The organism is Pseudomonas sp. Z1-29 (assembly GCF_051131995.1).
Classification (GTDB): domain Bacteria; phylum Pseudomonadota; class Gammaproteobacteria; order Pseudomonadales; family Pseudomonadaceae; genus Aquipseudomonas.
The window spans coordinates 4,652,562-4,709,581 of sequence record NZ_CP071645.1; the positions used below are offsets into that span (position 1 = coordinate 4,652,562).

Sequence of the window (57,020 nt, forward strand, 5' to 3'; positions counted from 1 at the left end):
GCCGACAACTGGTGGGCAGCCAGGCGATTTCCAAGGGCGAGTTCGACCGGCTTTCGGCCCAGTTGAAGAAGAACCAGGCCACGGTCAACCAGCTCAAGGCTTCGCTGGCGAAAAAACACATCGTCGCGCCGTTCAGCGGCACCATCGGCATCCGCCAGGTGGATGTCGGCGACTACCTTGCCAGCGGCACGGTGATCGCGACACTGCAGGACCTCAGCAGCCTGTACGTCGACTTCTACGTTCCTGAACAGACGGTGCCTCGGCTGGCGGTTGCCCAGCCAGTCAACGTCAGCGTCTCGGCCTATCCCGGCCAGACCTTCGTTGGCACCATCAGCGCAATCAACCCCAAGGTCGAGGACAGCACCCGTAACGTGCTCGTGCGCGCCACGCTCGCCAACCCCGACGGCAAGCTGTTGCCCGGCATGTTCGCCAACCTGAACGTCATCCTGCCGGACCTCGCCGTCGGGATCGTCGTGCCGGAGAGCGCCGTGACCTACACCCTCTATGGCAACTCCATGTACGTGGTCACTCCGAAGAAAACCGCCGATGGCAGTGTCGAGAAGGATGACAAGGGCCAGCCGATCCTGATTGCCGAACGGCGCTTTGTCGAAACCGGTGAGCGCCGTGACGGGCAGGTCCTGGTGACCAAGGGCGTGCAGCGCGGCGAAGAAGTAGTGATTGCCGGCCAGATCAAGCTCGACAACGGTACGCCCATCGCCATCAGCGACGACAAGACCCTGACCGAACAGAACAGCCCACCGCGCGCGGACTGATCAAGGAACCCCCATGGCCTTTACCGATCCGTTCATCCGCCGCCCGGTGCTCGCCACCGTGGTCAGCCTGTTGATCGTGCTGCTGGGCTTCCAGGCCTGGAGCAAGCTGCCCCTGCGCCAGTATCCACAGATGGAAAATGCCCTGATCACGGTGACCACCGCCTACCCCGGGGCCAACGCCGAGACCATCCAGGGTTACATCACCCAACCTATGCAGCAAAGCCTGGCCAGTGCCGAGGGCATCGACTACATGACTTCGGTCAGCCGCCAGAATTTCTCGGTCATATCGGTATACGCGCGCATCGGTTCCAACAGCGACCGGCTCTTTACCGAACTGCTGGCCAAGGCCAACGAGGTGAAGAACCAACTGCCCCAGGACGCCGAGGACCCGGTTCTGAGCCGCGAAGCAGCCGATGCCTCGGCGCTGATGTACATCAGTTTCTTCAGCAAGGAGCTGAACAACCCACAGATCACCGATTATCTGTCGCGCGTCATCCAGCCCAAACTGGCAACGCTGCCGGGCATGGCCGAGGCCGAGATCCTCGGCAACCAGGTGTTTGCCATGCGCCTGTGGCTGGACCCGGTCAAGCTCGCAGGCTTCGGCCTGACCGCCGCCGACGTGACCAACGCCGTGCGCCAGCACAACTTTCTCTCCGCTGCTGGTGAAGTGAAAGGCGAGTACGTGGTCACCAGCATCAACGCCAACACCGAACTCAAATCCGCCGAGGCATTCGCCGGCATCCCGCTCAAGACTGACGGTGACAGCCGCGTGTTGCTGCGGGACGTGGCGCGGGTGGAGATGGGCGCCGAAAACTACGACACCATCAGCTCTTTCGGTGGTACCCCTTCGGTGTACATCGGGATCAAGGCAACCCCTGGGGCCAACCCCCTCGATGTCATCAAGGAAGTGCGCAAGATCATGCCGGAAATGGAGGCCCAGCTGCCGTCCAACCTCAAGGCCGAGATCGCCTACGATGCCACGCTGTTCATCCAGGCCTCCATCGACGAAGTGGTGAAGACCCTGTTCGAGGCGGTGCTGATCGTCATCGTCGTGGTGTTCCTGTTCCTCGGCGCCCTGCGCTCGGTGCTCATTCCGGTAGTGACCATTCCGCTGTCGATGATCGGCGTGATGTTCTTCATGCAGTTGATGGGCTACTCCATGAACCTGCTGACACTGCTGGCCATGGTGTTAGCCATCGGCCTGGTGGTGGACGACGCCATCGTGGTGGTGGAAAACATCCACCGGCACATCGAGGAGGGCAAGACACCGTTCGACGCCGCGATTGAAGGCGCGCGGGAAATCGCCATGCCGGTGGTCTCGATGACCATCACGCTGGCGGCGGTGTATGCACCGATCGGCCTGCTCGAAGGCCTGACGGGGGCGCTGTTCAAGGAGTTCGCCCTGACCCTCGCCGGCGCGGTGGTGATCTCTGGAGTCGTCGCCCTGACCCTCTCGCCAATGATGTGCGCGATGCTGCTGCGTCATGACCAGAACCCCTCGGGGCTGGCCCATCGGCTGGACGTGATCTTCGAGCGCCTGAAGGCCCGTTACCAGCGCATGCTTCACGGCACGCTCAATACCCGGCCGGTGGTGCTGGTGTTTGCCCTGCTCGTGCTGTTGCTGATCCCGGTGCTGATCATGTTCACCAAGTCCGAACTGGCGCCTGACGAGGACCAGGGCATCATCTTCATGATGGCCAACGCCCCGAAGACCACCAACCTGGACTACCTGAACGCCTATACCGATCACTTCATCACGATCTTCAAGGAATTCCCCGAGTACTATTCTTCGTTCCAGATCAACGGCTACAACGGCGTACAGTCGGGCATCGGCGGCTTCCTGCTCAAGCCCTGGAACGAACGCAGCCGCACCCAGATGGAAATCCTCCCGGAAGTCCAGGCCAGGCTCGAAAGCGTGCCCGGCCTGCAGATCTTCGGCTTCAACCTGCCCTCGCTGCCCGGCACGGGCGAAGGCTTGCCCTTCGAATTCGTCATCAACTCGCCGAAGGACTACACGACGCTCCTGCAGATTGCCGAACGGGTCAAGAAGCGTGCGCTGGAGTCCGGCAAGTTCGCCTTCATGGACATCGACCTTGCGTTCGACAAGCCTGAAGTCGTGGTGGACATCGATCGCGCCAAAGCCGCCCAGATGGGCGTCTCGATGCAAGACCTCGGCGGCACGCTGGCGACCCTGCTGGGCGAGGCGGAGATCAACCGCTTCACGCTGGAGGGGCGTAGCTACAAGGTCATCGCCCAGGTCGAGCGGCCATTCCGGGACAATCCGCACTGGCTGAACAATTATTACGTAAAGAACGCCCAGGGCGAGTCGCTTCCGTTGTCGACGCTGATCAAGGTCAGCGACCAGGCACGACCGCGGCAACTGAACCAGTTCCAGCAGCTCAATGCCGTCACGATCTCGGGCTTTCCCACGGTAAGCATGGGCGAGGCCATCGAGACCGTTCGCCAGATAGCCCTTGAGGAAGCGCCGACAGGGTTCGCCTTCGATTACGCCGGTGCTTCGCGTCAGTTCGTCCAGGAAGGCAGCGCGTTATGGGTCACCTTTGGCCTGGCCCTGGCAATCATTTTCCTGGTGCTGGCGGCGCAGTTCGAGAGCTTCCGCGACCCGCTGGTGATCCTGGTGACGGTGCCGTTGTCCATTTGCGGCGCACTGATTCCGCTGTTCCTCGGCTGGTCGAGCATGAACATCTATACCCAGGTGGGGCTGGTGACCCTGATCGGCCTGATCAGCAAGCACGGCATCCTGATCGTCGAATTCGCCAACCAGCTGCGCAAGGAGCAAGGCTTGAGTCCGCGTGACGCAGTGGAACAGGCCGCATCGATTCGCCTGCGTCCGGTGCTGATGACCACTGCCGCCATGGTGTTTGGCATGGTGCCGTTGATCCTGGCCACCGGTGCCGGCGCAGTGAGCCGCTTCGACATCGGCACGGTCATCGCCACGGGCATGTCGATCGGCACCTTGTTCACGTTGTTCGTGCTGCCGTGTGTCTACACCTTGCTGGCCAAGCCGGACAAAGCCTGAGGCATGCAGATATCGGGGCCGTGTTTGGGCTTCCTGACGCTCAACTCTGCGGTCGCATGCCCTGGGACAGACTGAACATGAACAGCAACAGGTCGTCGTCCGGCTGGATCGCCTCGCTGGCCTTGGCCACCCGAGGCACCGGGCAATGTGCGCCGACAGTGGAGGCACTGAGGATCTGCGAGCGCGGCTGCTCCCACACCACCAGCGCCAGGGATGCAACTGCCAGGGCTCCGACTAAAAACAAACCTCTAGCAATTTCTAGTTTCATCGGGATAAACCTTTGATAGCGCTGCCAAACGCCGCCTCGTAAAAATAGACGAGTTTTCCCCAGTCGCAATCCTGGAACGACGAGTGGCGCCGCAGCTGGCTCATGTCATGGAACGCCGCGCCGCGTGCGGTCAGCCGTTGGCGACATTTCTCAAGATCGAGCAACGCCACTTCGGCCTTGGTCGACTCGCCCTCTCCGGTTACTCGCACGAATACATGCTTGATGTAGAGGCAACTGTGCTGCCAGCGCCCCTTGTGCATGCGGGCGAGATTCTCGGCCAGGGCCTGAAGGAGACGATCATGGACCGCCTCGCCATGACGCTCGCGGCCGCCTGCGGCATACCAACGCCCGATTTCCTCGAAGCCGTCCAGAGCGCGGGTGACCAGCAGCGCCCGCCACTTGTGCACCGGGTCTCTCTGCGCGCCGCAAAAGACCACTTGGGGTACCGTGACGCCGAGTTCCGCCAGGGCCAGCAGCGCTCGCTCTTCACGCAACACGGTCGGACGGCCGAACGGGTGCAGTAGGCTACGGTAAATGTGTCCGGTCTGGCGCTTGGAATAAAACAGCTCGCCATCATGGCTGATCCGCTGCACACCGCTTTCGCCGCCACGCCGGGTATTGGGGGCTTCCACCCACTCGCCACGCTGATTCCAGATCTGGTCAAAGCAACTACGAGAAGCCGCCTGGGCTCCTGCTACCTGTACAACCATGCCTGCTACCCCTTGCGTAATACATAAACTCGCCACATGGCATAGAGCGGCAGGAAATCCAACTGTTCCTCAATGCGAAACCCGGCCTGCCGAAACTCTTCTTCAACTGTAGCGACCGGTAACACAAATCGGTTCTGGTAGTCTTTCTGCCCACGGGTGCGCTCCAGGCGCTTGCGTTTCCAGGCCTTGAAATTGCCGTCGACCCACAATGAAACGATCACGCTGTCACGGGTGACACGCTCGAATTCCCGCAATATCGCCAGTCGGTGCGCGGGTTCGCCGATGTGGTGCAAGAGGCGCATGCAAAAAATGCTGTCGACGGCGTTATCAGGCAAGGCGATGTCGAACGCAGATGTGTGCAAAGGTTGTACCCGTTTTACGACATCGGCCGGTTGTGCCTTCAATGCCGTCTGGAGCATGGCGGTGGAATTGTCCGCGCCGATGATCACCCGGCCGGGTTTCTCCGCCAGCAGCGGCCAGAAACGCCCGGCTCCGCACGGCAGGTCCAGGACCAGGCCCGGGTCGCCCGCGAGCATCAAGGCGCGCCGGGCCAGTTGTTCGTCCCGACGGTGGGAAAGACGGCGGCTCAGCCCCGTCTTGTGTTTGCGCAGGTACTGCTGGGCATGTCGCTCGTCGTACTTGGCGGAAAAAGCTAGCTTGATGGGATTGGACATCGATGGCGCCTCTAGAGTTGATGGCGCCACCTTAGGGATCGGCTTGTAGCGGACAGGTCATCCCTTTGTGAAAACTTCGTCATGTAAACGGCTGAATGTTTTCAAGATTTTTCGCCGCCGATCTCAGGACTTCGGGTTCAACTCCACCTCGAAACGGCATCCGTTGGGTTCCATCGTGCTGAGGCTCACGGTCCAGCCCTGGTCCTCGCAGATCCGCTGCACCAGTGACAGCCCCAGCCCCAGTCCCTCGCCACGCTTTTCGTTACCGCGCACGAAGGGCTCGAACATCGCCTCGCGCTTCTCCTCGGGAATGCCTACGCCGCTGTCCTCGACGACAAATCCCGTGGCGGTCAGCGAGACGCGGATAAAACCCTGGTCGGTGTAATGCAAGGCGTTACGCAGCAGATTTCCCATGACGGCAGTCAGGAACGTGGCGTTGTACTGCGTATCGGTGGTTTGCCCTGGTTCGAAGATCAAGGTCAGGCCCTTGGATTCGATCGGCGCACGCCAGACCCCAAGGAGGTTTTCCGCGACCTGCCCCAGCGTCGAGCGAGGCGACATGCCGTTATCCTCGCGTTGGGCCCGGGCAAGCATCAGGAAGGTCTGCACCAGTTCGCGCATTTCTTCGCTGGCGCGGTTGATGCGCTCGACCTGGGTGCGACCACGCTGGTCCAGCGCCGGATTCTCCAGCAGCAATTCGCAGGAGGTGGCGAGGATCATCAACGGCGTGCGCAGTTCGTGACTCACGTCGCTGGTGAACAACCGTTCCCGGGTCAGGGCCTGGCGCAACCGGCCCAGCGTGGCATCGAACGCCACGGCCAGCTCGCCCACCTCATCAGCGGCATAATCCGGCGCCAATGGCGGGGCAAGCCCGAGCAACTGGTCGCGATGCCGTACCTGCCGGGCCAGACGTACCACCGGCGCCATCACCCGGCGTGCCAGGACCCAGCCCAGGAACACCGCGAGCGCCAGACTGAGCACGAAGCCCACCAGCACCACGGCAAACAGCACCCGCTCGCGCTCCTCGAAATCGCTCTGGTCCTGCAACAGCACGTAATGCCGACCGTCAACGATCTCTACCATCGCGTGATAGGACAGCTGTTCGCGAAAGACTTCGTGAAAGCCACGTTGCAGGTGACGCAGGTCCCTGGGCAACTCGAAGTCTCCCGGGCCGCCGCTGAAATAGAACAGCTGGTCGGGTTCCGGGCGATGACTCCAGTCGGAAACGCTGTCCATCAACAGCAGGCGTTGCAGGTCGCCTCCGAGCCCGGCGGAAATCAGCTTTTCCTCCACCAGATGGACCGTTGCCACGATGCCCAGTGCAAACGCTCCCGCCACCAATGCGCTCATCAGCGCAAAAGCGATGATGATCCGTTGCGCAAGGCTTTGCTTAAACTCCATCTCGGCCCTCGGCCAACCGATAGCCGACGCCGTGCACAGTGTGCAGCAACGGTTTTTCAAACGGTTTGTCGATCACCTGGCGCAATTGGTGGACATGGCTGCGCAGGCTGTCGCTATCCGGGCAATCATCGCCCCACAGGGCTTCCTCGAGGATCTCGCGCCGCAGCACGTGGGGGCTTTTCTGCATCAGTACCGCCAGCAACTTGAGGCCCACGGGGTTGAGCTTGAGCAGTTTGCCTTCCCGGGTCACTTCCAACGTATCGAGGTCGTAGCTCAGGTCGCCGACTTGCAACGCGCGTCGGCCACCGCCCTGGGCACGCCGCATGACCGCTTCGATCCGCGCCGCCAGCTCCGACAAGGCAAAAGGCTTGACCAGGTAATCATCCGCCCCGGATTTGAAACCCTGCAAACGATCATCCAACTGGTCCCGCGCGGTGAGCATGATCACCGGCGTATCGCGCCGGGCGTCTTCGCGCAGGCGCTTGCACAGCGTATAGCCGTCGATGCCCGGCAGCATGATATCCAGCACAATCAAGTCGTAGTGTTCGGTCGCGGCCAGGTGCAGCCCTGACAAACCGTCCTGTGCGCAATCGACCGTGTAGCCCTTGAGGCCCAGGTAGTCGGCCAGGTTGGCCAGGATGTCACGGTTGTCTTCAACCAACAGAATTCGCATGGGCATCTCCTCTGCGCACGGGGCAATCGTCGTGGCCCGCGCAGCTTAAGGCCAAGCGTGGCTTACGGCTAGGGTTGTATACGCAGTGCGAGCCACTGTGGGAGCGAGCCTGCTCGCGAAGGCGGTGGAACAGCCGCCACCCAGGTTGAATGTGCCGCCCCTTCGCGAGCAGGCTCGCTCCACAAAGGTCAAGAGCCCTCAGCAGCGGGGCTGCGCGGGTGTTGACGAGTTTTTCACCCAACCTTCACACCACCCGAACGCAACGCAGACCAGACTGTGCAACGCGCTGATCACGAAAACTCCCATCAAAGGTACTGCCATGGTTTCCACTGCCATCCGCCCCGCTTCCAGGCCCCTGAATCTATGGGTCGCCCTGGGCCTGCCCGCCGTGGTCGCAGCCATTCTGGTGTTGCTGGAACTGACCAGCCTGGACATGAACGTGGCCAAGCTGTTTTACGATCCGACGGCGGGTGGGTTTATCGGTCGACACAGTTTTTTCCTGGAAGACATCCTGCATGACCGGGCCAAACAGCTGGTCATCGGGTTTTCCGTGCTGGCGGTCGTGGGGTTTGTCGCCTCGTTTTTTATCGCTCGGCTCAAGCCGTACAAACGTGAGCTGGGTTGCCTGGTCCTGTCGCTGGCATTGGCGACTGCGTTTGTCACGCCTTTGAAGGCAGTGACGGCAGTGCAATGCCCATGGAGTCTCAAGGAGTTCGGTGGCAAGGAAACCTACAGTGAGCTACTGAGCCCACGCCCGGCTACCGACAAGCCCGGCCGATGCTGGCCCGGCGGGCATGCCGCCACCGGCTTCACGCTGTTCGCGTTGTTTTTCGTACTGCGTGACCGTCGCCCACGCCTCGCACGCCAGGCGCTGGTGTTCGCCTTTGCCCTGGGCACGGTGTTTTCCGTGGGACGCATGATGCAAGGGGCGCACTTTTTCTCCCACAACGTCTGGACAGCGGTGTTCTGCTGGCTGATTTGCCTCGGGTGTTATTACTGCGTTCTGTACCGACCAGTTTCCACACCTGAACGTATGATCGTCACCCGCTCCGTCAATGCCTGAACATAAATTTCAATGTGGGAGCGAGCCTGCTCGCGATAGCGTCGGATCAGCAACATCAATGTTGATTGTTATACCGCTTTCGCGAGCAGGCTCGCTCCCACAGAGTTTGGTGCCGTTATTCAGGGCAATAAAAAACCCCGCCTGCTTTCACAGACGGGGTTTTTCGCTACAGGGGTAAGGCTGGCTTACATCATGCCGCCCATGCCACCCATGCCGCCCATGTCTGGCATGCCGCCGCCAGCTGGAGCGTCGTCCTTGATTTCAGCGATCATCGCCTCGGTGGTGATCATCAGGCTGGCAATCGACGAAGCCGCTTGCAGAGCCGAACGAGTCACTTTGGCCGGGTCCAGGATACCCATTTCGATCATGTCGCCGTATTCGCCGGTGGCAGCGTTGTAACCGTAGTTACCCGAACCCTGCTTGACCTTGTCGACCACTACGCTTGGCTCGTCGCCGGAGTTGGCAACGATCTGGCGCAGAGGTGCTTCAACAGCGCGACGCAGCAACTGGATGCCAACGTTCTGGTCATCGTTGTCGCCTTTCAGCTCGCTGATGGCTTGCAGGGCACGAACCAGTGCCACGCCGCCGCCAGGTACCACGCCTTCTTCGACGGCTGCGCGGGTTGCGTGCAGGGCGTCTTCAACGCGGGCTTTCTTCTCTTTCATTTCAACTTCGGAACCGGCGCCAACCTTGATCACCGCAACACCGCCGGACAGCTTGGCCAGGCGCTCTTGCAGTTTTTCGCGGTCGTAGTCGGACGAAGTCTCGGCCACTTGTGCGCGGATCTGGGTGACACGAGCCTGGATATCGGCATCGTTGCCAGCACCGTCGATCACGGTGGTGTTTTCCTTGGACAGGATCACGCGCTTGGCGTTACCCAGGTGCTCCAGGGTGGTGCTTTCCAGGCTCAGGCCGATCTCTTCGGAGATAACGGTACCGCCGGTCAGTACGGCGATGTCCTGCAGCATGGCCTTGCGACGGTCGCCGAAGCCTGGAGCCTTGACGGCTGCAACCTTGACGATGCCACGCATGTTGTTCACGACCAGGGTCGCCAGGGCTTCGCCTTCGACGTCTTCAGCCACGATCAGCAGAGGGCGGCCGGCTTTGGCAACGGCTTCCAGCACTGGCAGCATTTCGCGGATGTTGGAGATCTTCTTGTCGACCAGCAGGATCAGCGGGCTGTCCAGCTCGGCAACCATGGTGTCCGGCTTGTTGACGAAGTATGGCGACAGGTAGCCACGGTCGAACTGCATGCCTTCTACAACCGACAGTTCGTTTTCCAGGCCCGAGCCTTCTTCAACGGTGATCACGCCTTCCTTGCCGACTTTTTCCATGGCTTCGGCAATGATGTCGCCGATGGAGTTGTCGGAGTTGGCGGAGATGGTACCTACCTGGGCGATTGCCTTGGAGTCAGCGCAAGGCTTGGCCAGCCCCTTCAGTTCCTTGACGATGGCGATGGTCGCCTTGTCGATGCCGCGCTTGAGGTCCATCGGGTTCATGCCGGCAGCGACGGCTTTCAGGCCTTCGTTGACGATCGATTGAGCCAGTACGGTCGCGGTGGTGGTACCGTCGCCGGCGTCATCGTTGGCACGGGACGCAACGTCCTTGACCAGCTGCGCACCCATGTTTTCGAAGCGATCTTTCAGCTCGATTTCCTTGGCTACGGAAACGCCGTCCTTGGTGATGGTCGGAGCGCCGAAGCTCTTCTCGATGATCACGTTACGGCCTTTCGGGCCGAGGGTCGCTTTTACTGCGTCAGCCAGGACGTTGACACCGGCGAGCATTTTCTTGCGGGCGGAATCGCCGAATTTAACTTCTTTAGCAGCCATGATCGATATTCCTTAAATACTTTGTAGTAGTAGCGGGAAAATGAGCGGGGAAATCAGCCTTCGAGAACGGCGAGGATTTCGTTCTCGCTCATCACCAACAGGTCTTCGCCGTCGACTTTCACAGTGTTGCTGCCGGAGTAAGGGCCGAACACAACCTTGTCACCCACTTTCACGGCCAGCGCACGTACTTCACCGTTTTCCAGAGCCTTGCCCGGACCTACAGCGAGAACTTCACCGTGGTTGGCTTTTTCAGCAGCCGAACCTGGCAGGACGATACCGCCAGCGGTTTTCTTCTCTTCTTCGCTGCGACGGATGACGACGCGGTCATGCAGAGGACGAAGCTTCATTGTCGATCTCTCCTAATTTTGGTTTTCATCGGCCGGTGTAGTCCCGGCGGGTTTAACAAAAGCCGGCGGAGCCGGGGTGCGGTTCGTCAAGCGAACCGCGGAAGTCTGTCCGGTGTCGCCACCGGAAACCTTGCGGTGACCCATACATAAGGGCGTGCAAGTCGATTACAAGGGTCGGGGGTGAAATTTTTTACTGAGCGAGCGCTAAAACGAACACGGCACCCGAAGGTGCCGTGTCGCTGGCTGCCGTGTCACTGAAAGCTACTTGGGGTCACGGTGTTCGAATTCGCCTTCGATCACGTTGGGCTCACGGCCCACCGGTTCGCGCGGGGTCGGACCGCCACGGGGCTGGAGGTCATCGGCGAAAGCCCGCTGGCGCATCGCCTGTTCTTCGGCGCGCTGGCGCATCTTGTTGGCCAGCAACCGGCGCGTGAAGGGCAGCAGCAAGACCAGGCCCAGCACGTCGCTGATGAAGCCAGGCAGGATCAACAGACCACCACCCAGCGCGAGCATCAGGCCTTCGAGCATGGTCTGGGCGGGCAGTTCGCCACGGGTCAGGCTTTCACGGGCACGCAGTGCCGTGGCCAGGCCGGCGATGCGCAGCACGAACACGCCGAGCATCGAGCCAAGAATGACCAGCAGCAACGCCGGGAAGAACCCGATCGCACCGCTGATCTTGACGAATACGAACAGCTCCAACACCGGGAACAGCAGAAAGAGCAATAAAAAAGGGCGCATCAAATGGTTCCTCAACGCAAGAATGCCTTGCTATGAAAACCTAAATGACGTCGCCCTTTCGTGAATTCAAGCATCAACCTCGGCATTTTTTGGCCATTGCTCGGCGTGAGCCAGGTAAACCAAGGCTTCGCGCACTTGTGTCGGCGTGTTGCAAAGCGCCGCAAACGGCAACCAGTGCAGGCCTTGCCCAATGCGCAAGTGCATGCCTTCGCTGTCGATACTGACCAATTGCGCGGGTTGGTTTTTTGGCAGGCCACTCAATTCGACGTAGTGGGCGATGGCTTTGGCATGATCGGCATTCATGTGTTCGATCATGCCCGCCTCGGCTTTGCCGGCGAAGGGATTGGCCAGGGTGACCTGGTCGATCCAGTGAATCGCGCCGAAGCCGCCGATGTAACGATGGCGCACCGGGTGGAGAACCCAGAAATCGAAATCGTGGGCCTTATGGTAGTTCTGCGACTCGGGGAAATAGCGGTAGTAACGCTCGGCGGCGGCCTCGATGGCGGCGCTGTCCTCCAGCTTCTGCGCCTCGGCCAGATAGGTCAGGCGCCCGACGGCCTGAACATCCTCGGCGCCCCGCTCTCCCACCAGCATTGAGCATTTAGGGTCTTTTTGCAGATTGTGGGTGTGCTGGGCGATGCGGCTGATGAGTATCAGAGGCAGGCCTTGCGCGTCCAGGCAATACGGCACAACGGAGCCGAACGGAAAGCCGGGCATCGATTTGGAATGGGTGGAGAGCATGCCCCGATATTCCTTGAGCAGCAATTCACGGGCATGCTTGGCAGCTTCAACGCTCAATTTATGACTCCTTTAATAAAATTCGTCTAGAAAACGGTCGACTGACTGGAGTAATGTTCTGACGCACCTTAGGGACGGTTTTCTTGCGCAGCCGCGCTACGCCGCTGCAAATCGAGACGCGCCCCAACACCTCCACCGCTGCGCCACCTGGACATGAGAATGCAACTCACTGACAAAGTAATCATTATCACCGGCGGTTGCCAGGGCCTGGGTCGCTCCATGGCCGAGTATTTCGCCGGCAAGGGTGCAAAGCTCGCGCTGGTGGACCTCAATCAGGAAAAACTCGACCAGGCGGTCGCCGCCTGCGCCGCCAAGGGCGTCGAGGCACGTGCGTACCTGTGCAACGTGGCCAACGAAGATCAGGTGATCGACATGGTTGCCCGGGTGGCCGAGGACTTCGGCGCGATCCACGGGCTGATCAACAATGCCGGTATCCTGCGCGACGGCCTGCTGCTCAAGGTCAAGGACGGTGAAATGACCAGGATGAGCCTGGCCCAGTGGCAGGCGGTGATCGACGTCAACCTCACCGGCGTATTCCTCTGCACCCGCGAAGTGGCGGCGAAAATGGTCGAGCTGAAGAACAACGGCGCGATCATCAATATTTCCTCGATCTCCCGGGCCGGCAACGTCGGCCAGACCAACTATTCGGCGGCCAAGGCCGGCGTCGCGGCCGCTACCGTGACCTGGGCCAAGGAACTGGCGCGCTACGGCATCCGCGTGGCGGGGATTGCTCCGGGTTTCATCGAAACCGAAATGACCCTCGGCATGAAACCCGAAGCCCTTGAGAAAATGACCTCCGGGATTCCGCTCAAGCGCATGGGCAAGCCCGAGGAGATTGCGCACTCGGCGGCGTATATCTTCGAGAACGACTACTACACCGGGCGGATCCTGGAAATGGATGGCGGGCTGCGGATCTGAACCCCATCCCATAACAAAATGGACTGACCCAAAAATGTGGGAGCGAGCTTGCTCGCGATGGCGTCGGGTCAGTTTGCATCAATGTTGAATGTAAGACCGCTATCGTCGGATCGCCGCCCGGAGCAAGCTCGCTCCCACAATGGGATGTGTTACCGCTTATTCAATCATCGCTGATAGTAATGTTCGGCATCGCCGGCGACGCAGCCTCCTGCAACACGATCCGCGCGCCCACGTGGCGGGCCAGCTCCTGGTAGACCATGGCGATCTGGCTGTCCGGCTCGGCGATAACGGTCGGCTTGCCGCCGTCGGCCTGCTCGCGGATCACCATCGACAGCGGCAACGAAGCCAGCAGCTCGACACCGTACTGGGTCGCCAGTTTTTCACCGCCGCCTTCACCGAACAGATGCTCGGCATGCCCACAGTTCGAGCAGATGTGCACGGCCATGTTTTCCACCACGCCCAGTACCGGGATGTTCACCTTGCGGAACATCTCCACACCCTTGCGCGCATCCAGCAGGGCCAGGTCCTGGGGCGTGGTAACGATCACCGCGCCGGCCACCGGGACTTTCTGCGCGAGGGTCAGCTGGATGTCGCCAGTTCCCGGCGGCATGTCGATCACCAGATAATCCAGGTCGCCCCACGCGGTTTGCGTGACCAGTTGCAGCAAGGCGCCGGAGACCATCGGCCCGCGCCAGACCATCGGTGTGTTGTCATCGGTGAGGAAGGCCATGGACATGACCTCCACGCCATGGGATTGCAGCGGTACGAACCACTTCTGGTCCTTGACCTGCGGCCGGGTGCCTTCGGCGATGCCGAACATGATGCCTTGGCTCGGACCGTAGATATCCGCGTCGAGGATGCCGACCTTCGCCCCTTCGCGAGCCAGGGCCAGCGCCAGGTTGGCGGCGGTGGTGGACTTGCCTACGCCGCCCTTGCCCGAGGCCACGGCGATGACGTTCTTGACGTTCGCCAACCCCGGCACCTGGGCTTGGGCCTTGTGGGCGGAAATCACACTGGTAACCTGGACTTTGGCGCTCGCCACGCCGTCCAGGCCTTCGATCGCCATCTGCAGCATCTGCGCCCAACCGTTCTTGAACAGATCGGCGGCATAACCGATCTCCAGTTCGACGCTGACGCGATCGCCCTGGATATCGATGGCTCGCACGCATCCGGCGCTGACCGGGTCCTGGCTCAGGTAGGGGTCGGTGTACTGGCGAAGGACGGCTTCCACCGCTGCGCGATTGACGGCGCTCATGGGCAACTCCGATAACAAGACTTGAAAACAGGCCGCTATCCTACGCCGCACGCTCTCGCGTGGCGACCCGATTAAGGGTGACGAACGCTCTTGTGGCGAGGGAGCTTGCTCCCGCTCGGCTGCGCAGCAGTCGCAATGAAGCCGACGCTGTCGACCAGCCAGGGCGTAGAACCATTTTTGGGGCGGCTTCGCCCCCCAGCGGGAGCAAGCTCCCTCGCCACGGATTCGGCGGGAAACAGGCCCGCGGGGTGAAATATATTTCCCGGCGCTTTATAGTGGCCGACCTCCGTTTCATCAAGTAGCCGAGCCCCATGTCCGAGCCACGCAAGATTCTCGTCACCAGCGCCCTGCCCTATGCCAATGGTTCGATTCACCTTGGCCATATGCTGGAATACATCCAGACCGATATGTGGACGCGCTTTCAGAAACATCGCGGCAACCAGTGCATCTACGTCTGCGCCGACGACGCCCACGGTTCGGCCATCATGTTGCGCGCGGAAAAGGAAGGCATCACCCCGGAACAACTGATCGCCAATGTCCAGGCTGAACACAGCGCCGACTTTGCCGAGTTCCTGGTGGACTTCGACAACTTCCACTCCACTCACGCCGAAGAAAACCGTGAGCTGTCGAGCCAGATCTACCTGAAGCTGCGTGACGCCGGGCATATCGCCACCCGTTTGGTCACCCAATATTTCGACCCGGAAAAGAAAATGTTCCTGGCCGACCGCTTCATCAAGGGCACCTGCCCGAAATGCGGCACCGAAGACCAGTACGGCGACAACTGCGAAAAATGCGGCGCCACCTACGCACCGACCGACCTGAAAGACCCGAAATCGGCGATTTCCGGCGCGACGCCGGTACTCAGGGATTCCCAGCACTTCTTCTTCAAGCTGCCGGACTTCCAGGAAATGCTGCAGACCTGGACCCGCAGCGGCACGCTGCACGACGCGGTGGCCAACAAGCTCGCCGAATGGCTCGACTCCGGTTTGCAGGAATGGGACATCTCCCGCGATGCGCCGTATTTCGGCTTCGAAATTCCTGGCGAGCCCGGCAAATACTTCTATGTATGGCTGGACGCGCCCATCGGCTATATGGCGAGCTTCAAGAACCTTTGCGATCGTACCCCGGAGCTGGACTTCGACGCGTTCTGGGCCAAGGACTCCACGGCCGAGGTGTATCACTTCATCGGCAAGGACATCGTCAACTTCCACGCGCTGTTCTGGCCCGCCATGCTCGAAGGCGCCGGTTTCCGCAAGCCGACCGGCATCAACGTCCACGGCTACCTGACCGTCAACGGCCAGAAGATGTCCAAGTCCCGCGGCACCTTCATCAAGGCGCGGACGTACCTGGATCACCTGTCGCCTGAATACTTGCGCTACTACTACGCGGCCAAGCTCGGCCGTGGCGTCGACGACCTCGACCTGAACCTCGAGGACTTCGTGCAGAAGGTCAACTCCGACCTGGTGGGCAAGGTCGTCAACATCGCCAGCCGTTGCGCCGGGTTCATCCACAAGGGCAACGCCGGCGTGCTGGTGGCGGGTAACGCCGCGCCGGAACTCACCGACGCGTTCCTGGCTGCCGCGCCAAGCATCGCCGAGGCCTACGAGAGCCGCGACTTTGCCCGCGCCATGCGTGAAATCATGGCCCTGGCCGACCGCGCCAACGCCTGGATCGCCGACAAGGCCCCATGGTCGCTGGCCAAGCAGGAAGGCAAGCAGGAAGAAGTCCAGGCGATCTGCGCCTTGGGCATCAACCTGTTCCGCCAACTGGTGATCTTCCTCAAGCCGGTGCTGCCATTGCTGGCCGCCGATGCCGAAGCGTTCCTGAACGTTGCGCCGCTGACCTGGAACGATCACCAGACGCTGCTGAGCAACCATCAACTGAACGCGTTCAAACCGTTGATGACCCGCATCGACCCGGCCAAGGTCCAGGCCATGATCGACGCGTCCAAGGAAGACCTCGCCGCCAGCCAGACCGACACCGGTGCCCCTGCTGGCAACGGCGAGCTGACCAAGGACCCGCTGTCGCCGGAAATCGATTTCGATGCCTTCGCCGCCATCGACCTGCGCGTGGCGCTGATCGTCAAGGCTGAAGCCGTGGAAGGCGCCGACAAACTGTTGCGCCTGACCCTGGACATCGGCGATGAACAGCGCAACGTGTTCTCCGGGATCAAGAGCGCCTACCCGGATCCGGCCAAGCTCGAGGGCCGGCTGACGATGATGATCGCCAACCTCAAGCCACGCAAAATGCGCTTCGGCATATCCGAAGGCATGGTCATGGCGGCCGGTCCTGGCGGCGAAGAAATCTACCTGCTGAGCCCCGACAGCGGCGCCAAGCCGGGTCAGCGGATCAAATAACGCAACTGCGTGCTGCACCGATCCCACAGTCGCTGTCGAGCGGCTGTGGGATTTTCATATCTGGCCCGCCCTCGCGGCGTGCCGGATAATGCCTGATCTTTCAACCGGCTCCCTGTTGCCCCATGCCCATGACTGACATTCTTCTCTCGCTGTTCAGCGCTGCCCTGATCAACAACCTCGTGTTGCATTGGCCGCTGGGCGTCGATCCGCTGCTGGCAGTCAGGGAGCGGAGCCGGGTACATGCACTGGGCCTGGCGACAGCCTGCCTGATGCTGGTTGTCGGGACCCTCGGTTATCTGCTCGACCGCTGGCTCCTGGTTCCGGCGCAGCTGACATCGCTACGGTTGTTCGTATGGCTGCCCCTGAGCGTGCTGCTGATCAGCCCGTTGCTGCGCCTGCTGACGCATTGGCTGCCGTCGCAGCCGTTCGATGGCTTGTGGCCGCTGCTGCTCGGCAATGCCGGCGTACTGGGCGTCACGCTGCTCAACAGCCGGAACGACCAGGGCCTGGGCCAGGCCATGGCCTTCAGCCTGGGCGCCGGGCTGGGTTTCTGGCTGGTCTTAAGCCTGTTCGACGACTTGCGCCAGCGAGTCCAGAATAACGATATCCCCTTGCCTTTTCGGGGCCTGCCAATCCAGTTGATCAGCGTCGGATTGATGGCGGTGGCATTTCTCGGATTGCGCGGGTTGGTCAAGACATGAACCTGATTCAACGTATCGACGCCCTGCTGCCGCAAACCCAATGCGGCAAGTGCGGCCATCCCGGCTGCAAGCCTTACGCCGAAGGCATCGCCCAGGGTGAACCGATCAACAAATGCCCCCCCGGCGGACGCGAAACCATCGCGGCCCTGGCCGAGCTGATGACCGTGCCGGTACTCGAACTGGACGCCAGCCGTGGCTCGGCCCCGGCGCAGATCGCATACATTCGCGAAGCCGAATGCATCGGTTGCACCAAGTGCATCCAGGCGTGCCCGGTGGACGCGATTGTTGGCGCGGCCAAGCTGATGCACACCGTCATCATCGATGAGTGCACCGGCTGCGACCTCTGCGTGGCGCCTTGTCCGGTGGATTGCATCGAGATGCGCCCACTGCCGATGGCAACCGTAACGCCGGTTGTCGGTGGCCTGGCCTCCAGCATCGAAGAACAGCAGGCGCGGACCGCCAAGCGCAATCACGCCCGCCGCCGCTTCGAGCTGCGCAATGCGCGCCTGCGCCGCGAAGAAGAGCAGCGCCAGGCCGAGCGCCTGGCCCGAACCCAGCGCAACGCTCAACCAGCCCAGGCCCAGCCACTTGATCCGGTGCAGGCTGCGCTGGAACGAGTGCGCGCGCAAAAAGCCGCCAGCGCCGACGCCGCCCTGAAAAAAGCCAAGGTCGACCTGGCCATGAGCCGGGCACAGCTGAATAAATCCTTGAAAGCGTTTGGCCATCCACCGACCTTCGAACAACAATCACAATTGATCGTGCTGCAACGCCAATTCGAAGCGGCAGAGCAGGCCCTGGCCAGACTGGAAGGCAGCGCGGCGCCCGCCGCCCCGGCACCGTCGCAGAGTGCTGAATTGAAGCTGGCCAAGATCCAGCTGGCGATGCGTCGCGCCGAACTCGGCAAGGCCCGCGCTGCCGCGGCTTCCGCAGAACAGCTACAAGCACTGGAACAAGCGGTGGAAGACGCCCAACGGCAGGTGGACGCCCATGCTACGCCCTGATCCGGTGGACGAGCGGCTGCGGCAAGCGATGCGACGGGTGCTGCTGGCGATGCTGCCCGGCGTGCTGGCGATGGTCTGGTTTTATGGCTGGGGCGTGGCGCTGAACCTGCTGTTGTCGGCCCTCGCCGCGCTGGCTGTCGAGGCGCTGGCGTTGCGTCTGCGACGACGCCCTCTCAAGCCCGGCCTGAGCGACGGCAGCGCACTGGTCAGCGCCGCGCTGCTGGCCATGGCCTTGCCGGCGTATTGCCCATGGTGGCTGACCGTCACGGCCGCTGCCTGCGCCTTGCTGTTCGGCAAGCACTTATGGGGCGGGCTCGGCAGCAATCCCTTCAATCCGGCGATGCTCGGGTATGCCCTGGTGCTGGTGGCGTTTCCCCAGCACCTGAGCCAATGGCCCGTGCCCCATGACATGGACTTTCTCGAAGGTCTGCGACAAGTCGCCGGCATTGCCCAGGCGCCCGACGGCTGGGCCGGCGCCACGGCCCTGGACAGTCTGCGAATCAATACAAGCCTGACCGTCGACGAACTGTTCGCCAGCAATCCTGCGTTCGGTCGTTGGGGTGGGCGCGGTGTCGAGTGGGTCAACCTGGCCTTCCTCGCCGGTGGCCTGTTCCTGCTGCAACAGCGCGTGTTCAGTTGGCACGCGCCGGTGAGCATGCTTGCCAGCCTGTTCACCTTGAGCCTGCTGTGCTGGAACGGCTCGGGCTCGGACTCCCATGGCTCGCCGCTGTTTCATCTGTTGACCGGGGCAACCATGCTGGGCGCATTTTTCATCGTCACCGAACCGGTGTCAGGCGCCAAGGCCCCGCTCGCCCGACTGTTGTTCGGGACCGGCGTGGGCGCGCTGGTCTACCTGATTCGTACCTGGGGCGGCTACCCGGACGGCATCGCGTTTGCCGTGCTGCTGATGAACCTCGGTGTGCCTGCGCTGGATCGTCTCGCCGAGGCACGACAAAGGCGAGCGCTGACATGAAAAGACCCGGCGGCGTGCTGATCCTGATCGTCCTGGCCGGCCTCGGCATCGGCGCCACGTACCTCATGCAGGTCAATCTGGCCGGACGCATCGAAGCCCAACGGCAAGCCTTGGCCGGCAGGACCTTGCTCGAGGTATTGCCCTCCGAGCGTTATGACAACCAGCCGTTGGCGCAACCGGTCATGACGAACCCGGTTGAGTTGAGCCACAGCCGGTTGCTGGGCGGTTACCTGGCGACCCGCAACGGCCAGCCCAGCGCGGTGCTGTTGCGCAGCCAGGCGTTGGGCTATGAGGGCAGCATCGAATTGATGATCGCCATTGATCCCAGCGGCCGCCTGCTTGGCGTTAAAACCCTGCGCCAGTCGGAAACACCCGGCCTGGGCGCGGTAATCGCCGACTGGCCGAATACCTGGCTGCAGACATTCACCGGAAAGTCGCGCCAGGCGCCGACCGATGACGGCTGGGCCTTGAAAAAGGACCAGGGCCAGTTCGATCAATTGGCCGGCGCGACGGTGACCTCGCGCGCGGTGCTCCAGGCGATCCACGATGCGCTGCGTTATTTCGATGAGCACCAGGCCCACCTGACCGGAGCGAGTGTCAATGAATAAGCCGGTATTGAGCCGTGGCCTGCTGCTCGTGCCCTTGGTGGGTGCAAGCAGCTCGCTGACGAATGCACTGGGGGTGTGGCTGGCCTGGGTTTTGATCAGCTTCGGCCATGGCTGGGCCATGACGCTGGCCGGGCCACGCTGCACGACTTATCAGCGGCTGGTTGCAGGTATCCTGCTGGCCGCAGCCTTGAGTGCTTGCGCAAGCCTGGTCGCGCAGGCCTGGCTGCCGGAGTGGTATGTATCGTCAGGCCTTTACCTCGGCTGGATCGCCTTGAGCTGCGTAGCGCTGGATCAAGCGCCAGTGGACGAATCCCGGGTAGCTGACCGCCTCAGGCTGGCGGGCCAGTCTGGCCTCCTGATGGCCATTCTGAGCGCCCTGCGCGAATTGGTCGGCAATGGCGTCCCACTGGCCCTGCTCGCTCCCGGCGGGTTCATCCTGCTCGGCCTGCTGCTGGCGGCCCACCAGGCCTGGACGGCCAGCAAACCCCATCCACCCCTAGAGGAAACGCCGCGCCCATGAACGCCGCAAAACGCCTGGAAATATTCCGTCGCTTTCATGAAGACAACCCGGAGCCAAAAACCGAACTGGCCTATTCCTCACCCTTCGAGCTGCTGATCGCGGTAATTCTGTCGGCCCAATCCACCGACGTCGGCGTCAACAAGGCCACCGCCAAGCTGTTTCCCGTGGCCAATACGCCGCAAGCGATCCACGCCTTGGGGGTCGAAGGGCTGTCGGAATACATCAAGACCATCGGGCTGTTCAACAGCAAGGCCAAGAACGTCATCGAGACCTGCCGCCTGCTGATGGAGCGTCATGGCGGCGAGATCCCGCAGACCCGCGAAGAGCTGGAAGCCCTTCCAGGCGTCGGCCGCAAGACCGCCAACGTGGTGCTCAACACCGCGTTTCGTCAGCTGACGATGGCAGTCGACACGCACATTTTCCGCGTCAGCAACCGTACCGGCATTGCTCCGGGCAAAAATGTCGTGGAAGTGGAAAAGAAACTGATGAAATTTGTCCCCAAGGAATATCTCCTGGATTCCCACCACTGGCTCATCCTCCATGGGCGTTACGTCTGCCTGGCGAGAAAGCCCCGTTGCGGCAGCTGCCGAATCGAAGACCTGTGCGAATACAAGCACAAGACATCTGACGATTGACGCGCTATTGCTTTCGTTGATCGAGCGATTGAAAAAATCTTTTTTACCCGCCGCAGGTTTATCGCTATAAGGAGCGCCAATGGCAGTCTTAGCCTGGAGTCGAACCCATGAGCGCTGGCAAAGAACAACTGGATGTAGAAGACGATTTCATCGCCGTCGAGGCTGACGATGCGGAACCTGTGGTCGTGGAAGTGGCGAAAACCAACCTGAGCAAACGTCGCACCATCGATAACCTGCTGGAAGAGCGTCGCTTGCAGAAACAATTGGCCGACTATGATTTTGACCTCTGACTCGTAAAAGCCTCCCTGTCGGAGGCCTTTTACCGAGCACCTGGGGCTGTGGACTCACACCAATCCGTTACGCTGTGCCAGCTCGATCAGGTCGACCAGTGAGCGGGCATTGAGCTTCAACAACAGTCGGGTCTTGTAGGTACTCACTGTCTTGTTGCTCAGGAACATCCCGTCGGCAATCTCCTTGTTGGTCCTCCCACGGGCCAGCTGCTGCAGGACCATCATCTCTCGTCCGGACAAACGATCGACCATATCCGACTCGCTGGCGTTGCCCAGGCTCGAACGCACGGTATGCAACGCCTGGTTGGGAAAATAACTGTAGCCCGAGAGCACCGCTTTTATTGCACTCAACAACTCGGTCAGGTCCTGTTGCTTGCACACATAACCGGCCGCTCCCATCTGCATGCATCGCATCGAGAAATGCCCTGGCGACTGAGAGGTGAGCACCAGCACTTTGAGCGGCGAAGGATTGGTGGTCAGGCGCGCGATAACCTCCAGTCCGTCCAACTTCGGGATCCCGATATCGAGAACAACGATGTCGGGCATTTTATCGCGCGCCAGCTGTAACGCATCGACGCCATTGTCTGTTTCCGCGATGACTTCATATCCATGGCGCTCCATTAACAAACGTACAGCAAGACGAATGACGGGGTGATCATCCACGATCAGCACTTTATTCATGGGCAAATCCAACTTAGCTGTTCGAATTTTTAGAGCACGCACAATAGCGTAGTCATTTCACCCGTGGGATGCCGCTGTAGCAAGCCGTTCGCACCGAAAGACATAACTTACAAGCAATGCAGAAAAATCCTACAAATAATCCGTGAAATAACGCGCCATGATTTTTTCCGTCGCAGCGATGGAGTGATTCTGACGCGCCACAGCTCCCCGAGAACAGCTCGGTTTCGGCAAAAAACACACCTGACCGGTTATTAGACGTGGGACTTTTCTCACACAAAGTAATTGATTTATTCATGCACAAACGCTTGCCTCCTCCAGAAAAAACTTCCATCGAAGAGAACGCAGTTCAATAACGTTATTTCCGAATTCTATTTGGGCTTACTCAATTCAACTTTTGTTATAAACCAGCAAAAGCGATCAATGATATTCCCCGGCAATACATTATTCAGGACGAGACAATGCGCAAAAAAAAGGCCTGCGCAGGGCAGGCCTTTTTTTGAGCAGCCGGGTCAGAACAGCTTGCGACCCTTGTTCGCCGCGATGCGCATGCGCAGGGCGTTGAGCTTGATGAAGCCGGCCGCGTCGGCCTGGTTGTAGGCGCCACCGTCTTCTTCGAAGGTCGCGATGTTTGCATCGAATAGCGACTCGTCGGACTTGCGCCCGGTCACGATCACGTTGCCCTTGTACAGCTTCAGGCGCACGACGCCGTTCACGTGGGCCTGGGAAGCATCGATCATCTGTTGCAGCATCAGACGCTCCGGGCTCCACCAGTAGCCGGTGTAGATCAGGCTGGCGTACTTGGGCATCAACTCGTCTTTCAGGTGAGCCACTTCGCGGTCCAGGGTGATCGACTCGATCGCCCGGTGAGCACGCAGCATGATGGTGCCGCCGGGGGTTTCGTAGCAGCCACGGGATTTCATGCCGACATAGCGGTTTTCAACGATGTCCAGGCGACCGATGCCGTGTTCGCCGCCGATACGGTTCAGCGTCGCGAGGACGGTGGCCGGGCTCATTTCAACGCCGTCGAGGGCAACGATATCGCCGTTGCGATAGGTCAGCTCAAGGTATTGCGGGGTATCGGGAGCCTTCTCCGGGGAGACGGTCCAACGCCACATGTCTTCTTCGTGCTCGGTCCAGGTGTCTTCCAGCACGCCGCCTTCGTAGGAGATGTGCAGCAGGTTGGCATCCATCGAATACGGGGATTTTTTCTTGCCGTGACGCTCGATCGGGATCGCATGCTTCTCGGCGTAGTCCATCAGTTTTTCACGGGACAGCAGGTCCCACTCGCGCCACGGGGCGATGACTTTGACGCCCGGCTTGAGGGCATAGGCGCCCAGCTCGAAACGTACCTGGTCGTTGCCCTTGCCGGTAGCACCGTGGGAAATGGCGTCGGCGCCGGTTTCGTTGGCGATTTCGATCAGGCGCTTGGCGATCAGCGGACGGGCGATTGAGGTACCCAGCAGGTATTCGCCTTCGTAAACAGTGTTGGCGCGGAACATCGGAAACACGAAGTCGCGGACGAATTCTTCGCGCAGGTCATCGATGTAGATCTCCTTGACGCCCATGGCCTGAGCCTTGGCGCGGGCAGGCTCAACTTCTTCGCCCTGCCCCAGGTCAGCGGTGAACGTCACCACTTCACAGTTATAAGTGTCCTGCAGCCACTTGAGGATCACCGAAGTGTCCAGGCCGCCGGAATACGCCAGAACGACCTTGTTTACGTCCGCCATGCCATCACTCCACGGGTTGTACGGAAAGCCGGGAAGTCTAACGTCCAGCGCGGATAATTTACAGAGGCGCGACAGCTTATGACGACGAAGCGACAGATTATGTCGATGGCGCGACGATCAGAATGGCTTCAGGAAGTTCGAGCAGTTGCCGCTGCGGGGGCCACGACCTTGGTGGGGGCGACCGGCGCCGGAGCCTTGCCGGGTGCCGCAGCGGGCGTCGCCGCAGGTACAGCTGGCGTTGATGGCGGGGTTGGCGTGGTGGGCTGGGCCGCTGGCGCCTGAGTGGCCGCCACTCGATCCAGTTGCACCACCACACGCCGGTTCTTGGCGCGATGGGCGGCGTTGTTATTAGGCACGAGCGGATAACGCTCACCGTGGAAACGCACAGTGAACTGCGATTCCTGGAAGCCATTGGCCTTGAAGAAATCCATGACCGCCAGCGCACGGCGGCGCGACAGCTCACGATTGGTCAAGCGGTTGCCGCTGTTGTCGGAATGCCCATCGAGTTCGACATGGTTGACGCTCGGGTCAGCCTTGATGAAGTCGAGCATGACCTGCAATTGAGCCTTGGCCTGGGCGTCGAGCTCAACCCCCTCGCCGGGAAAGCCGATCTGGGTCTGCTTGATCTGCTCGAAATTCTTCGGCAACAGTTTCGCCACACAGCCCTGGTAGTCGCTGAAGGCCTTGTTGAAGCGCACAGGCAACAGGCGAACTTCCGACACCCGGCCATCCTCGGTATTACGCCGGACCACGGGGCTGCGCCCTTCCATCAACCCACTGATCAGGCGTCCCGCCTGGACTTGGGAGCTGTTGAACAACACGTCGCCGCTGCCGATCCTGACCGACCCCAGGTTGATGTCGCCCCGCCCCGGTTGCCACGGCGCAGCGGCCGCCAGCAGCGTCGCGGAACCGCCACCCAGCACCGGGTTGTAGGCCTTGAGTCGGAACGTGGCCTGCTCGCCCGCCCGGCGGACGAACTCGCCGCTACCAAAATCGGCGATCGGCTGGCTCAGCCGGCACTCGAACTTGTCGCCTTCGACCGTCCACTCGATGCTCTCCAGACGAGTCTGGAAAGTGAGCGCCATCGCAGGAAGGCTGGCAAACACACTGAGCAAGGCTAGATAACGCTGGCGCACGGGAGGCTCCACTGGCTTTTTACTTACGGAAATCGAAAAACATCGGGCATGACGCCTGTACGAGACACCGCACGGATTCGTGGCACACCTGAAGGGGCTATCGGTAACTTGTGGCAAAACTTGATAGCGGGTGCCCGCATCGGTCTTTTCCGGTAGCATTCCCCCAGAGTTTGACCCGCCTGGAAGCCCCTCAATGTCCGACCGCCTGACCCTGCTGCGTCCCGACGACTGGCATATTCATCTTCGCGATGGTGCTGTGTTGACCCATACCGTCGCCGATGTCGCGCGCACCTTCGCGCGCGCAATCATCATGCCTAACCTGGTTCCGCCTGTCCGCAACGCCGTCGAGGCCGATGGCTATCGCCAGCGCATCCTGGCCGCACGCCCGGCCGGCAGCCGCTTCGAACCGCTGATGGTGCTTTACCTCACCGACCGCACCCAGCCCGAGGAAATTCGCGAGGCCAAGGCCAGTGGCTTCGTCCACGCGGCCAAGTTGTACCCGGCCGGCGCCACCACCAATTCGGACTCCGGCGTCACCAGCATCGACAAGATCTTCCCGGCGCTTGAAGCGATGGCCGAAGTCGGGATGCCGTTGCTGATCCATGGCGAAGTCACCCGGGGCGATGTCGACGTGTTCGACCGCGAGAAAATTTTCATCGACGAGCACATGCGCCGCGTCGTGGAGCGTTTCCCGACGCTCAAGGTGGTGTTCGAACACATCACCACCGGCGATGCCGTGCAGTTCGTCAACGAGGCCCCGGCCAACGTCGGCGCGACCATTACCGCGCATCACCTGCTTTACAACCGCAACCACATGCTGGTGGGCGGGATCCGGCCGCACTTCTATTGCTTGCCGATCCTCAAGCGCAACACCCACCAGGAAGCCTTGCTCGACGCCGCCACCAGCGGCAGCGCGAAGTTTTTCCTCGGCACGGACTCGGCGCCCCATGCCCGCCATGCCAAGGAAGCCGCCTGCGGTTGCGCCGGTTGCTACACCGCCTATGCCGCCATCGAGATGTACGCCGAAGCGTTCGAGCAGCGCAACGCGCTGGACAAGCTCGAAGGTTTTGCCAGCCTGCACGGCCCGCGTTTCTATGGCCTGCCGGTGAACACCGATAGCATTACCCTGGTCCGCGACGAGTGGACTGCCCCCGCCAGCCTGCCGTTTGGCGAACAGACTGTCATCCCGCTGCGCGCCGGTGAAAAACTGCGCTGGCGCCTGCTGGAGGAAAACGCGTGAGTGAAGATCATTTCGACGACGAACTGGACGGCAACGGTGGTTCCGGCGGCGCTCGCCACCCCATGGCAGCCCGTTTCCGGGGTTACCTGCCGGTCGTGGTCGACGTAGAAACCGGCGGTTTCAACTCGGCCACCGATGCGTTGCTGGAAATCGCCGCGACGACCATCGGCATGGACGAAAAAGGCTTTGTGTTCCCGGACCACACTTATTTCTTCCGCGTTGAACCGTTCGAAGGCGCCAACATCGAAGCAGCCGCGCTGGAATTCACCGGGATCAAGCTCGACCACCCGCTGCGCATGGCGGTCAGCGAGGAAACGGCACTGACCGACATCTTCCGTGGCGTGCGCAAGGCCCTGAAGGCCAACGGTTGCAAGCGCGCGATCCTGGTCGGTCACAACAGCAGCTTCGACCTGGGCTTCCTTAACGCCGCCGTTGCGCGACTGGACATGAAGCGCAACCCATTCCACCCGTTTTCCAGCTTCGATACGGCGACCCTGGCCGGCCTGGCGTACGGCCAGACCGTATTGGCCAAGGCCTGCCAGGCCGCCGACATCGATTTCGACGGCCGCGAAGCCCACTCGGCCCGCTATGACACCGAGAAGACTGCCGAGCTGTTCTGCGGCATCGTCAATCGCTGGAAGGAAATGGGCGGCTGGCAGGATTTCGACGACTGATATCGGCGCTGACTCCAGTGCTCTAGTGGCGAGGGAGCTTGCTCCCGCTGGGCTGCGTAGCGGCCCCAAAGCCTGCGACCGCTGCGCAGTCGAGCGGGAGCAAGCTCCCTCGCCACGGTGTTCAGTGCAAAAAGTCCTGCGTTGCAGCTTATAACCCGCCCATAAAAAAACCGGCCCATCAAGGGCCGGTTTTTTTATGCCTGAGTGCGCTTACAGCTTGTCGCTGTGTTCGCCCAGGTAAGCCGCTACGCCTTCAGGCGATGCGGTCATGCCCTTGTCGCCTTTTTTCCAGTTGGCCGGGCAGACTTCGCCGTGCTCTTCGTGGAATTGCAGAGCGTCGACCAGACGGATCAGCTCTTCCATGTTACGGCCCAGCGGCAGGTCGTTGATGATCTGCGAACGGACCACGCCTTTGTCGTCGATCAGGAACGCGCCACGGAAGGCCACGCCGCCTTCGGACTCAACGTCGTAGGCCTTGGCGATTTCGTGCTTCATGTCAGCGGCCATGGTGTACTTCACCGGGCCGATCCCGCCGTTGTTGATCGGGGTGTTGCGCCAGGCGTTGTGGGTGAAGTGCGAGTCGATCGAAACCGCGACCACTTCAACGTTGCGCGCCTTGAAGTCGTCCATGCGGTGATCCAGTGCGATCAGCTCGGACGGGCAGACGAAAGTGAAGTCCAGCGGGTAGAAGAACACCAGGCCGTATTTGCCTTTGATGGCCGAGGACAGGGTGAAGCTGTCGACGATTTCGCCGTTGCCGAGGACGGCTGGAACGGTGAAGTCAGGGGCTTGTTTGCCTACGAGTACGCTCATTGGATATCTCCTGGTGTAGTAACGTGAAAACCGGGTCCGCGCCAGCCTGCCACCCTCAGGCGACAGCCCTGTGACACGAACCCGCTTTGCAAGGACCGACCATCATACACCGCGCGTTTGGACTGTCCTCAACGGTTTTTCGGGGATCTCGGAAATCCGCGACGTCGCATGGCCCACCGGGAAAAAACCGTTCGTCAGACCGAGGCATCTCAAGCCAGGGACTATCAGAAACCACTTTGACAATCATTCTCGTTAACATTAAGATCCGTCTCAATTGAGTCACAACCAGCGACGGTTCTCACTTATGTATGTATGCCTCTGCACTGGCGTCACCGACGGACAGATCCGCGAAGCGATCTATGAAGGTTGCTGCAGTTATCGGGAAGTCCGCCAGGCCACCGGCGTAGCCAGCCAATGCGGTAAATGTGCCTGCCTTGCCAAGGAAGTGGTGCGTGAAACCCTCGCCAAAGTGCAGACTGCCCAGGCCTCGATCCCTTATCCGGTAGAATTTACTGCCGCATAAATCCAGCTTTTTGAAGAACCGGACTCAATGTCCGGTTTTTTTATGCCGGTAAATCAAGTGCTTAGCCTCCAGACGCGGAACACAAACATTCTTATTCCGATTAATTTTCATTTATTATTCAATAACTTAGGTTTGACACTGGTAATTGCGCGGCTCAAACTCTGCCGTATACACAGCTATTACAGGGCAGGCCCTCACCATGAAAGGCGACATTACAGTCATCCAGCATCTCAACAAGATCCTCGCCAATGAGCTGGTCGCGATCAATCAATACTTCCTGCATGCGCGCATGTATGAGGATTGGGGCCTGAACAAGCTGGGCAAGCACGAGTACCACGAATCCATCGACGAGATGAAACACGCGGACAAGCTGATCAAGCGCATCCTGTTCCTCGAAGGCCTGCCGAACGTCCAGGACCTTGGCAAGCTGCACATCGGCGAACACACCAGGGAAATGCTCGAATGCGACCTGCGCATCGAACGCACCGGCCACGCCGACCTGAAAGCAGCCATCGCCCATTGCGAAACCGTCGGTGACTTCGGCAGTCGCGAGTTGCTCGAGGATATCCTCGAGTCCGAAGAAGAGCACATCGACTGGCTGGAAACCCAGTTGGGCCTGATCGACAAGATCGGTCTGGAGAACTACCTGCAGTCGCAGATGGGCGAAGAATAAGCTTCCCCGACAGCGAGCCACAAAAAAGCCCCGCCCTCTTTCGAGAGGCGGGGCTTTTTATTGCCTGGATTCCAGGCTCACCTAGATTCCTTGTGGGAGCGAGCCTGCTCGCGATAGCGGTGTGTCAGTCACCATCAAATTGACTGACACGCCCTCATCGCGAGCAGGCTCGCTCCCACATTGGTTTGGGGTGAATCAGGCTTCGGTCTTGTTCGCCGCCGCTGCTTCCACAGCTGCCTTGATGGTGGCCTGCAGAGAGCCATCAGCGGCCATCTCGGTCATGATGTCGCTGCCGCCGATCAGTTCACCGCCAACCCACAACTGTGGAAAGGTTGGCCAGTTGGCGTACTTGGGAAGATTGGCGCGGATTTCCGGGTTCTGCAGGATGTCCACGTAAGCGAACTTCTCGCCACACGCCATCACCGCCTGAGCAGCCTTGGCCGAGAAGCCGCACTGAGGGGCATTCGGCGAGCCTTTCATGTAAAGCAGGATAGTGTTGTTGGCAATCTGGTCTTTGATCGTTTCGATGATATCCACGGAGCACCTCGGCTTGAACTTTGCGACTACAGATGTCGACACGGTGGCGCATTGTAACGGAAAGCCGAGCACCCTGCTCGGTCCGGCCCAAGGACAATTCTACGCAGCCGCCACTTTCACCGGAACCCCATTAAGCGCCGCATTGCCGGACAACTCATCGAGCTGACATTCATCGGTCAGGTCGTTGGCGCTGGAACCAGGCTGGCTGCTGGCGATGGTCATCTGCACGCCTGGTCGGGCGTGGCCCCAGCCATGGGGAAGGCTGACCACGCCTTTCATCATGTCCAGGCTGCCTTGCACCTCCACTTCGATCACGCCTACCCGTGAACTGACCTGCACGCGCTGGCCATCGACTAAACCGCGACTGGCGAGGTCTTCAGGATGCATCAGCAACTGGTGGCGCGGCTTGCCCTTCACCAGCCGATGAAAGTTATGCATCCAGGAATTGTTGCTGCGCACATGCCGACGGCCAATCATCAGCAGCTCGTCCGATGCCGGCGCTCGCAGCGCGGCAAAGCGCGCCAGATCCGCGAGGATCACCGCCGGCGCGGCCTGCACGCGGCCATTTTCAGTTTTCAAGCGCGTCGTCAGATTGGGCTTGAGCGCACCGAGGTCGATGCCGTGGGGATGATCGAACAGCGTCGCCAGCGACAATTTGTGTGGCGAGGCATCCCCATACCTTCCCGCGCGCAGGCCAAAATCAATCATTTGCGCGGGCGGCATGGTCGCCTTGAGCTCCTTGCCAGTCCGCGCGGCGAAGGCCTTGGCCAGGCCGACAAAAATCTCCCAATCGTGCAGCGCCCCTTCGGGCTTGGGCAGGATCGCCCGATTGAAACGGCTGACGTTACGCACCGCGAACAGGTTGAACGTAGTGTCGTAGTGATCGTTTTCCAAAGCCGAGGTCGATGGCAGGATCAGATCGGCATAACGCGTGGTCTCGTTGATGTACAAATCGATGCTGACCATGAACTCCAGCCCATCCAGCGCCTGTTCGAGCTGCCGCCCATTGGGCGTGGATAGCACCGGGTTGCCGGCCACAGTGACCAGCGCACGAATCTGCCCGTCGCCCTCGGTCAGCATTTCTTCGGCCAAGGTCGACACGGGCAGCTCGCCGGCGTATTCGGGACGTCCGGACACCCGGCTCTGCCAACGGTTGAAATGACCACCCGAAGTGGTCGCCACCAGGTCCACCGCCGGCTCGGTGCACAATGCACCGCCCACCCGATCGAGGTTGCCGGTGACCAGATTGATCACTTGGATCAGCCAGTGGCATAACGTGCCGAACGCCTGGGTGGACACGCCCATTCTGCCGTAGCAGACCGCTGAGGGCGCAGCGGCAAAGTCGCGGGCCAACTGCCGGATCTGCGGCGCCGGCACCGCACAGAGGGGGCTCATCACCTCGGCGGTAAATCCTGCCACGGCCTGGCGCACCTCTTCGAGGCCGTCCACGGGCAAATGGCTGTCGCGGCTCAGGCCTTCGCTGAACAGCGTATTGAGCAGGCCAAACAGCAGCGCGGCATCGCCACCGGGACGCACGAAAACATGCTGGTCGGCAATCGCCGCCGTTTCGCTGCGCCGTGGATCGACGACCACGACTTTGCCGCCACGGGCCTGGATCGCCTTGAGGCGCTTCTCGACGTCCGGCACGGTCATGATGCTGCCGTTGGAAGCCAGGGGATTACCGCCCAGGATCAGCATGAAATCGGTATGGTCGATGTCCGGTATCGGCAGCAGCAGGCCGTGACCGTACATCAGGTGACTGGTCAGGTGATGGGGCAGTTGGTCCACCGACGTCGCCGAGAAGCGACTGCGTGTCTTCAGCAGGCCGAGGAAATAGTTGCTGTGGGTCATCAACCCATAGTTATGCACGCTGGGGTTGCCCTGGTAGACGCCCACCGCGTTCTGGCCGTGGCGCTCCTGGATTGCCGCCAGGCGTTCGGCGACCAGGGCGAAAGCGTCATCCCAGGCAATCGGCTGCCACTCGCCGCCGACTCGCTGCATGGGTTGGCGCAGCCGGTCCGGGTCATTCTGGATATCTTGCAGGGCGACGGCCTTGGGACAGATGTGCCCACGGCTGAAACTGTCCAGCGGATCGCCCTTGATCGAGGTGATCGCCAGGCCTTGGCCTTCAGTTTCGGTGGTTTCGAGCGTCAGGCCACAGATGGCCTCACATAGATGGCACGCACGGTGATGAAGAGTCTTGGTCATGGCCAGTCTCTGTTTTATTCGTAGCGGGCACTTTCGGCCGCGGGAACAAAACTATGGCGCGGGATCCTCCACCGCGCCAGCGACGTTCGTCCTGTGAATCGCCGGGCATCAGGCCAACCGATTTCAGGGGTGCTCGGGAGGCGGCGCCAGCAGCTGGATTTCCTCGACGGTTTCCACTTCTTCCTGAGCGATGGGCACTCCGGTCAACTCGCCGATCAATCGCCAATGTTCGTCGAGGCCGCTGCTGATGGTAGCCATGCGGTCGATCATGCGGCGGCCGGCAGCCTTGGTCACTTCGTCTTCGCTGCGCAACAATTCGAATGACATGGAGGTCACCGAAGCGGTCAGGTGCGTCAGGGAGCGTGCCGTCAGCCCCAGCAGTTCCATCAGTTGTTGCTCTTTCGAATCCATTTCGGGGCTCCTGCGTCTAAGGGTTCATTTATAACCCAGGCCCTTGCATTAAGAAATCTCACATCCGATGACAGACACACGAAATCAATTGCACGCTGGCCAATAAAACGTCGTTTGTCCTCCGGCGCCCGTCCGGCTTGTTTGCCAAGCGCCGCAGCGCCAGTGTACAAATGGGGTCGCTGCTGTCAGGAAACCGGCTTCAAACATGTCATCGCAGTCCTGCCATGACCTCGTTGAAATCCCCTAAAACCGTAGCCCTATTGGTAAGACGCGACATTTAATGTCAATATCGCGCCTTCCCCTAATTTCGTCGCCCCGTGCGGCTTTTGCCGCAGGTCTCGCCCGTTTTTCCATTAAACAAGGCTTTGAGCATCTGCGGTCAGTTACAAAAAGGTAGTCAATCATGAGCGCAAGGCACTTTCTCTCCCTGATGGATTTCACGCCCGAAGAGTTGCTCGGCGTGATCCGTCGAGGCGTGGAGCTCAAGGACCTGCGTAAGCGCGGCGTACTGTTCGAGCCCTTGAAAAACCGTGTGCTGGGGATGATCTTCGAGAAATCTTCCACGCGCACGCGCATTTCTTTCGAAGCCGGCATGATCCAGCTCGGCGGCCAGGCGATTTTCCTGTCGCCCCGTGACACCCAGCTGGGCCGTGGCGAACCCATTGGCGATTGCGCCATCGTCATGTCGAGCATGCTCGATGCGGTGATGATCCGGACCTTTGCCCATAGCACGCTGACCCAGTTCGCGGCGCATTCGCGCGTGCCGGTGATCAATGGCCTGTCCGACGATCTGCACCCGTGCCAGTTGCTCGCCGACATGCAGACCTTCCTCGAACATCGCGGCCCGATCCAGGGCAAGACCGTGGCCTGGATCGGCGATGGCAACAACATGTGCAACAGCTATATAGAAGCGGCGATCCAGTTCGACTTCCAGTTGCGCATCGCCTGCCCTGAAGGCTACGAACCCAACCCGCAATTCGTCGCCAGGGCCGGCGACCGGGTGACAATCCTGCGCGATCCGAAACAGGCCGTCGCCGGCGCGCACCTGGTGAGCACCGACGTCTGGACGTCCATGGGCCAGGAAGAAGAAACCGCCAAGCGCCTGGAGTTGTTTGCGCCCTTCCAGGTCAATCGGGCACTGCTCGACCTGGCGGATGCCGAGGTGCTGTTCATGCATTGCCTGCCAGCCCACCGTGGCGAAGAAATCAGCCTCGACCTGCTCGACGATCCCCGCTCGGTGGCGTGGGACCAGGCAGAAAACCGTCTCCATGCACAGAAGGCCCTGCTTGAATTCCTCGTCGAGCCGGCGTACCACCACGCATGAGTGCTCCATTGTTATTGAATCTGCACAATCTGGCCTGCGGTTATCAGGACCAGCGGGTCGTCCAGAACCTCAACCTGCACCTCAATGCTGGTGACATCGGTTGCCTGCTCGGCTCGTCCGGGTGTGGCAAGACCACCACCCTGCGGGCCATCGCCGGTTTCGAACCGGTGCATGAAGGCGAGATCCAGTTGGCTGGGGAAACCATTTCCCGCGCGGGGTTTACCCTCGCCCCGGAAAAACGCCGCATCGGCATGGTGTTCCAGGACTACGCGCTGTTCCCGCATTTGAGCGTCGCCGAAAATATCGCGTTCGGCATCCGCAAACATCCGGACAAGGATCGCGTGGTCGAAGAACTGTTGGAGCTGGTCAACCTGAAAAGCCTGGGCAAGCGTTTTCCCCACGAGCTGTCGGGAGGCCAGCAACAGCGCGTGGCGCTGGCCCGCGCACTGGCACCGGAACCCCAACTGCTGTTACTCGACGAGCCGTTCTCCAACCTCGACGGCGAGCTGCGACGCAAGCTCAGCCATGAGGTGCGGGACATTCTCAAGGCCCGCGGCACCAGCGCAATCCTGGTCACCCATGACCAGGAAGAAGCCTTTGCGGTGAGTGACCATGTTGGCGTGTTCAGAGAGGGTCGCCTGGAACAGTGGGATACGCCCTACAACCTGTATCACGAACCTCTGACGCCCTATGTCGCCAGTTTCATCGGCCAGGGTTACTTCATCCGCGGTCAGCTCGACAGCCCGGAATCGGTGCAGACCGAACTGGGCATGCTACGCGGCAACCGGGCGTACACCTGGCCCATCGGCAGTGCCGTAGACGTCCTGCTGCGCCCGGACGACATCGTCCACGCGCCGGACAGTCCGCTCACGGCGACTATCGTTGGCAAGACGTTCCTCGGTGCTTCAACCTTGTATCGCCTGCAACTGCCGACCGGCGCACAACTGGAGTCGATTTTTCCAAGCCATGCCGACCATCAGGTCGGGGCTACGGTCGGTATACGCGTGGCGGCTGAGCACCTGGTGCTGTTCCAGGCGTCGGGCAGCACGGCGGCGCATCTGCCGATCGGGGAAAGTGGTGTGCGGCGGTATGGCACCGCCAGCTAATAGCTGAAGGAATGCAAACCTCTGTGGGAGCGAGCCTGCTCGCGATGGCGTAGGCACATCCAGCGACGGCGCAAGCTGAGCTACCGCTATCGCGAGCAGGCTCGCTCCCACATTTGATCCATTGGCTTGAGTGCAGATTCACCCCAGCGTCAGCGTACCGCTAGCCACCAACGTCGCATCCCCGCCAATCTTCACCCGCTCACCTTCCAATCGGCAAAACAATGCCCCGCCCCTCGCCGAGCATTGATAGGCCGTCAGGCCATGTTTGTTCAGGCGTTTGGACCAGTATGGAATCAAGCTGCAATGAGTCGATCCGGTTACCGGATCCTCGTTGATGCCGATCGCCGGGGCAAAATAGCGCGAGACAAAATCGTGCTTGCTTCCCGGTGCGGTAACGATCGCGCCCGGCCACGGCAGCTTCGCCAGGGCCGCCATGTCCGGCTTGCAATCGAGCACTGCCTGCTCCGACTCCAGCACCACGAACAATTCGTTGCAACTGAGCACATCCACCGCCTCGACACCCAAGGCGCTCTGGACCGCCAGGGAGGCGCCCAACTCAGTCGGCACGATGGCCGGGAAATCCAACCACAACCGATCGCCTTCACGAGAGACACTCAACGCTCCGGACCTGCAGATGAAGTCGAGTCGCTCGGCCGGTTCGCGGTAAACCTCGAACAGCACATGAGCGCTGGCTAACGTCGCGTGCCCACACAGCGGCACTTCGGTGGTGGGCGTGAACCAGCGAATGTGCCAACGCTGGTTCTCACGTACCAGAAAAGCGGTCTCGGCCAGGTTGTGTTCGGCGGCAATTTTCTGCATCAGTTCATCGGCAAGCCAGGCATCGAGCCGATAGACCATCGCCGGGTTACCGCCAAACGGCCGGTCACTGAACGCATCGACTTGATGAAACGCGAGCTGCATGGCACTTCTCCTTTTTTATTGATGCGCGAGCATGAGCTGCCCGGACATCGTTTAGCCAGTGACAGATCAGCAGAATTTTCACCCTACAGCGCACATGAAATCTGACGCCCGATCGATCTTGAAGATTCAAATCATTGTGGCGAGGGAGCTTGCTCCCGCTTGGGCGCGCAGCGGCCACCAACAGACTCAGGCACGCCCGATATCAGCAAAGATCGCTCCGGTATGCTCCGCCAGTACCGCAGGCGCCAGTTCCACTTCCAGCCCGCGCCTCCCCGCGCTGACGAACATGCTGGCCAGCGGCTGCGCAGAATTGTCGATAAACGTGCGAAGACGCTTTTTCTGACCCAGCGGGCTGATCCCGCCGAGCAAATAGCCGGTCGAACGCTGCGCCGCGGCCGGATCGGCCATCTCGACTTTTTTCACCCCAGCCGCATGAGCCAGGCCTTTCAGATCCAGGCTCCCGGCCACCGGCACCACGGCCACCAGCAATTCGCCTTTTTCGCTGGCCGCCAACAGGGTCTTGAACACCTGCGCCGGATCCAGACCGAGTTTTTCAGCCGCCTCCAGCCCATAGGAGGCAGCCTTCGGGTCATGTTCGTAACTGTGGATGCGATGTTCGGCGCGCACTTTTTTAAGCAGGTCCAATGCGGGGGTCATGACGGCTCCTGACCAGGAAAAAGCAAAAGAGTGGCGCGGATTCTAAGCCATCGGCAATGAAAAGGCGTCGTGAGCCTACTGGGATGATCTCCCTGAAGGGTGCACAGCGAGACATTCACGTGACGAATAATCCAAATGTGACCGATGGTTCACTTTCGACCTTTGACACCAGCGTTTCTTGTCTATATTTTTTCGAAACTGAAAGTAGATTTACCTGTCTCAAGCAGCACCCGAGACCTGGATGGGGATCCTGGTCTCGGCGAAGAACGTGTCTTCAAGGTTTATCGAAGGCACCAGACAAGAACAAAAACACCGAGGTTTGCATGACTACCGCTTTACAACAGCCCACCCTTTCCAGCCAATGCCTGGCCGAATTCCTCGGCACCGCCCTGCTGATTTTTTTCGGTACCGGTTGCGTCGCGGCGCTCAAGGTCGCGGGCGCGAGTTTCGGGTTGTGGGAAATCAGCATCATCTGGGGTGTCGGCGTCAGCATGGCCATCTACCTCAGCGCGGGTATTTCCGGCGCCCACCTCAACCCCGCCGTCAGCATCGCCCTGTGTATTTTTACCGATTTCGAAAAACGCAAACTGCCGTTCTATATTGTCTGCCAGGTGGCGGGGGCATTCTGTGGCGCGCTCTTGGTCTACACGCTGTACAGCAATCTTTTCTTCGATTTCGAACAGTCCCGACAGATGATTCGTGGCACCCAAGCCAGCCTCGAACTGGCTTCGGTATTCTCCACCTACCCGCACCCGGCGCTCTCCACCGGCCAAGCCTTTCTGGTGGAGGTGATCATCACTGCAATCCTGATGGGCGTGATCATGTCCCTGACCGACGACAACAATGGCCTGCCTCGTGGTGCGCTCGCGCCGCTGCTGATCGGTCTTCTAATCGCCGTGATCGGCAGCTCGATGGGACCGCTGACAGGCTTCGCGATGAACCCGGCGCGGGACTTCGGTCCAAAATTGATGACTTTCTTCGCTGGCTGGGGTGAAATTTCCCTCACGGGCGGGCGTGACATCCCTTACTTCCTGGTTCCGATTTTCGCGCCGATAGTGGGTGCGTGCCTGGGCGCTGCCGCGTATCGCGGATTGATTGCCCGACACCTGCCGGGTGCCAAGGTTGCTACAAAGGATGCAGAACCGGCCATTGACGGCAAGCCAAGAACTTCCTGAAACAATGGGCGCATGCCACTGCCCTTCAAGCATGCGCCATGGCTTCATCCCAAACACACGTCCCAAGGCAATCGACATGACTGACTCAGAGAACAAAAACTACATCATTGCCCTCGACCAGGGTACGACCAGCTCACGCGCCATTATTTTCGACCGTGACGCCAACGTGGTCTGCACCGCCCAACGGGAATTCGTCCAGCACTATCCGCAACCGGGCTGGGTCGAGCATGACCCCATGGAAATCTTTGCCACGCAAAGCGCGGTGATGGTGGAAGCCTTGGCTCAAGCGGGTTTGCATCACGACCAGGTCGCCGCAATCGGCATCACCAACCAGCGCGAAACCACCGTGGTCTGGGACAAGTCCACCGGCCGCCCCATTTACAACGCGGTAGTCTGGCAATGTCGACGCAGCACCGAAATCTGCCAGCAACTCAAGCGCGATGGCCACGAGCAGTACATCAGTGAAGCCACTGGCCTGGTGACCGACCCCTACTTTTCCGGCACCAAGCTCAAGTGGATCCTCGACAACGTCGAAGGCAGCCGCGAGCGCGCGCGCAACGGTGAATTGCTGTTCGGCACCGTGGACAGCTGGTTGATCTGGAAATTTACCGGCGGCAAGGTCCACGTCACCGACTACACCAACGCCTCTCGCACCATGCTCTTCAACATCCACACGCTGGAGTGGGACGCGAAGATGCTCGACATCCTCAACATCCCTCGCGAGATGCTGCCGGAAGTCAAATCATCCTCGGAAATCTACGGCCGGACCAAAAGCGGCATCGCTATTGGCGGCATCGCCGGCGACCAGCAGGCCGCCCTCTTCGGCCAGATGTGCGTGGAACCGGGCCAGGCGAAAAATACCTATGGCACCGGCTGCTTCCTGCTGATGAACACCGGTAACAAAGCCGTCAAATCCAACCACGGCATGCTGACCACCATCGCCTGCGGTCCTCGCGGCGAAGTGGCCTACGCCCTGGAAGGCGCCGTGTTCAACGGTGGCTCTACCGTCCAGTGGCTGCGCGATGAACTGAAAATCATCAACGACGCCCTCGACACCGAATACTTCGCCAACAAGGTCAAGGACAGCAACGGCGTTTACCTGGTGCCAGCCTTCACCGGCCTCGGCGCACCGTACTGGGACCCCTACGCCCGTGGCGCGCTGTTCGGCCTGACCCGTGGCGTGCGTGTCGATCACATCATCCGGGCCGCGCTGGAATCCATCGCCTACCAGACCCGCGACGTACTCGACGCCATGCAACAGGATGCCGGCGAACGCCTCAAGTCCTTGCGCGTGGACGGTGGCGCCGTGGCCAACAATTTCCTCATGCAATTTCAGGCCGACATTCTTGGCACGCAGGTCGAACGCCCGAAAATGCGCGAAACCACCGCCCTCGGCGCGGCATACCTGGCTGGCCTGGCATGCGGTTTCTGGGGCAGCCTGGAAGAGTTGCGTGGCAAAGCGGTCATCGAACGCGAGTTCGAACCGCAGCTGGATGAGCAAGCCAAGGAAAAACTCTACGCAGGATGGAAAAAAGCCGTCAGCCGCACGCGCGATTGGGAGCCCCACGAAGACGCTGAATGACAGCTGAGCCGAGGATGATGAGGATCTGAAACTGGTCGGGAAAGGATTCCTGCGGCATCATGGGCAAATTTTGTACGGCAGCCCAAAGGAAGCCCCATGAATCTGCCTCCCCGCCAGCAGCAAATCCTTGAACTGGTCCGCGAACGCGGCTATGTCAGCATCGAGGAAATGGCGCAGCTATTTGTCGTCACCCCGCAGACCATCCGCCGCGACATCAATCAACTGGCGGAAGTGAACCTGCTGCGCCGCTACCATGGCGGCGCCGCTTACGATTCCAGCGTGGAAAACACCGCCTACGCCATGCGCGCCGATCAGATGCGCGATGAGAAGCAACGCATCGCCGAAGCGATCGCTGCGCAGATTCCCGACCACGCCTCGCTGTTCATCAATATCGGTACCACCACCGAATCCATCGCCCGGGCGCTACTCAATCACAACCATTTGAAAGTCATCACCAACAACCTGCACGTGGCATCGATCCTCAGTGCCAAGGATGATTTCGAAGTCCTGATCGCCGGCGGCAACGTGCGCCGTGACGGCGGCGTGGTCGGTCAGGCCAGCGTCGATTTCATCAGTCAGTTCAAAGTCGACTTCGCCCTGGTGGGCATCAGCGGGATCGACGAGGACGGCAGCCTGCTGGACTTTGACTACCAGGAAGTCCGGGTCTCCCAAGCCATCATCGCCAACGCCCGGCAGGTATTGCTGGCGGCGGATTCCAGCAAGTTCGGGCGTAACGCCATGGTCCGCCTGGGCCCGATCAGCCTGATCGATTGCCTGGTGACCGACCAGCAGCCGGTGCCGGCCCTGGCGCAGTTGTTGAGCCAGCACAAGATTCGCCTGGAAGTGGTCTGACTTCACCCCCGATCCCCTGTGGCGAGGGAGCTTGCTCCCGCTCGGCGGCGTAGCCGTCGTAAATCGGCCTGATGGGGCTAGCCTGAAGAAAAACGCCGGCCTGCTTGGGACGGCTTCGCCATCCAGCGGGGGGAGCAAGCTCCCTCGCCACAAAAACCCTCCTCAACTCCTTTTTGTTCGAAAATTTTCCTTTCAGCGTACTTCGATCAGTATTTTCAATCGGATTCGACTGGCTGTTGCTGTGCTTATGGGCTAGTATTTTCGCAAATGAACATTTATGTTCGAATTCAAATATTTCGAAAAAAGAACCCGAGGCCAGCCGATGCCCAATTCCACCTTGCCTATGCCCCCTCTCGCTGAAATCTATGACGTCGCCGTCATCGGTGGCGGTATCAATGGTGTAGGGATCGCCGCGGATGCTGCGGGTCGCGGTCTTTCGGTGTTCCTTTGCGAAAAGGACGATTTGGCCAGCCACACCTCTTCGGCCAGCAGCAAGCTGATCCATGGCGGCCTGCGTTATCTCGAACATTACGAATTTCGCCTGGTGCGTGAAGCACTCGCCGAACGCGAAGTGCTGCTGACCAAGGCTCCGCATATCGTCAAGCAGATGCGCTTCGTGTTGCCACACCGCCCGCACCTGCGTCCGGCCTGGATGATTCGTGCCGGCCTGTTCCTTTACGACCACCTGGGCAAGCGCGAGCAACTCGCCGGCTCCCGGAGCCTGAAATTCGGCGCCGACAGCGCATTAAAAAGCGAGATCACCAAAGGCTTCGAATACTCGGATTGCTGGGTCGATGACGCCCGGCTGGTGGTGCTCAATGCCATGGCGGCGCGAGAAAAAGGCGCGCATATCCACACCCGCACCCGTTGCGTCAGCGCTCGGCGCAGCAAAGGCCTGTGGCAATTGAACCTGGAACGTGCCGACGGCAGCCTGTTTTCAATCCTGGCCAAATCGCTGGTGAACGCCGCCGGCCCATGGGTCGCCAAGTTCATTCGTGATGACCTGAAAATGGAATCGCCCTACGGCATCCGTCTGATCCAGGGCAGCCATCTGATCGTGCCAAAACTCTACGAAGGCGAGCATGCGCACATTCTTCAAAACGAAGACCAGCGCATCGTCTTCACCATCCCGTATCTGAATCAATTCACTCTGATAGGCACGACCGACCGCGAATACACCGGCGATCCGGCCAAGGTGGCAATTACCGAGGGTGAAACCGACTACCTGCTGAAAGTCGTCAATGCGCACTTCAAGAAGCAGATCAGCCGCGACGACATTCTGCACAGCTATTCCGGGGTTCGGCCTTTGTGCAACGACGAATCCGACAACCCTTCCGCCGTGACCCGGGACTACACCCTGGCGCTGTCGGGCGGTGGCCAGGAAGCTCCGTTGTTATCGGTGTTCGGCGGCAAACTGACCACGTACCGCAAGCTTGCCGAGTCGGCGATGGCCCAGCTGGCTCCGTACTTCACCCAGATGCGCCCGAGTTGGACGGCCCTGGAGACCTTGCCCGGCGGCGAGAACATGACCACGCCACAGGCTTTGTGCTCGGCAATCCGCGACAAGTTCGACTGGCTGCCCACCGATATCGCCCGCCGCTGGGCCACTACCTATGGCAGCCGCACCTGGCGCATGCTCGAAGGCGTGCACAGCCTTGCCGACCTGGGCGACCACATCGGCGCAGGCCTTTATACCCGGGAGGTCGACTATCTGTGCAGCGACGAGTGGGCCATCGACGCCGAGGATATTCTCTGGCGTCGCAGCAAGCTGGGCTTGTTCACGAGCGCCGCTGAACAGGAGAAGCTTCGCACGTACCTGGACAAGGTCGAGCACAACCGGCGCAAGATCGAAGCGGCCTGAGCGGTAACACGCTAGCTAAACGAAAAGCCCCTGAGTTCAGGGGCTTTTTGTTATCCGGATCCGCCACGGATCCCTGTGGTAGCGAGCCTGCTCGCGAAGAGGCCATCCACTTCCCAACTGATGGAACTGAGAGGCCGCCTTCGCGAGCAGGCTCGCTCCCACAGGGGAGTTGATGAGGTCCCAAGTCATTCGGTTTTCCGAACACGACCTGACAGTCAGTTCGGCAAACCGGATAAACAACCGGCCAAAAACCTGAAACAAAACATTAATTTCTTTTAAAAACATAGTGTTAACCAATCGCCACTGGCCTGGCACGAGTCATGCTCTACACTCGTGGAGACGAACGCCTGTACGCCAACACAACAGGAGCTGCCAGGCATTCGAAGCACTCAGGGCCGGTGAACCGGCCGAATACAAAAAAAACAATGTCGAGGAAACATCGATGCGCATCGTTCCCCATCTCCTGGGCGCAGCCGTTGCTGCCGCTCTGATCAGCACTCCGGTCTTCGCCGCCGAACTGACCGGCACACTGAAAAAGATCAAAGAGTCCGGCGTCGTTACGCTCGGCCACCGCGACGCCTCCATTCCGTTTTCCTACATCGCGGACGCTTCCGGCAAACCGGTCGGCTACTCCCACGACATCCAGCTGAAAGTCGTCGAAGCTCTGAAAAAAGAGCTGGATGTGCCGAACCTGCAGGTCAAGTACAACCTGGTCACCTCGCAAACCCGTATCCCGCTGGTACAGAACGGCACTGTGGACCTGGAGTGCGGCTCCACCACCAACAACGTCGAGCGCCAGCAACAAGTCGCCTTCTCCGTTGGCATCTTCGAGATCGGCACCAAGCTGCTGTCCAAGAAAGACTCCAAGTACAAGGATTTCGACGACCTCAAGGGCAAGAACGTCGTGACCACCGCCGGCACCACGTCCGAGCGCCTGCTCAAGGCCATGAACGCCGACAAGCAGATGGGCATGAACGTCATCTCCGCCAAGGACCACGGCGAATCCTTCCAGATGCTGGAATCGGGTCGTGCCGTCGCGTTCATGATGGACGACGCGCTGCTGGCCGGTGAAGCCGCCAAGGCCAAGAAGGCCGATGACTGGGCCGTCACCGGTACTCCGCAATCCTACGAAATCTACGGCTGCATGGTGCGCAAGGGCGACGAGCCGTTCAAAAAGGTTGTCGATGACGCCATCAAGGCCACCTACGCGTCGGGCGAGATCAACAAGATCTACGAAAAATGGTTCATGCAACCGATCCCGCCAAAAGGCCTGAACCTCAATTTCCCGATGAGCGACGAACTCAAGGCACTGATCGCCACGCCGACCGATAAAGCGGCTGACGACAAGAAATCCTGATTTCTGACTAACCTTACCTCCTGGAAGGGCCTGCCCTTCCAGGAGTGTGTCATTCCCTGCTGGCATCCAAGGAACCACTCGAACGGTGCGGTCGAGCCGTCGGTGTGTGCCCGATTCTCAAGATTGGGCGGGAAAGGACTTCCCCCTGCAGATATTTGTACATCGATCGATCTGAGGGGAGACCCTGATGAATTACAACTGGGACTGGGGCGTGTTCTTCAAGTCCACCGGCGTGGGCAGCGAGATCTATCTCGACTGGTACGTGGCCGGCCTGGGCTGGACCATAGCCATCGCCGTCGTCGCCTGGATCATCGCCCTGCTGCTGGGCTCGATCCTGGGTGTGATGCGCACCGTGCCGAACCGGCTGGTGTCGGGCATCGCGACTTGCTACGTGGAACTCTTTCGTAATGTGCCGCTGCTGGTGCAGCTGTTCATCTGGTACTTCCTGGTGCCGGACCTGCTGCCCGCCGACATGCAGGAATGGTACAAGCAGGACCTCAACCCGACCACCTCGGCCTACCTGAGCGTCGTCGTCTGCCTGGGCCTGTTCACTGCCGCACGGGTTTGCGAGCAGGTGCGCACCGGCATCCAGGCGCTGCCACGCGGCCAGGAAGCCGCCGCCCGCGCCATGGGCTTCAAGCTGCCGCAGATCTACTGGAACGTGCTGTTGCCCCAGGCCTACCGGATCATCATTCCGCCGCTTACCTCGGAATTTCTCAACGTCTTCAAGAACTCCTCCGTGGCCTCGCTGATCGGCCTGATGGAGCTGCTCGCGCAGACCAAGCAGACCGCCGAATTCTCGGCCAACCTGTTCGAAGCCTTTACCCTGGCGACGCTGATCTACTTCACCCTGAACATGAGCCTGATGCTGCTCATGCGCATGGTCGAGAAGAAAGTCGCGGTGCCCGGCCTGATCTCCGTGGGGGGTAAATAATGGAATTCGACTTCACAGGCATCATCCCGGCCATTCCCGGTTTGTGGAACGGCATGGTGATGACCCTCAAGCTGATGGCCCTGGGTGTCGTTGGCGGGATCATCCTGGGGACGATCCTGGCGCTGATGCGCCTGTCCCACAACAAGCTGGTCTCCAACATCGCTGGCGCCTACGTCAACTATTTCCGCTCGATCCCGTTGCTGCTGGTCATCACCTGGTTCTACCTGGCGGTGCCGTTCGTGCTGCGCTGGATCACCGGTGAAGACACGCCGATCGGCGCGTTCGGCTCTTGCGTCGTGGCGTTCATGATGTTCGAGGCGGCTTACTTCTGCGAAATCGTCCGGGCCGGCGTGCAGTCGATCCCCAAGGGCCAGATGGGCGCGGCACAGGCACTGGGCATGAACTATGGCCAGGTCATGCGCCTGATCATCCTGCCCCAGGCGTTTCGCAAGATGACCCCGCTGTTGCTGCAACAGAGCATCATCCTGTTTCAGGACACCTCGCTGGTCTACACCGTCGGCCTGGTGGACTTCCTCAATGCTTCGCGGGCCAATGGCGACATCATCGGCCGCTCCAATGAGTTCCTGATCATCGCAGGTCTCGTGTACTTCACAATCAGCTTTGCCGCCTCGCTGCTGGTCAAGCGTCTGCAAAAAAGGTTCGCCGTATGATCTCTATCAAGAACATCAACAAGTGGTATGGGGACTTCCAGGTACTGACCAATTGCAGCACCGAGGTCAGCAAGGGTGAGGTTGTGGTGGTGTGCGGGCCGTCGGGTTCGGGCAAGTCCACGCTGATCAAGTGCGTCAACGCGCTGGAGCCGTTCCAGAAAGGCGACATCGTGGTCGATGGCACCTCCATCGCCGACCCGAAGACCAACCTGCCGAAACTGCGTTCGCGGGTGGGCATGGTGTTCCAGCACTTCGAATTGTTCCCGCACCTGACCATCACCGAAAACCTGACCATCGCGCAGATCAAGGTGCTGGGCCGCAGCAAGGAAGAAGCCACCAAAAAAGGCCTGCAACTGCTTGAGCGCGTCGGCCTGTCCGCCCACGCCCACAAGCACCCGGGCCAGCTTTCCGGCGGCCAGCAACAGCGCGTGGCGATTGCCCGTGCGCTGGCGATGGACCCGGTGGTGATGCTGTTCGACGAACCGACCTCGGCCCTCGACCCGGAAATGGTCAACGAAGTGCTGGACGTGATGGTGCAACTGGCCCACGAAGGCATGACCATGATGTGCGTGACCCACGAAATGGGCTTCGCCCGCAAAGTGGCGAACCGGGTGATCTTCATGGACCAGGGCCAGATCATCGAGGATTGCGAGAAGGAAGAGTTCTTCGGCGACATCAGCGCCCGCTCCGAACGCGCGCAGCATTTCCTTGAGAAAATCCTGCAGCACTAAAAGAACATTTGCTGAAGCTCCCACTATCCCCTGTGGGAGCGAGCCTGCTCGCGAATGAGGCCATGACAGTCAACCTCATGCTGAATGTCAATCCGCATTCGCGAGCAGGCTCGCTCCCACAAGGGACTGCGGTGATTCTTGAGTAAGTGATGTGGTTGACCCAAGGCTTCTGTGATGAAATGCGACCCCACCCTCTATCGCGCCGCGCCGCCATCACTCGCCGTGAAACCCCGCCTGATCCGCCACCTGTTCCTGCCGCCGCTGGTCATTGCGCTGATGATCGGCCTGGGTTACCTCGGCTTCTGGATCAGCGAGCACTACGGCATTCGCGGCCTGGCCGAGAATGGCGAGCGCCAGCTGGAACTGCATGCCCGGGCGGTGGAAAGCGAGATCAGCAAATACACCTATCTGCCCAGCCTGCTGGAGCTTGAATCCAGCGTCTCGAAACTGCTCGACGACCCGACACCCGAGCACCGCAAGACCGTCAACGAATACCTCGAAGGCCTGAATCGGCGCAGCCGTAGCCGGGCCATCTATGTCATGGACACCACCGGCCGGGTGATGGCCACCAGCAACTGGCGCGACGTCGACAGTTACCTGGGCGAAGACCTGTCATTCCGCGCCTACTTCCAGAACGCCGTTCGCGGCCAGCCGGGACGCTTCTACGGCATCGGCAGCACCAACGGCGAGCCGGGCTACTACCTGGCCCATGGGCTGGAAGAAAGGGGCAAGATCATCGGCGTGGCCGTGGTCAAGGTGCGTCTCGAAGCCATGGAGGAACGCTGGCAGCGAGCACGCCTGGAAGCCTTCGTCAGCGACGAGAACGGCATCATCATCCTCTCCAGCGATCCGGCGCGACGGCTCAAGTCCGTACGGCCGCTGAGCGACGAAACCAAGGAACGCCTGGCCCGCAGCCTGCAATATTACTGGTTCCCGCTGAACGAACTGATCCCCTTGGCCCGCGAGCAACTGGCCGAAGGCATGGAGAAGCTGACCTTCCCCGCCAATACCGAAATCGCCGCCGACCAGCAGGCCACCAGCTACCTCTCGCAAACCCGGCCGTTGAGCGACACGCCGTGGAATTTCACCTTGCTCACCCCGCTTGAAGACCTGCGCCGCCAAGCGATCAACCAGGGCATCCTGGTGGCCGTGGCGTTTGCCCTGGTGGCCTTCCTGCTGATCGCCTGGAACGAGCGGCGCAAGGTGATTGCCACCCGCCTCGCCGCCCGAGAAGCGTTGCAGGAAGCCAACAACCAGCTCGAACGTCGGATTACCGAACGCACCACCGACCTGCGGGCCAGCAACGAGCGGCTCAAAGGCCAGATCCGCGAACGCCGGCAAGCGGAAGAGACCCTGCGCCGCGCCCAGGACGAACTGGTACAGGCCGGCAAGCTGGCGGCCATCGGCCAGATGTCCACCAGCATCGCCCATGAACTCAACCAGCCGCTGGCTGCGTTGCGTACGTTGTCCGGCAACACGGTGCGCTTCCTGGAGCGCGGCCAACTGGACATTGCCAGCGCCAACCTCAGGACCATCAACGACCTGATCGATCGCATGGGCCGGATCACCGCCAGCCTGCGTGCCTTTGCCCGGCGCGGTGACGACAAAGGCCGGGCCAGCCTGGGCAAGGCCGTCGAGGCCGCGCTGCAATTGCTCGGGGCGCGTCTGGAAAAACTTGGCGTCCAGACACAGACAGCTTTCGAAGACGTCCAGCTGCAAATCGACCAGACACGCTTGGAGCAGATTCTGGTGAACCTGATTGGCAACGCCCTGGACGCGATGCAAGTCCAACCCGAGCCAAAACTGTGGCTCGCCGGTGAGATGAGCGATGGCAAATACCGCCTGCGGGTGCGCGATAACGGCCACGGCATCGATCCGCAGGCACGCAAGCATCTGTTCGAACCTTTCTTCACCACCAAGCCCGGCGAACAAGGCCTGGGCCTCGGCCTGACGCTTTCGGCGAGCCTGTGCGCCGCCGCGGGCGGGCACCTGGGCGTCGAGCACCCGGACGATGGTGGCACCACGTTTGTCCTCAGTTTACCGTTGGTAAGCCTTCCACCTGCCGAGCCGCTATGAACAACGACCTGAGCGTTCTGATCGTCGAAGACGACCCCCATGTCCTGTTGGGCTGCCAACAGGCCCTGACCCTGGAAGACATTCCCTGCGTGGGCGTAGGCAGCGCCGAAGAGGCCCTGGAACGGGTTGGCGATGATTTTGCCGGCATCGTCATCAGTGACATCCGGCTGCCGGGCATCGATGGGCTGGAACTGCTGACCCGGCTCAAGGCCCGCGACCGCAGCCTGCCAGTGGTATTGATCACCGGCCACGGCGACATCTCCATGGCCGTCGGCGCCATGCAGAAAGGCGCCTACGACTTCATGGAAAAACCTTTCTCTCCCGAACGCCTGGTGGACGTTGCCCGCCGCGCCCTGGAGCAACGCAGCCTGGCCCGGGAAGTTTCAACGCTGCGCAGGAAACTGGCCGAACGCGATTCGCTGGAAGGCCGGATCATTGGCCGCTCGCCGGCCATGCAGCATTTGCGAGCGTTGATCGCCAACGTCGCCGACACCTCGGCCAACGTACTGATCGAGGGCGAAACCGGCACCGGCAAGGAGCTGGTCGCCCGCTGCCTGCATGATTTCAGCCGACGCCACGACAAACAGTTCGTCGCGCTGAACTGCGGGGGGCTGCCGGAAAACCTGTTCGAAAGCGAGATTTTCGGTCACGAGGCCAACGCTTTCACCGGTGCGGGCAAACGTCGGATCGGCAAGATCGAGCACGCCGATGGCGGCACGCTGTTTCTCGATGAAGTGGAAAGCATGCCCCTGCCCTTGCAGATCAAGCTGCTGCGGGTGTTGCAGGAACGCACCCTGGAGCGCCTGGGTTCGAACCAGAGCGTGGCCGTGGATTGTCGCGTGATCGCCGCCACCAAGTCCGACCTCGACGAAATGGGCCGGGCCGGGCAGTTCCGCAGCGACCTGTATTACCGCCTCAACGTGGTCACCCTGGAACTGCCGCCCCTGCGCGAACGGCGCGAGGACATCCTGCAACTGTTCGAGCATTTCCTCCAGCAATCGTCCCTGCGCTTCGACCGCACGGTGCCGGAGCTGGACAACCAGACCCTGTCGAACCTGATGAGCCATGACTGGCCGGGCAACGTACGTGAACTGCGCAACGTCGCCGAGCGTTATGCCCTCGGCCTGCCCGCTTTCAAGAAGTCCGGCGCCAGCGCGGGCAGCCAGGGCCTGGCTTTCGCCGAAGCGGTGGAAGCCTTCGAGCGCAACCTGTTGGTGGACGCATTGCAACGCAGCGGCGGCAACCTGACCCAGGCCAGCCAGGAACTGGGCATGGCCAAGACCACGCTGTTCGACAAAGTCAAAAAATATGGCTTGAGCCACTGACCGGGGACGCGAACCTGTGGATCTGATTTTCAAGGCGGCGCTTGGCGCAGCCGTAGTGGTCATCCTGGCGATGCTCGCCAAGACCAGGAATTATTACATTGCCGGGCTGGTGCCGCTGTTTCCGACGTTCGCCCTGATCGCCCACTACATTGTCGGCAAGGGCCGCTCGGTGGACGACCTGAAGACCACCATCGTGTTCGGCATGTGGTCGATCATTCCGTACTTCGTCTATCTTGCGACGCTGTACGTGATGGTCGACCGCATGCGCCTCGAAGCTTCATTGGCCGTAGCAGCCGTCGCCTGGCTGATGGCGGCGACGGTGCTGGTCAGCGTCTGGGTGCGGCTTCACGGCTGATCCCCGCGATCAATAGCCGACGGTAAACCGCGTCCGTGAAAACTGCGGCGTTTCGATTTCATCGATCATCGCAATGGCGTAGTCGGCAAAGCTGATCCAACTGCGTCCGGCCTGGTCGAACAGCAGGTGATCCTTGCCGACACGGAACTGCCCGGTGCGCTCGGTTTCGACAAACTCCGCCGAGGGCGAGAGGAAGGTCCAATCCAGGTCCTGTTCCTTGCGCAACACGTCGAGGAACAATGCACCGGCGCTGGCTTCGGCCAGGTATTCCTCCGGGAAGCCTTCGCTGTCGATCACACGGCTGTCATCTGGCAGCAACAACGAACCGGCACCGCCCACTACCAGCAGACGCTTGACCCCGGCGGCTTTCACCGGTGCGATGACCTTATCGGCCGGCACGGTGGCAAAGTGCGCGGCGCTGATTACCACGTCATGGCCGGCGACTGCTGCGGCCAACACCTCGCTGTCCAGTACGTCCAGTTGCTTGCTGACCACGCCGGCCCGCTCGCCGATCTTGGTTGTATTGCGGGCAATGGCCGTCACGCTGTGGCCGCGTCGCAGGGCCTCTTCCAACAGCTGGCTGCCGGCCCGGCCGGTGGCGCCGATGATTGCGATTTTGCTCATGAGATTCTCCTATGGTTATTCGTAGGGATTACTTCAACGCGTCTTGGAGCCATGAACACATTCGTGGCGAGGGAGCTTGCTCCCGCTCGGCTGCGAAGCAGTCGCAAAAAGGTTCATGCGGTGTGCCAGGTACAACTCATTTGCTGGTATGGGGGCTGCTGCGCAGCCCAGCGGGAGCAAGCTCCCTCGCCACAAAAGCCCCGGTCAAAGGTTGAGGGTCACCACTTCATCTCGCCCTTCGCCACCTTGGCGCTGAGTTCCAGCGAACTGTCCTCCCCCAGGTTGGGATAGCGTTGTTTCATCGCGGCGATCAGCGCAGCGGAATCCTTGGCCTTGGCGGTCTCCTCGTCGAAGGCCTTGATGTAGTCGGCGGTGAAGCGCACCGGCTTCAGGGAGCGGGCACTTTCACCCAGGTAATGGCCGGGGATCACCGTGGCCGGTTGCAGTTTTTCAATGCCCGCCAGCGTCGCCAGCCAGTCCTTGTGGGATTGCGCCGTCTGGGTATCGGCCATCCAGACGTGAATATTTTCCGCCACCACCACGCCGCCAACCACTGCCTTGATCGATGGAATCCAGACAAAGCTGCGGTCCGGTTGCGGGCCGTCGAGGCCGATGATCTGCAAGCGCTTGCCCTCCAGCGTCAGGCTGTCGCCCTTGAGTACCTGGGGCACGAGCGTCTTGGCCGGTGCATCGGCCTTCAGGATCGGCCCCCAGTATTTCAACTTGCCGTCGGCGGTGTGCTGGATGTGCTCGACGGTCGCTGCCGACGCGAGCACCTTGGCTTCAGGGAACGCTGAGGTCAGGGTTTCAAGGCCGAAATAGTAGTCCGGATCGCCGTGGCTGATGTAAATCGTGGTCAGCCGTTTGCCGCTGGCGCGGATTTTCTCCACGACCTGCTCGGCCTGGGCCTTGCCGAACTGGGCGTCCACCAGGATTGCCTCCTTGTCGCCGCTGACCAGAACCGAAGTCACCGGAAAAATCGCCGCGGCGCCGGGGTTATAGACATCGAGCGTCAAGTCGGCCGCCCAGGCCTGGGCGGTGAAGGCCAAGGCGGCGGTCGCCAGCAGCAGGCGTTTGATTGGGGTGAATCCGGTCATGTTGTGCTCCGTCGTCCAAGGGTCCGCAAGGGAATGGAGAGAGCTTAGTTGCCTGACTCGATACAAAAAATGCGATGCTGGAACATAGTTTGTTTCTAAAAGCGGGCAGATCATGGATCGTCTACAAGCAATGCGGGTGTTCGTAACCGTGGTGGACCTGGGCAGCCAATCGGCGGCGGCCGAACATCTGGACCTGTCGCGACCGGTGGTGTCGCGGTACCTGGCGGAGCTGGAAGAATGGGTCGGTGCTCGGCTCATGCACCGCACCACGCGCAAACTGAGCCTGACGGCCGCCGGCTCGGAGATCCTGCCGCGCTGCCGACAGATGCTCGAGCTGTCCGGCGACATTCAAGCCGCCGTGAGCACGCCGGAAGACGCGCCCCGGGGCATGCTGCGCATCACCGCCAGCCCGTCGTTCGGCCAGTCCCAACTGGCGTCGGCCATGGCCGAGTTCGTCAAGCGCTACCCGGGGGTAAGCGTCGACCTGCAGATGCTCGATCGCACGGTGAACCTGGTGGATGAGCGCATCGACCTGGCGATCCGCATGAGCAACGATCTCGATCCCAACCTGATCGCCCGGCGCCTCACGGTGTGCCGCTCGGTGATCTGCGCCTCGCCCCGTTACCTGCGCGAGCAGCCGACACCGCAACGGGTGGAGGATTTGAGCCGGCACAACTGCCTGACCCATTCCTACGTCGGCAAGAGCTTGTGGCATTTCGAGCAGGACGGCGAACAGATCGCGGTGCCGGTGCAGGGCAACATCAGCGCCAACGAAGCCAGCACGCTGCTCCAGGCAACGATCGCCGGGGCTGGCGTGGCGATGCTGCCCAGCTACCAGGCCGGCCCTTATCTGCGCAGTGGTGAACTGGTGCGCCTGCTGGCCCACGCCGAACCGCGGCTGATGAACATGTATGCGGTGTATGCATCGCGCAAGCACATGCCCTCGGCGCTGCGTTGCCTGGTGGATTTTCTGGTGCTGAAGTTTCCCGAGACGCCTGAGTGGGATGACGGGCTATAAGCCCTGTGGGGAGCCTGTGGGAGCGAGCCTGCTCGCGAAAGCGGTGTCTCAGCCAACATCAATGCTGGCTGACATACTGCTTTCGCGAGCGGGCTCGCTCCCACAATGGAAATCGACGCATGACCGGGATTTCACCAAAACCCCGGCCCAAGGCATACTTGCCACCCTTCGTAATCCAGAACCCGAAACCGCCCCATGCGCATCCACGTCAGTTTCATCGACCGCGTCGGCATCACCCAGGAAGTCCTGGCTTTGCTCGGTGGGCGCAATTTGAACCTGGATGCGGTGGAGATGGTGCCGCCCAACGTCTACATCGATGCCCCGACCCTCAGCCCGCAGGTGCTCGACGAACTGCGCGAGGCACTGTTCAGCGTGCGCGGCGTGCAGGCGGTCACCGTGGTGGACATTCTGCCGGGGCAACGCCGACACTTGCAGCTCGATGCCTTGCTCGCCGCCATGACCGACCCGGTGCTGGCCCTCGACAGCGCCGGCAAGGTGCTGCTCGCCAACCCCGCGCTGATCGCCTTGTACGGTCGGGAACCGGCCGGGGAAAGCGTGGCCGAGCTGTTCGGCGACACGGCGCTGCTGGACGCGCTGCTGGAAAACGGCTTTCGCCTGCCGCTGCGGGAAATCACCCTCAACGGCCAGACCTTGTTGCTGGACGCCACGCCCATCACCGATGCCGGGGCGCTGCTGACGCTTTATCAGCCAAACCGTATCGGCGAACGCCTGTCGGCCCTGCATCACGACCACGCCGAGGGTTTCGATGCGCTGCTGGGCGAATCCCCGGCGATCCGCACGCTCAAGGCCCGGGCCCAGCGCGTCGCGGCCCTGGATGCGCCGCTGCTGATCCAGGGGGAGACCGGTACCGGCAAGGAACTGGTGGCCCGCGCCTGCCACGCCATCAGCGCCCGCCACGGTGCGCCATTCCTGGCCCTGAACTGCGCCGCTTTGCCGGAGAACCTCGCCGAAAGCGAACTGTTCGGCTATGCCCCCGGCGCCTTCACCGGCGCCCAGCGCGGCGGCAAGCCGGGGCTGATGGAACTGGCGAACCAGGGCACGGTGTTTCTCGATGAAATCGGCGAGATGTCGCCGTACCTGCAAGCCAAGCTGCTGCGTTTCCTCAATGACGGCAGCTTTCGCCGGGTGGGTGGCGATCGGGAGATCAAGGTCAATGTGCGAATCCTCAGCGCCACCCACCGCAACCTGGAGAAAATGGTCAGCGAAGGCTCGTTCCGCGAAGACTTGTTCTACCGCCTGAACGTGCTCAACGTCGAAGTCCCGCCGCTGCGTGAGCGCGGCCAGGACATCCTGCTGCTGGCGCGTTATTTCATGCAGCAGGCCTGCGCGCAGATCCAGCGCCCGGTCTGCCGGTTGGCCCCCGGCACCTATCCGGCATTGCTGGGCAACCGTTGGCCGGGCAACGTGCGGCAGCTGCAGAACGTGATCTTCCGCGCCGCCGCCATCTGCGAGAGCAGCCTGGTGGACATCGGCGACCTGGACATCGCCGGCACCTCCGTGGCGCGCCAGGGCGATGTGGAAGTCGAAAGCCTGGAGCAAGCCGTCGAAGCGTTCGAGAAGCAATTGCTCGAATCGCTGTATGCCAACTACCCCTCTACTCGCCAGTTGGCCAGCCGCCTGCAGACCTCCCATACCGCGATTGCCCATCGGTTGCGCAAGTACGGTATTTCCAACAAACCATAAGCCCAGCGCACCACATCCCCTTGTGGGAGCGAGCCTGCTCGCGAATACGGTGCATCAACCGGCATTGATGTTGACTGACACACCGTTTTCGCGAGCAGGCTCGCTCCCACAGAGGTTCTGTGGTCGAGAATCGCATCAAAAACGACCTCTACCTGTACTGAAAGCGCTACAGCGGAACGATATCGATACACCTCGCGCTAACCTGCACTGTGCAACGCTTTGATCCCACAACAATTTTTTCCAGGCGCCACGCTGTAGCGATTTCGCTACAGCACAACCTGCCGAGCATGTTGTAAAACCCGCCAGTCCATTGATAAACAAAGACTTTTAAACATTGGCCGCATTCTTGCTATGGGTATAACCATTCGGCCGGGCCAAGCCCCGCGCCTTTCTTCGCGTCCACCAGACGAAATCTGGCCCCAGGAGTTTCCATGAGCGAGTTGCGTTTTACTGAAGATCACGAATGGCTGCGCACCGAAGCAGACGGCAGCGTCACCGTAGGCATTACCGCCTTCGCGCAGAACGCATTGGGCGACGTGGTTTTTGTGCAACTGCCTGAATTGCAGTCCTACGCCAAGGGCGACGAAGCCTCCACGGTTGAATCGGTGAAAGCCGCCAGCGGTGTGTACATGCCCCTCGATGGTGAAGTACTTGAAGTGAACGACAAGCTCGGCGACAGCCCGGAACTGGTCAACGAAGATCCGCTGGGCGACGGCTGGTTCTTCCGCTTTAAACCGACCGACGCCGACGCAGTGGCTAAGCTGTTGGATCAAGACGCCTACGATCGCCTGATCAAAGCCAACGCCGAAGCCTGAGGAGCCACGACATGACCGTAAATCTCGGCACCGCCAACGAATTCATCGCCCGCCATATCGGCCCTCGGGCCAGCGACGAGCAAGCCATGCTCGAGCGCCTGGGTTTCGACTCCCTGGAAGCCCTGAGCGCCAGCGTCATCCCGGAAAGCATCAAGGGCACCAGTGTGCTGGACATGGGCGACGGCCAGAGCGAAGCCGATGCATTGGCCTCGATCAAGGCCATCGCCGGCAAGAACCAGCTGTTCAAGACCTACATCGGCCAGGGTTACTACAACTGCCACACCCCAGCGCCGATCTTGCGCAACCTGCTGGAAAACCCGGCCTGGTACACCGCTTACACGCCGTACCAGCCGGAAATTTCCCAGGGCCGTCTCGAAGCGCTGCTGAATTTCCAGACCTTGATCAGCGACCTCACCGGCCTGCCGATCGCCAACGCCTCGCTGCTCGACGAAGCCACCGCCGCTGCCGAAGCCATGACCTTCTGCAAACGCCTGAGCAAGAACAAGGGCAGCAATGCCTTCTTCGCCTCTCGCCATTGCCACCCGCAGACCCTCGACGTGCTGCGCACCCGTGCCGAACCCCTGGGTATCGACGTGGTGGTCGGTGATGAACGCGAACTGAGCGACGTCAGCGGCTTTTTTGGCGCACTGTTGCAATACCCGGCCAGCAACGGTGACCTGTTCGACTATAGCGAGCTGACCGAACGCTTCCACGCCGCCAATGCCCTGGTGGCCGTCGCGGCTGACCTACTGGCCCTGACGCTGCTGACCGCCCCCGGCGAATTCGGTGCAGACGTGGCTATCGGCAGCGCCCAGCGCTTCGGCGTGCCACTGGGTTTCGGCGGCCCGCACGCGGCGTATTTTTCCACCAAGGATGCGTTCAAGCGCGACATGCCGGGCCGTCTGGTCGGCGTGTCCGTAGACCGTTTCGGCAAGCCGGCCCTGCGCCTGGCGATGCAGACCCGCGAGCAACACATCCGCCGCGAGAAAGCCACCAGCAACATCTGCACCGCCCAGGTACTGCTTGCCAACATCGCCAGCATGTACGCTGTGTATCACGGCCCCAAAGGCCTGGTGCAGATTGCCAACCGCATCCACCACCTGACCGCGATCCTCGCCAAGGGCCTGGGCGCGCTGGGCCTGAGCGTCGAGCAAGAGAGCTTCTTCGACACCCTGACCCTGCACACCGGCGCACAGACTGCTGCCCTGCACGACAAGGCCCACGCTCAACGCATCAACCTGCGCGTGGTGGATGCAGAACGCTTGGGCCTGTCCCTGGACGAGACCACCAGCCAGGCTGATATCGAGGCATTGTGGAGCCTGTTGGCCGACGGCAAGGCCCTGCCGGACTTCGCCTCCCTCGCCGCCAGCGTGCAAAGCCGCATCCCGGCCGAACTGGTGCGCCAATCGGCGATCCTCAGCCACCCGGTGTTCAACCGCTACCATTCCGAAACCGAGCTGATGCGCTACCTGCGCAAGCTCGCCGACAAGGACCTGGCCCTGGATCGCACCATGATCCCGCTGGGTTCCTGCACGATGAAACTCAACGCCGCCAGCGAAATGATCCCGGTGACCTGGGCCGAATTCGGCGCCCTGCACCCGTTCGCCCCGGCCGAGCAGAGCGCCGGCTACCAGCAATTGACCGACGAGCTGGAAGCGATGCTCTGCGCCGCCACCGGCTATGACGCGGTGTCGCTGCAACCCAACGCCGGTTCCCAAGGTGAATACGCTGGCCTGCTGGCAATCCGCGCCTACCACCAGAGCCGTGGCGAAGACCGTCGCGACATCTGCCTGATCCCGTCCTCCGCCCACGGCACCAACCCGGCCACCGCCAACATGGCCGGCATGCGGGTGGTCGTGACCGCGTGCGATGCCCGTGGCAACGTCGACATCGAAGACCTGCGCGCCAAGGCCATCGAACACCGCGAACACCTCGCCGCGCTGATGATTACCTACCCGTCCACCCACGGCGTGTTCGAGGAAGGCATCCGCGAAATCTGCGGCATCATTCATGACAACGGCGGCCAGGTGTACATCGACGGCGCCAACATGAACGCCATGGTCGGCCTCTGCGCTCCAGGCAAGTTCGGCGGCGACGTGTCGCACCTGAACCTGCACAAGACCTTCTGCATCCCTCACGGCGGTGGCGGCCCGGGCGTCGGCCCGATCGGCGTCAAGTCGCACCTGGCACCGTTCCTGCCGGGCCATGCGAACATGGAGCGCAAGGAAGGCGCGGTGTGCGCGGCGCCGTTCGGCAGTGCGAGCATTTTGCCGATCACCTGGATGTACATCCGCATGATGGGCGGCGCCGGCCTCAAGCGCGCCTCGCAACTGGCGATCCTCAACGCCAACTACATCGCCCGTCGCCTGGAAGAGCACTACCCGGTGCTCTACTCCGGCAGCAACGGCCTGGTGGCCCACGAATGCATCCTCGATTTGCGTCCGCTCAAGGACAGCAGCGGCATCAGCGTCGATGACGTCGCCAAGCGCCTGATCGACTTCGGCTTCCACGCCCCGACCATGTCGTTCCCGGTGGCCGGCACATTGATGATCGAGCCGACCGAAAGCGAATCCAAGGAAGAACTGGACCGCTTCTGCGACGCCATGATCTGCATCCGCGAAGAAATCCGCGCGGTGGAAA

The 57,020-nt window shown here is 61.0% G+C and carries 54 protein-coding genes (2 of these 54 cut by a window edge); 33 read left to right on the forward strand and 21 right to left on the reverse strand.

Translation table 11 applies throughout. The annotated features are described in order from the left end of the window. A protein-coding gene (locus tag J3P84_RS21190) for an efflux RND transporter periplasmic adaptor subunit (RefSeq protein ID WP_434625663.1) crosses the window boundary here: on the forward strand, positions 1–773 show its 3' portion. It extends 376 nt beyond the left edge of the window; the window shows 773 of its 1,149 coding nt (coding positions 377–1,149); its start codon lies off the left edge, out of view; it ends in the stop codon at positions 771–773. Between the two features lie 13 nt (positions 774–786). Beyond that, positions 787–3,813 (forward strand): multidrug efflux RND transporter permease subunit, encoded by a 3,027-nt coding sequence (locus tag J3P84_RS21195; protein WP_434625665.1) that lies wholly within the window; start codon positions 787–789, stop codon positions 3,811–3,813. Between the two features lie 40 nt (positions 3,814–3,853). Here J3P84_RS21195 and J3P84_RS21200 read toward each other — a convergent pair whose 3' ends face one another. The 5 genes from J3P84_RS21200 to colR form a co-directional block, all read right to left on the reverse strand. Beyond that, complete coding sequence (locus J3P84_RS21200; RefSeq protein WP_305496339.1) at positions 3,854–4,081, reverse strand: hypothetical protein; 228 nt, start codon at positions 4,079–4,081, stop codon at positions 3,854–3,856. Continuing rightward, entirely contained in the window at positions 4,078–4,791 is a 714-nt protein-coding gene (locus J3P84_RS21205) for a lipopolysaccharide kinase InaA family protein (protein ID WP_434625667.1), read from the reverse strand. The genes J3P84_RS21200 and J3P84_RS21205 overlap by 4 nt, the downstream gene beginning before the upstream one ends. A gap of 5 nt (positions 4,792–4,796) precedes the next feature. Beyond that, on the reverse strand, positions 4,797–5,465 hold the full coding sequence (locus tag J3P84_RS21210; protein ID WP_434625669.1) for a class I SAM-dependent methyltransferase: 669 nt from the start codon (positions 5,463–5,465) through the stop codon (positions 4,797–4,799). Between the two features lie 123 nt (positions 5,466–5,588). Further along, complete coding sequence (locus J3P84_RS21215; RefSeq protein ID WP_305496342.1) at positions 5,589–6,866, reverse strand: sensor histidine kinase; 1,278 nt, start codon at positions 6,864–6,866, stop codon at positions 5,589–5,591. Further along, positions 6,856–7,539, reverse strand: a complete 684-nt coding sequence (colR, locus tag J3P84_RS21220; RefSeq protein ID WP_030142512.1) for a two-component system response regulator ColR — start codon at positions 7,537–7,539, stop codon at positions 6,856–6,858. Before colR ends, J3P84_RS21215 begins: the two co-directional genes overlap by 11 nt. A gap of 319 nt (positions 7,540–7,858) precedes the next feature. Between colR and J3P84_RS21225 the strand changes: the two genes are divergently transcribed. Beyond that, the gene (locus J3P84_RS21225) at positions 7,859–8,602 is read left to right on the forward strand and encodes a phosphatase PAP2 family protein (RefSeq protein WP_434625672.1); all 744 of its coding nucleotides are present in this window, start codon (positions 7,859–7,861) and stop codon (positions 8,600–8,602) included. Positions 8,603–8,787: 185 nt separating this feature from the next. Here the strand turns inward: J3P84_RS21225 and groL are convergent, their stop codons facing one another. From groL to J3P84_RS21245, 4 genes are all read right to left on the reverse strand, one after another. Next, positions 8,788–10,431, reverse strand: coding sequence for a chaperonin GroEL (groL, locus tag J3P84_RS21230; protein ID WP_181288598.1), 1,644 nt, complete (start codon positions 10,429–10,431; stop codon positions 8,788–8,790). Between the two features lie 53 nt (positions 10,432–10,484). After that, complete coding sequence (locus J3P84_RS21235; protein WP_003204913.1) at positions 10,485–10,778, reverse strand: co-chaperone GroES; 294 nt, start codon at positions 10,776–10,778, stop codon at positions 10,485–10,487. A 261-nt stretch (positions 10,779–11,039) separates the two neighbouring features. Next, positions 11,040–11,516, reverse strand: coding sequence for an FxsA family protein (locus J3P84_RS21240; RefSeq protein ID WP_434625674.1), 477 nt, complete (start codon positions 11,514–11,516; stop codon positions 11,040–11,042). 66 nt (positions 11,517–11,582) lie between these two features. Next, positions 11,583–12,314: a HugZ family protein gene (locus J3P84_RS21245; protein ID WP_434625676.1), complete on the reverse strand. Its 732-nt coding sequence runs from the start codon at positions 12,312–12,314 to the stop codon at positions 11,583–11,585. A gap of 159 nt (positions 12,315–12,473) precedes the next feature. On the opposite strand from J3P84_RS21245, the gene J3P84_RS21250 reads away from it, so the two are divergent. After that, entirely contained in the window at positions 12,474–13,232 is a 759-nt protein-coding gene (locus tag J3P84_RS21250; protein WP_305496346.1) for an SDR family oxidoreductase, read from the forward strand. A gap of 160 nt (positions 13,233–13,392) precedes the next feature. Here the strand turns inward: J3P84_RS21250 and apbC are convergent, their stop codons facing one another. Then, on the reverse strand, positions 13,393–14,487 hold the full coding sequence (apbC, locus tag J3P84_RS21255) for an iron-sulfur cluster carrier protein ApbC (protein WP_434625678.1): 1,095 nt from the start codon (positions 14,485–14,487) through the stop codon (positions 13,393–13,395). Positions 14,488–14,798: 311 nt separating this feature from the next. Here apbC and metG point away from each other — a divergent pair, with 311 nt between their 5' ends. The 8 genes from metG to J3P84_RS21295 all read left to right on the forward strand — a co-directional run bounded on the left by metG (position 14,799) and on the right by J3P84_RS21295 (position 21,572). Then, positions 14,799–16,844 carry a methionine--tRNA ligase gene (gene metG / locus J3P84_RS21260; RefSeq protein WP_434625680.1) on the forward strand — a complete coding sequence of 682 codons (2,046 nt, stop codon included), beginning with the start codon at positions 14,799–14,801 and terminating at the stop codon, positions 16,842–16,844. A gap of 128 nt (positions 16,845–16,972) precedes the next feature. After that, positions 16,973–17,545 carry an Rnf-Nqr domain containing protein gene (locus J3P84_RS21265; RefSeq protein WP_434625682.1) on the forward strand — a complete coding sequence of 191 codons (573 nt, stop codon included), beginning with the start codon at positions 16,973–16,975 and terminating at the stop codon, positions 17,543–17,545. Next, positions 17,542–18,546, forward strand: coding sequence for an electron transport complex subunit RsxB (gene rsxB, locus J3P84_RS21270; RefSeq protein ID WP_434625684.1), 1,005 nt, complete (start codon positions 17,542–17,544; stop codon positions 18,544–18,546). The genes J3P84_RS21265 and rsxB overlap by 4 nt, the downstream gene beginning before the upstream one ends. Beyond that, positions 18,533–19,519, forward strand: coding sequence for an RnfABCDGE type electron transport complex subunit D (locus J3P84_RS21275; RefSeq protein ID WP_434625686.1), 987 nt, complete (start codon positions 18,533–18,535; stop codon positions 19,517–19,519). Before rsxB ends, J3P84_RS21275 begins: the two co-directional genes overlap by 14 nt. Further along, a complete protein-coding gene (locus tag J3P84_RS21280) occupies positions 19,516–20,127 on the forward strand; it encodes an RnfABCDGE type electron transport complex subunit G (protein ID WP_434625688.1) in 612 nt (203 codons plus the stop codon). The genes J3P84_RS21275 and J3P84_RS21280 overlap by 4 nt, the downstream gene beginning before the upstream one ends. Then, on the forward strand, positions 20,120–20,647 hold the full coding sequence (locus J3P84_RS21285; protein ID WP_434625690.1) for an Rnf-Nqr domain containing protein: 528 nt from the start codon (positions 20,120–20,122) through the stop codon (positions 20,645–20,647). Before J3P84_RS21280 ends, J3P84_RS21285 begins: the two co-directional genes overlap by 8 nt. Further along, the gene (nth, locus tag J3P84_RS21290) at positions 20,644–21,282 is read left to right on the forward strand and encodes an endonuclease III (protein ID WP_305496354.1); all 639 of its coding nucleotides are present in this window, start codon (positions 20,644–20,646) and stop codon (positions 21,280–21,282) included. Before J3P84_RS21285 ends, nth begins: the two co-directional genes overlap by 4 nt. A 107-nt stretch (positions 21,283–21,389) precedes the next feature. Next, positions 21,390–21,572 (forward strand): PA3496 family putative envelope integrity protein, encoded by a 183-nt coding sequence (locus J3P84_RS21295; RefSeq protein ID WP_135846865.1) that lies wholly within the window; start codon positions 21,390–21,392, stop codon positions 21,570–21,572. A gap of 54 nt (positions 21,573–21,626) precedes the next feature. Here J3P84_RS21295 and J3P84_RS21300 read toward each other — a convergent pair whose 3' ends face one another. The 3 genes from J3P84_RS21300 to J3P84_RS21310 form a co-directional block, all read right to left on the reverse strand. Beyond that, on the reverse strand, positions 21,627–22,253 hold the full coding sequence (locus J3P84_RS21300) for a response regulator transcription factor (RefSeq protein WP_305496355.1): 627 nt from the start codon (positions 22,251–22,253) through the stop codon (positions 21,627–21,629). A 509-nt stretch (positions 22,254–22,762) separates the two neighbouring features. Further along, positions 22,763–23,980: an argininosuccinate synthase gene (locus tag J3P84_RS21305; protein WP_003204943.1), complete on the reverse strand. Its 1,218-nt coding sequence runs from the start codon at positions 23,978–23,980 to the stop codon at positions 22,763–22,765. 128 nt (positions 23,981–24,108) lie between these two features. Continuing rightward, positions 24,109–25,116: a flagellar protein MotY gene (locus J3P84_RS21310; protein ID WP_434625693.1), complete on the reverse strand. Its 1,008-nt coding sequence runs from the start codon at positions 25,114–25,116 to the stop codon at positions 24,109–24,111. 193 nt (positions 25,117–25,309) lie between these two features. Here J3P84_RS21310 and pyrC point away from each other — a divergent pair, with 193 nt between their 5' ends. Both pyrC and rnt read left to right on the forward strand, forming a co-directional pair. Next, positions 25,310–26,356, forward strand: a complete 1,047-nt coding sequence (gene pyrC / locus J3P84_RS21315) for a dihydroorotase (RefSeq protein ID WP_434625695.1) — start codon at positions 25,310–25,312, stop codon at positions 26,354–26,356. Continuing rightward, positions 26,353–27,030 (forward strand): ribonuclease T, encoded by a 678-nt coding sequence (gene rnt / locus J3P84_RS21320; protein ID WP_039591753.1) that lies wholly within the window; start codon positions 26,353–26,355, stop codon positions 27,028–27,030. Before pyrC ends, rnt begins: the two co-directional genes overlap by 4 nt. 210 nt (positions 27,031–27,240) lie before the next feature. On the opposite strand, the gene J3P84_RS21325 is transcribed toward rnt, so the two are convergent. Continuing rightward, positions 27,241–27,843: a peroxiredoxin gene (locus J3P84_RS21325; RefSeq protein ID WP_434569603.1), complete on the reverse strand. Its 603-nt coding sequence runs from the start codon at positions 27,841–27,843 to the stop codon at positions 27,241–27,243. 304 nt (positions 27,844–28,147) lie between these two features. Between J3P84_RS21325 and J3P84_RS21330 the strand changes: the two genes are divergently transcribed. Then, positions 28,148–28,366: a bacterioferritin-associated ferredoxin gene (locus J3P84_RS21330; protein WP_003178704.1), complete on the forward strand. Its 219-nt coding sequence runs from the start codon at positions 28,148–28,150 to the stop codon at positions 28,364–28,366. 199 nt (positions 28,367–28,565) lie between these two features. Then, a complete protein-coding gene (gene bfr / locus J3P84_RS21335; RefSeq protein WP_186635709.1) occupies positions 28,566–29,039 on the forward strand; it encodes a bacterioferritin in 474 nt (157 codons plus the stop codon). A 195-nt stretch (positions 29,040–29,234) separates the two neighbouring features. Here bfr and grxD read toward each other — a convergent pair whose 3' ends face one another. The 3 genes from grxD to J3P84_RS21350 form a co-directional block, all read right to left on the reverse strand. Next, the gene (gene grxD / locus J3P84_RS21340; RefSeq protein WP_018614171.1) at positions 29,235–29,576 is read right to left on the reverse strand and encodes a Grx4 family monothiol glutaredoxin; all 342 of its coding nucleotides are present in this window, start codon (positions 29,574–29,576) and stop codon (positions 29,235–29,237) included. A gap of 99 nt (positions 29,577–29,675) precedes the next feature. Then, positions 29,676–31,784, reverse strand: a complete 2,109-nt coding sequence (locus tag J3P84_RS21345; RefSeq protein ID WP_434625698.1) for a molybdopterin oxidoreductase family protein — start codon at positions 31,782–31,784, stop codon at positions 29,676–29,678. Positions 31,785–31,907: 123 nt separating this feature from the next. Then, the gene (locus J3P84_RS21350) at positions 31,908–32,195 is read right to left on the reverse strand and encodes a hypothetical protein (protein ID WP_434625700.1); all 288 of its coding nucleotides are present in this window, start codon (positions 32,193–32,195) and stop codon (positions 31,908–31,910) included. Positions 32,196–32,598: 403 nt separating this feature from the next. On the opposite strand from J3P84_RS21350, the gene argF reads away from it, so the two are divergent. Together argF and J3P84_RS21360 are read left to right on the forward strand one after the other, a co-directional pair. Continuing rightward, positions 32,599–33,519: an ornithine carbamoyltransferase gene (argF, locus tag J3P84_RS21355; protein ID WP_305496361.1), complete on the forward strand. Its 921-nt coding sequence runs from the start codon at positions 32,599–32,601 to the stop codon at positions 33,517–33,519. Next, entirely contained in the window at positions 33,516–34,625 is a 1,110-nt protein-coding gene (locus J3P84_RS21360) for an ABC transporter ATP-binding protein (protein ID WP_434569605.1), read from the forward strand. The genes argF and J3P84_RS21360 overlap by 4 nt, the downstream gene beginning before the upstream one ends. A 138-nt stretch (positions 34,626–34,763) precedes the next feature. Here the strand turns inward: J3P84_RS21360 and J3P84_RS21365 are convergent, their stop codons facing one another. After that, positions 34,764–35,546 (reverse strand): PhzF family phenazine biosynthesis protein, encoded by a 783-nt coding sequence (locus J3P84_RS21365; protein WP_434625702.1) that lies wholly within the window; start codon positions 35,544–35,546, stop codon positions 34,764–34,766. Positions 35,547–35,732: 186 nt separating this feature from the next. Continuing rightward, on the reverse strand, positions 35,733–36,203 hold the full coding sequence (ybaK, locus tag J3P84_RS21370) for a Cys-tRNA(Pro) deacylase (protein ID WP_305496364.1): 471 nt from the start codon (positions 36,201–36,203) through the stop codon (positions 35,733–35,735). A 323-nt stretch (positions 36,204–36,526) separates the two neighbouring features. Here ybaK and J3P84_RS21375 point away from each other — a divergent pair, with 323 nt between their 5' ends. The 11 genes from J3P84_RS21375 to J3P84_RS21425 all read left to right on the forward strand — a co-directional run bounded on the left by J3P84_RS21375 (position 36,527) and on the right by J3P84_RS21425 (position 49,122). Continuing rightward, positions 36,527–37,378 (forward strand): MIP/aquaporin family protein, encoded by an 852-nt coding sequence (locus tag J3P84_RS21375; RefSeq protein WP_434625705.1) that lies wholly within the window; start codon positions 36,527–36,529, stop codon positions 37,376–37,378. A 76-nt stretch (positions 37,379–37,454) separates the two neighbouring features. Next, entirely contained in the window at positions 37,455–38,960 is a 1,506-nt protein-coding gene (gene glpK, locus J3P84_RS21380; RefSeq protein ID WP_305496365.1) for a glycerol kinase GlpK, read from the forward strand. A gap of 96 nt (positions 38,961–39,056) precedes the next feature. Continuing rightward, a complete protein-coding gene (locus tag J3P84_RS21385) occupies positions 39,057–39,812 on the forward strand; it encodes a DeoR/GlpR family transcriptional regulator (RefSeq protein WP_434569608.1) in 756 nt (251 codons plus the stop codon). A gap of 322 nt (positions 39,813–40,134) precedes the next feature. After that, positions 40,135–41,673 carry a glycerol-3-phosphate dehydrogenase gene (glpD, locus tag J3P84_RS21390; protein WP_434631457.1) on the forward strand — a complete coding sequence of 513 codons (1,539 nt, stop codon included), beginning with the start codon at positions 40,135–40,137 and terminating at the stop codon, positions 41,671–41,673. Positions 41,674–42,115: 442 nt separating this feature from the next. Beyond that, positions 42,116–43,030, forward strand: coding sequence for a glutamate/aspartate ABC transporter substrate-binding protein (locus J3P84_RS21395; protein WP_434625708.1), 915 nt, complete (start codon positions 42,116–42,118; stop codon positions 43,028–43,030). A gap of 187 nt (positions 43,031–43,217) precedes the next feature. Further along, entirely contained in the window at positions 43,218–43,964 is a 747-nt protein-coding gene (locus tag J3P84_RS21400; RefSeq protein WP_434569610.1) for an amino acid ABC transporter permease, read from the forward strand. Then, a complete protein-coding gene (locus tag J3P84_RS21405) occupies positions 43,964–44,635 on the forward strand; it encodes an amino acid ABC transporter permease (protein ID WP_014339892.1) in 672 nt (223 codons plus the stop codon). Before J3P84_RS21400 ends, J3P84_RS21405 begins: the two co-directional genes overlap by 1 nt. Beyond that, the gene (locus J3P84_RS21410) at positions 44,632–45,366 is read left to right on the forward strand and encodes an amino acid ABC transporter ATP-binding protein (protein WP_014339893.1); all 735 of its coding nucleotides are present in this window, start codon (positions 44,632–44,634) and stop codon (positions 45,364–45,366) included. The genes J3P84_RS21405 and J3P84_RS21410 overlap by 4 nt, the downstream gene beginning before the upstream one ends. 174 nt (positions 45,367–45,540) lie before the next feature. Beyond that, the gene (locus J3P84_RS21415) at positions 45,541–47,442 is read left to right on the forward strand and encodes a sensor histidine kinase (protein ID WP_434625711.1); all 1,902 of its coding nucleotides are present in this window, start codon (positions 45,541–45,543) and stop codon (positions 47,440–47,442) included. Between the two features lie 44 nt (positions 47,443–47,486). After that, positions 47,487–48,767 (forward strand): sigma-54-dependent transcriptional regulator, encoded by a 1,281-nt coding sequence (locus J3P84_RS21420; RefSeq protein WP_305501337.1) that lies wholly within the window; start codon positions 47,487–47,489, stop codon positions 48,765–48,767. Between the two features lie 25 nt (positions 48,768–48,792). Next, positions 48,793–49,122: a GlpM family protein gene (locus tag J3P84_RS21425; RefSeq protein WP_187293334.1), complete on the forward strand. Its 330-nt coding sequence runs from the start codon at positions 48,793–48,795 to the stop codon at positions 49,120–49,122. Positions 49,123–49,131: 9 nt separating this feature from the next. On the opposite strand, the gene J3P84_RS21430 is transcribed toward J3P84_RS21425, so the two are convergent. Together J3P84_RS21430 and J3P84_RS21435 are read right to left on the reverse strand one after the other, a co-directional pair. Then, entirely contained in the window at positions 49,132–49,746 is a 615-nt protein-coding gene (locus tag J3P84_RS21430; protein WP_434625713.1) for an NAD(P)-dependent oxidoreductase, read from the reverse strand. 218 nt (positions 49,747–49,964) lie between these two features. After that, entirely contained in the window at positions 49,965–50,843 is an 879-nt protein-coding gene (locus J3P84_RS21435) for an MBL fold metallo-hydrolase (protein ID WP_434625715.1), read from the reverse strand. Positions 50,844–50,955: 112 nt separating this feature from the next. Between J3P84_RS21435 and J3P84_RS21440 the strand changes: the two genes are divergently transcribed. The 4 genes from J3P84_RS21440 to gcvP all read left to right on the forward strand — a co-directional run. Beyond that, positions 50,956–51,861, forward strand: coding sequence for a LysR family transcriptional regulator (locus tag J3P84_RS21440; RefSeq protein ID WP_434625717.1), 906 nt, complete (start codon positions 50,956–50,958; stop codon positions 51,859–51,861). A gap of 195 nt (positions 51,862–52,056) precedes the next feature. Beyond that, the gene (locus J3P84_RS21445; RefSeq protein ID WP_434625719.1) at positions 52,057–53,565 is read left to right on the forward strand and encodes a sigma-54-dependent transcriptional regulator; all 1,509 of its coding nucleotides are present in this window, start codon (positions 52,057–52,059) and stop codon (positions 53,563–53,565) included. Positions 53,566–53,996: 431 nt separating this feature from the next. Further along, positions 53,997–54,380, forward strand: a complete 384-nt coding sequence (gcvH, locus tag J3P84_RS21450; protein ID WP_434561638.1) for a glycine cleavage system protein GcvH — start codon at positions 53,997–53,999, stop codon at positions 54,378–54,380. Between the two features lie 11 nt (positions 54,381–54,391). Then, positions 54,392–57,020, forward strand: partial view of an aminomethyl-transferring glycine dehydrogenase gene (gene gcvP / locus J3P84_RS21455; RefSeq protein ID WP_434625721.1) — the 5' portion only. Its footprint extends 221 nt past the window's final position; the window shows 2,629 of its 2,850 coding nt (coding positions 1–2,629); it begins with the start codon at positions 54,392–54,394; the stop codon falls past the right edge of the window.

Excerpts from the sequence above, each read along its gene's own strand:
- J3P84_RS21305 (WP_003204943.1), bottom strand. The coding sequence starts at position 23,980 with ATGGCGGACGTAAACAAGGTCGTTCTGGCGTATTCCGGCGGCCTGGAC.
- J3P84_RS21375 (WP_434625705.1), top strand. The coding sequence starts at position 36,527 with ATGACTACCGCTTTACAACAGCCCACCCTTTCCAGCCAATGCCTGGCC.
- ybaK (WP_305496364.1), bottom strand. The coding sequence starts at position 36,203 with ATGACCCCCGCATTGGACCTGCTTAAAAAAGTGCGCGCCGAACATCGC.
- J3P84_RS21250 (WP_305496346.1), top strand. The coding sequence starts at position 12,474 with ATGCAACTCACTGACAAAGTAATCATTATCACCGGCGGTTGCCAGGGC.
- metG (WP_434625680.1), top strand. The coding sequence starts at position 14,799 with ATGTCCGAGCCACGCAAGATTCTCGTCACCAGCGCCCTGCCCTATGCC.
- glpK (WP_305496365.1), top strand. The coding sequence starts at position 37,455 with ATGACTGACTCAGAGAACAAAAACTACATCATTGCCCTCGACCAGGGT.
- J3P84_RS21210 (WP_434625669.1), bottom strand. The coding sequence starts at position 5,465 with ATGTCCAATCCCATCAAGCTAGCTTTTTCCGCCAAGTACGACGAGCGA.
- J3P84_RS21205 (WP_434625667.1), bottom strand. The coding sequence starts at position 4,791 with ATGGTTGTACAGGTAGCAGGAGCCCAGGCGGCTTCTCGTAGTTGCTTT.
- J3P84_RS21240 (WP_434625674.1), bottom strand. The coding sequence starts at position 11,516 with ATGCGCCCTTTTTTATTGCTCTTTCTGCTGTTCCCGGTGTTGGAGCTG.
- J3P84_RS21345 (WP_434625698.1), bottom strand. The coding sequence starts at position 31,784 with ATGACCAAGACTCTTCATCACCGTGCGTGCCATCTATGTGAGGCCATC.
- J3P84_RS21395 (WP_434625708.1), top strand. The coding sequence starts at position 42,116 with ATGCGCATCGTTCCCCATCTCCTGGGCGCAGCCGTTGCTGCCGCTCTG.
- pyrC (WP_434625695.1), top strand. The coding sequence starts at position 25,310 with ATGTCCGACCGCCTGACCCTGCTGCGTCCCGACGACTGGCATATTCAT.
- gcvH (WP_434561638.1), top strand. The coding sequence starts at position 53,997 with ATGAGCGAGTTGCGTTTTACTGAAGATCACGAATGGCTGCGCACCGAA.
- J3P84_RS21445 (WP_434625719.1), top strand. The coding sequence starts at position 52,057 with ATGCGCATCCACGTCAGTTTCATCGACCGCGTCGGCATCACCCAGGAA.
- J3P84_RS21285 (WP_434625690.1), top strand. The coding sequence starts at position 20,120 with ATGAATAAGCCGGTATTGAGCCGTGGCCTGCTGCTCGTGCCCTTGGTG.
- J3P84_RS21440 (WP_434625717.1), top strand. The coding sequence starts at position 50,956 with ATGGATCGTCTACAAGCAATGCGGGTGTTCGTAACCGTGGTGGACCTG.
- nth (WP_305496354.1), top strand. The coding sequence starts at position 20,644 with ATGAACGCCGCAAAACGCCTGGAAATATTCCGTCGCTTTCATGAAGAC.
- colR (WP_030142512.1), bottom strand. The coding sequence starts at position 7,539 with ATGCGAATTCTGTTGGTTGAAGACAACCGTGACATCCTGGCCAACCTG.
- rsxB (WP_434625684.1), top strand. The coding sequence starts at position 17,542 with ATGAACCTGATTCAACGTATCGACGCCCTGCTGCCGCAAACCCAATGC.
- J3P84_RS21350 (WP_434625700.1), bottom strand. The coding sequence starts at position 32,195 with ATGGATTCGAAAGAGCAACAACTGATGGAACTGCTGGGGCTGACGGCA.
- J3P84_RS21430 (WP_434625713.1), bottom strand. The coding sequence starts at position 49,746 with ATGAGCAAAATCGCAATCATCGGCGCCACCGGCCGGGCCGGCAGCCAG.
- J3P84_RS21275 (WP_434625686.1), top strand. The coding sequence starts at position 18,533 with ATGCTACGCCCTGATCCGGTGGACGAGCGGCTGCGGCAAGCGATGCGA.
- J3P84_RS21235 (WP_003204913.1), bottom strand. The coding sequence starts at position 10,778 with ATGAAGCTTCGTCCTCTGCATGACCGCGTCGTCATCCGTCGCAGCGAA.
- J3P84_RS21300 (WP_305496355.1), bottom strand. The coding sequence starts at position 22,253 with ATGAATAAAGTGCTGATCGTGGATGATCACCCCGTCATTCGTCTTGCT.
- J3P84_RS21415 (WP_434625711.1), top strand. The coding sequence starts at position 45,541 with ATGAAATGCGACCCCACCCTCTATCGCGCCGCGCCGCCATCACTCGCC.
- J3P84_RS21360 (WP_434569605.1), top strand. The coding sequence starts at position 33,516 with ATGAGTGCTCCATTGTTATTGAATCTGCACAATCTGGCCTGCGGTTAT.
- J3P84_RS21200 (WP_305496339.1), bottom strand. The coding sequence starts at position 4,081 with ATGAAACTAGAAATTGCTAGAGGTTTGTTTTTAGTCGGAGCCCTGGCA.
- J3P84_RS21400 (WP_434569610.1), top strand. The coding sequence starts at position 43,218 with ATGAATTACAACTGGGACTGGGGCGTGTTCTTCAAGTCCACCGGCGTG.
- J3P84_RS21405 (WP_014339892.1), top strand. The coding sequence starts at position 43,964 with ATGGAATTCGACTTCACAGGCATCATCCCGGCCATTCCCGGTTTGTGG.
- J3P84_RS21385 (WP_434569608.1), top strand. The coding sequence starts at position 39,057 with ATGAATCTGCCTCCCCGCCAGCAGCAAATCCTTGAACTGGTCCGCGAA.
- J3P84_RS21330 (WP_003178704.1), top strand. The coding sequence starts at position 28,148 with ATGTATGTATGCCTCTGCACTGGCGTCACCGACGGACAGATCCGCGAA.
- J3P84_RS21195 (WP_434625665.1), top strand. The coding sequence starts at position 787 with ATGGCCTTTACCGATCCGTTCATCCGCCGCCCGGTGCTCGCCACCGTG.
- apbC (WP_434625678.1), bottom strand. The coding sequence starts at position 14,487 with ATGAGCGCCGTCAATCGCGCAGCGGTGGAAGCCGTCCTTCGCCAGTAC.
- J3P84_RS21365 (WP_434625702.1), bottom strand. The coding sequence starts at position 35,546 with ATGCAGCTCGCGTTTCATCAAGTCGATGCGTTCAGTGACCGGCCGTTT.
- J3P84_RS21410 (WP_014339893.1), top strand. The coding sequence starts at position 44,632 with ATGATCTCTATCAAGAACATCAACAAGTGGTATGGGGACTTCCAGGTA.
- glpD (WP_434631457.1), top strand. The coding sequence starts at position 40,135 with ATGCCCAATTCCACCTTGCCTATGCCCCCTCTCGCTGAAATCTATGAC.
- J3P84_RS21265 (WP_434625682.1), top strand. The coding sequence starts at position 16,973 with ATGACTGACATTCTTCTCTCGCTGTTCAGCGCTGCCCTGATCAACAAC.
- groL (WP_181288598.1), bottom strand. The coding sequence starts at position 10,431 with ATGGCTGCTAAAGAAGTTAAATTCGGCGATTCCGCCCGCAAGAAAATG.
- bfr (WP_186635709.1), top strand. The coding sequence starts at position 28,566 with ATGAAAGGCGACATTACAGTCATCCAGCATCTCAACAAGATCCTCGCC.
- J3P84_RS21280 (WP_434625688.1), top strand. The coding sequence starts at position 19,516 with ATGAAAAGACCCGGCGGCGTGCTGATCCTGATCGTCCTGGCCGGCCTC.
- J3P84_RS21215 (WP_305496342.1), bottom strand. The coding sequence starts at position 6,866 with ATGGAGTTTAAGCAAAGCCTTGCGCAACGGATCATCATCGCTTTTGCG.
- argF (WP_305496361.1), top strand. The coding sequence starts at position 32,599 with ATGAGCGCAAGGCACTTTCTCTCCCTGATGGATTTCACGCCCGAAGAG.
- J3P84_RS21435 (WP_434625715.1), bottom strand. The coding sequence starts at position 50,843 with ATGACCGGATTCACCCCAATCAAACGCCTGCTGCTGGCGACCGCCGCC.
- J3P84_RS21295 (WP_135846865.1), top strand. The coding sequence starts at position 21,390 with ATGAGCGCTGGCAAAGAACAACTGGATGTAGAAGACGATTTCATCGCC.
- J3P84_RS21325 (WP_434569603.1), bottom strand. The coding sequence starts at position 27,843 with ATGAGCGTACTCGTAGGCAAACAAGCCCCTGACTTCACCGTTCCAGCC.
- J3P84_RS21225 (WP_434625672.1), top strand. The coding sequence starts at position 7,859 with ATGGTTTCCACTGCCATCCGCCCCGCTTCCAGGCCCCTGAATCTATGG.